The organism is Parashewanella curva (genome assembly GCF_003675895.1).
Classification (GTDB): Bacteria; Pseudomonadota; Gammaproteobacteria; order Enterobacterales; family Shewanellaceae; genus Parashewanella; species Parashewanella curva.
On record NZ_ML014764.1, the window covers coordinates 1 to 57,671 of the forward strand.

46 protein-coding genes, 1 tRNA gene and 3 rRNA genes (1 of these 50 running past the window's edge) are annotated in these 57,671 nt (G+C 40.9%); 31 read left to right on the forward strand and 19 right to left on the reverse strand.

All coding sequences use genetic code 11. The features are described 5' to 3' along the window. From D5018_RS06515 to rrf (D5018_RS06530), 4 genes are all read left to right on the forward strand, one after another. Positions 1 to 108, forward strand: a 23S ribosomal RNA gene (locus tag D5018_RS06515); the annotation flags it as partial. A 242-nt stretch (positions 109 to 350) separates the two neighbouring features. Then, positions 351 to 466, forward strand: a 5S ribosomal RNA gene (gene rrf / locus D5018_RS06520). A 66-nt stretch (positions 467 to 532) separates the two neighbouring features. Continuing rightward, a tRNA-Thr gene (locus tag D5018_RS06525) sits at positions 533 to 608 on the forward strand. Positions 609 to 630: 22 nt separating this feature from the next. Further along, positions 631 to 746, forward strand: a 5S ribosomal RNA gene (gene rrf / locus D5018_RS06530). A 157-nt stretch (positions 747 to 903) separates the two neighbouring features. Here the strand turns inward: rrf (D5018_RS06530) and D5018_RS06535 are convergent. Together D5018_RS06535 and D5018_RS06540 are read right to left on the reverse strand one after the other, a co-directional pair. Beyond that, a complete protein-coding gene (locus tag D5018_RS06535) occupies positions 904 to 2,481 on the reverse strand; it encodes a cation:proton antiporter family protein (protein WP_121838207.1) in 1,578 nt (525 codons plus the stop codon). Between the two features lie 115 nt (positions 2,482 to 2,596). Beyond that, entirely contained in the window at positions 2,597 to 5,134 is a 2,538-nt protein-coding gene (locus D5018_RS06540) for a M14 family zinc carboxypeptidase (RefSeq protein ID WP_121838208.1), read from the reverse strand. A 148-nt stretch (positions 5,135 to 5,282) separates the two neighbouring features. Between D5018_RS06540 and nfuA the strand changes: the two genes are divergently transcribed. Then, positions 5,283 to 5,861, forward strand: a complete 579-nt coding sequence (gene nfuA / locus D5018_RS06545; protein WP_121838209.1) for a Fe-S biogenesis protein NfuA — start codon at positions 5,283 to 5,285, stop codon at positions 5,859 to 5,861. 558 nt (positions 5,862 to 6,419) lie between these two features. After that, entirely contained in the window at positions 6,420 to 13,541 is a 7,122-nt protein-coding gene (locus tag D5018_RS06550) for an ankyrin repeat domain-containing protein (RefSeq protein WP_121838210.1), read from the forward strand. A 4-nt stretch (positions 13,542 to 13,545) separates the two neighbouring features. Here D5018_RS06550 and D5018_RS06555 read toward each other — a convergent pair whose 3' ends face one another. Continuing rightward, positions 13,546 to 14,889: an MATE family efflux transporter gene (locus tag D5018_RS06555; RefSeq protein WP_121838211.1), complete on the reverse strand. Its 1,344-nt coding sequence runs from the start codon at positions 14,887 to 14,889 to the stop codon at positions 13,546 to 13,548. A 21-nt stretch (positions 14,890 to 14,910) separates the two neighbouring features. On the opposite strand from D5018_RS06555, the gene D5018_RS06560 reads away from it, so the two are divergent. The 3 genes from D5018_RS06560 (at position 14,911) to udp (ending at position 17,284) form a co-directional block, all read left to right on the forward strand. Continuing rightward, entirely contained in the window at positions 14,911 to 15,960 is a 1,050-nt protein-coding gene (locus D5018_RS06560) for a polysaccharide deacetylase family protein (RefSeq protein WP_165905013.1), read from the forward strand. Continuing rightward, positions 15,957 to 16,415 (forward strand): GNAT family N-acetyltransferase, encoded by a 459-nt coding sequence (locus tag D5018_RS06565; protein ID WP_121838213.1) that lies wholly within the window; start codon positions 15,957 to 15,959, stop codon positions 16,413 to 16,415. The genes D5018_RS06560 and D5018_RS06565 overlap by 4 nt, the downstream gene beginning before the upstream one ends. 107 nt (positions 16,416 to 16,522) lie before the next feature. Beyond that, positions 16,523 to 17,284 carry a uridine phosphorylase gene (gene udp / locus D5018_RS06570; protein ID WP_121838214.1) on the forward strand — a complete coding sequence of 254 codons (762 nt, stop codon included), beginning with the start codon at positions 16,523 to 16,525 and terminating at the stop codon, positions 17,282 to 17,284. A 124-nt stretch (positions 17,285 to 17,408) separates the two neighbouring features. Here udp and D5018_RS06575 read toward each other — a convergent pair whose 3' ends face one another. Next, positions 17,409 to 18,317 carry a sterol desaturase family protein gene (locus tag D5018_RS06575; protein WP_121838215.1) on the reverse strand — a complete coding sequence of 303 codons (909 nt, stop codon included), beginning with the start codon at positions 18,315 to 18,317 and terminating at the stop codon, positions 17,409 to 17,411. 15 nt (positions 18,318 to 18,332) lie between these two features. Next, positions 18,333 to 18,920, reverse strand: coding sequence for a hypothetical protein (locus tag D5018_RS06580; protein WP_121838216.1), 588 nt, complete (start codon positions 18,918 to 18,920; stop codon positions 18,333 to 18,335). Between the two features lie 200 nt (positions 18,921 to 19,120). On the opposite strand from D5018_RS06580, the gene D5018_RS06585 reads away from it, so the two are divergent. From D5018_RS06585 to D5018_RS06620, 8 genes are all read left to right on the forward strand, one after another. Next, positions 19,121 to 19,609, forward strand: coding sequence for an NfeD family protein (locus tag D5018_RS06585; RefSeq protein WP_121838217.1), 489 nt, complete (start codon positions 19,121 to 19,123; stop codon positions 19,607 to 19,609). 2 nt (positions 19,610 to 19,611) lie between these two features. Continuing rightward, complete coding sequence (locus D5018_RS06590; RefSeq protein WP_121838218.1) at positions 19,612 to 20,535, forward strand: SPFH domain-containing protein; 924 nt, start codon at positions 19,612 to 19,614, stop codon at positions 20,533 to 20,535. Between the two features lie 5 nt (positions 20,536 to 20,540). Continuing rightward, positions 20,541 to 21,470 (forward strand): SPFH domain-containing protein, encoded by a 930-nt coding sequence (locus tag D5018_RS06595; protein ID WP_121838269.1) that lies wholly within the window; start codon positions 20,541 to 20,543, stop codon positions 21,468 to 21,470. A 193-nt stretch (positions 21,471 to 21,663) separates the two neighbouring features. After that, positions 21,664 to 22,143 (forward strand): hypothetical protein, encoded by a 480-nt coding sequence (locus tag D5018_RS06600; protein ID WP_121838219.1) that lies wholly within the window; start codon positions 21,664 to 21,666, stop codon positions 22,141 to 22,143. Positions 22,144 to 22,251: 108 nt separating this feature from the next. Continuing rightward, the gene (gene uvrD / locus D5018_RS06605) at positions 22,252 to 24,483 is read left to right on the forward strand and encodes a DNA helicase II (RefSeq protein WP_121838220.1); all 2,232 of its coding nucleotides are present in this window, start codon (positions 22,252 to 22,254) and stop codon (positions 24,481 to 24,483) included. A 3-nt stretch (positions 24,484 to 24,486) separates the two neighbouring features. Continuing rightward, on the forward strand, positions 24,487 to 25,347 hold the full coding sequence (ubiA, locus tag D5018_RS06610) for a 4-hydroxybenzoate octaprenyltransferase (RefSeq protein ID WP_121838221.1): 861 nt from the start codon (positions 24,487 to 24,489) through the stop codon (positions 25,345 to 25,347). Between the two features lie 393 nt (positions 25,348 to 25,740). Further along, positions 25,741 to 26,265, forward strand: coding sequence for a hypothetical protein (locus tag D5018_RS21545; protein ID WP_133309245.1), 525 nt, complete (start codon positions 25,741 to 25,743; stop codon positions 26,263 to 26,265). Between the two features lie 95 nt (positions 26,266 to 26,360). Continuing rightward, positions 26,361 to 27,956 (forward strand): hypothetical protein, encoded by a 1,596-nt coding sequence (locus tag D5018_RS06620; protein ID WP_121838223.1) that lies wholly within the window; start codon positions 26,361 to 26,363, stop codon positions 27,954 to 27,956. A gap of 52 nt (positions 27,957 to 28,008) precedes the next feature. On the opposite strand, the gene D5018_RS06625 is transcribed toward D5018_RS06620, so the two are convergent. Continuing rightward, the gene (locus tag D5018_RS06625; RefSeq protein WP_121838224.1) at positions 28,009 to 28,581 is read right to left on the reverse strand and encodes a nucleoside triphosphate pyrophosphohydrolase family protein; all 573 of its coding nucleotides are present in this window, start codon (positions 28,579 to 28,581) and stop codon (positions 28,009 to 28,011) included. Between the two features lie 202 nt (positions 28,582 to 28,783). Here D5018_RS06625 and D5018_RS06630 point away from each other — a divergent pair, with 202 nt between their 5' ends. Then, a complete protein-coding gene (locus tag D5018_RS06630) occupies positions 28,784 to 31,501 on the forward strand; it encodes a hypothetical protein (RefSeq protein WP_121838225.1) in 2,718 nt (905 codons plus the stop codon). Between the two features lie 41 nt (positions 31,502 to 31,542). Here the strand turns inward: D5018_RS06630 and fre are convergent, their stop codons facing one another. After that, a complete protein-coding gene (gene fre, locus D5018_RS06635) occupies positions 31,543 to 32,256 on the reverse strand; it encodes an NAD(P)H-flavin reductase (RefSeq protein ID WP_121838270.1) in 714 nt (237 codons plus the stop codon). A 74-nt stretch (positions 32,257 to 32,330) separates the two neighbouring features. Further along, a complete protein-coding gene (gene ubiD / locus D5018_RS06640) occupies positions 32,331 to 33,794 on the reverse strand; it encodes a 4-hydroxy-3-polyprenylbenzoate decarboxylase (protein WP_121838226.1) in 1,464 nt (487 codons plus the stop codon). 248 nt (positions 33,795 to 34,042) lie between these two features. Between ubiD and D5018_RS06645 the strand changes: the two genes are divergently transcribed. Then, the gene (locus D5018_RS06645; protein ID WP_121838227.1) at positions 34,043 to 34,561 is read left to right on the forward strand and encodes a hypothetical protein; all 519 of its coding nucleotides are present in this window, start codon (positions 34,043 to 34,045) and stop codon (positions 34,559 to 34,561) included. A gap of 180 nt (positions 34,562 to 34,741) precedes the next feature. Here the strand turns inward: D5018_RS06645 and D5018_RS06650 are convergent, their stop codons facing one another. The 5 genes from D5018_RS06650 to hslV form a co-directional block, all read right to left on the reverse strand. Further along, positions 34,742 to 35,524, reverse strand: coding sequence for a hydratase (locus tag D5018_RS06650; protein ID WP_121838228.1), 783 nt, complete (start codon positions 35,522 to 35,524; stop codon positions 34,742 to 34,744). An 86-nt stretch (positions 35,525 to 35,610) separates the two neighbouring features. Continuing rightward, a complete protein-coding gene (locus D5018_RS06655) occupies positions 35,611 to 37,122 on the reverse strand; it encodes a M4 family metallopeptidase (RefSeq protein ID WP_121838229.1) in 1,512 nt (503 codons plus the stop codon). 437 nt (positions 37,123 to 37,559) lie between these two features. Beyond that, the gene (locus D5018_RS06660) at positions 37,560 to 37,946 is read right to left on the reverse strand and encodes a gamma-butyrobetaine hydroxylase family protein (RefSeq protein WP_121838230.1); all 387 of its coding nucleotides are present in this window, start codon (positions 37,944 to 37,946) and stop codon (positions 37,560 to 37,562) included. A 44-nt stretch (positions 37,947 to 37,990) separates the two neighbouring features. Beyond that, positions 37,991 to 39,316 carry an HslU--HslV peptidase ATPase subunit gene (gene hslU / locus D5018_RS06665; protein ID WP_121838231.1) on the reverse strand — a complete coding sequence of 442 codons (1,326 nt, stop codon included), beginning with the start codon at positions 39,314 to 39,316 and terminating at the stop codon, positions 37,991 to 37,993. A gap of 11 nt (positions 39,317 to 39,327) precedes the next feature. After that, entirely contained in the window at positions 39,328 to 39,852 is a 525-nt protein-coding gene (gene hslV / locus D5018_RS06670; protein WP_121838271.1) for an ATP-dependent protease subunit HslV, read from the reverse strand. A gap of 227 nt (positions 39,853 to 40,079) precedes the next feature. On the opposite strand from hslV, the gene D5018_RS06675 reads away from it, so the two are divergent. The 4 genes from D5018_RS06675 to D5018_RS06690 all read left to right on the forward strand — a co-directional run bounded on the left by D5018_RS06675 (position 40,080) and on the right by D5018_RS06690 (position 41,962). Continuing rightward, on the forward strand, positions 40,080 to 40,271 hold the full coding sequence (locus D5018_RS06675) for a hypothetical protein (protein WP_121838232.1): 192 nt from the start codon (positions 40,080 to 40,082) through the stop codon (positions 40,269 to 40,271). 10 nt (positions 40,272 to 40,281) lie between these two features. Continuing rightward, entirely contained in the window at positions 40,282 to 40,857 is a 576-nt protein-coding gene (locus D5018_RS06680; protein WP_121838233.1) for a YajG family lipoprotein, read from the forward strand. A 10-nt stretch (positions 40,858 to 40,867) separates the two neighbouring features. Next, positions 40,868 to 41,452, forward strand: a complete 585-nt coding sequence (locus D5018_RS06685) for a peptidylprolyl isomerase (RefSeq protein ID WP_121838234.1) — start codon at positions 40,868 to 40,870, stop codon at positions 41,450 to 41,452. Between the two features lie 162 nt (positions 41,453 to 41,614). Next, on the forward strand, positions 41,615 to 41,962 hold the full coding sequence (locus tag D5018_RS06690) for a hypothetical protein (RefSeq protein ID WP_121838235.1): 348 nt from the start codon (positions 41,615 to 41,617) through the stop codon (positions 41,960 to 41,962). A gap of 74 nt (positions 41,963 to 42,036) precedes the next feature. Here the strand turns inward: D5018_RS06690 and D5018_RS06695 are convergent, their stop codons facing one another. Together D5018_RS06695 and D5018_RS06700 are read right to left on the reverse strand one after the other, a co-directional pair. Further along, positions 42,037 to 42,954, reverse strand: a complete 918-nt coding sequence (locus tag D5018_RS06695; RefSeq protein ID WP_121838236.1) for a hypothetical protein — start codon at positions 42,952 to 42,954, stop codon at positions 42,037 to 42,039. Positions 42,955 to 43,349: 395 nt separating this feature from the next. Then, entirely contained in the window at positions 43,350 to 43,712 is a 363-nt protein-coding gene (locus D5018_RS06700; protein ID WP_121838237.1) for a hypothetical protein, read from the reverse strand. Between the two features lie 227 nt (positions 43,713 to 43,939). On the opposite strand from D5018_RS06700, the gene D5018_RS06705 reads away from it, so the two are divergent. Further along, on the forward strand, positions 43,940 to 45,292 hold the full coding sequence (locus tag D5018_RS06705) for an AmpG family muropeptide MFS transporter (protein ID WP_121838238.1): 1,353 nt from the start codon (positions 43,940 to 43,942) through the stop codon (positions 45,290 to 45,292). On the opposite strand, the gene D5018_RS06710 is transcribed toward D5018_RS06705, so the two are convergent. The 4 genes from D5018_RS06710 to tolC all read right to left on the reverse strand — a co-directional run bounded on the left by D5018_RS06710 (position 45,285) and on the right by tolC (position 51,758). Then, positions 45,285 to 46,919: a hypothetical protein gene (locus D5018_RS06710; protein WP_121838239.1), complete on the reverse strand. Its 1,635-nt coding sequence runs from the start codon at positions 46,917 to 46,919 to the stop codon at positions 45,285 to 45,287. The two genes, D5018_RS06705 and D5018_RS06710, sit on opposite strands and share 8 nt — an antisense overlap. Positions 46,920 to 47,126: 207 nt before the next feature. After that, positions 47,127 to 49,235 carry a hypothetical protein gene (locus D5018_RS06715; protein ID WP_121838240.1) on the reverse strand — a complete coding sequence of 703 codons (2,109 nt, stop codon included), beginning with the start codon at positions 49,233 to 49,235 and terminating at the stop codon, positions 47,127 to 47,129. A gap of 149 nt (positions 49,236 to 49,384) precedes the next feature. Beyond that, positions 49,385 to 50,242, reverse strand: coding sequence for a TIGR03899 family protein (locus tag D5018_RS06720; RefSeq protein ID WP_121838241.1), 858 nt, complete (start codon positions 50,240 to 50,242; stop codon positions 49,385 to 49,387). Positions 50,243 to 50,411: 169 nt separating this feature from the next. Continuing rightward, positions 50,412 to 51,758 (reverse strand): outer membrane channel protein TolC, encoded by a 1,347-nt coding sequence (gene tolC / locus D5018_RS06725; RefSeq protein ID WP_121838272.1) that lies wholly within the window; start codon positions 51,756 to 51,758, stop codon positions 50,412 to 50,414. A 246-nt stretch (positions 51,759 to 52,004) separates the two neighbouring features. On the opposite strand from tolC, the gene nudF reads away from it, so the two are divergent. From nudF to D5018_RS06760, 7 genes are all read left to right on the forward strand, one after another. Then, entirely contained in the window at positions 52,005 to 52,604 is a 600-nt protein-coding gene (nudF, locus tag D5018_RS06730) for an ADP-ribose diphosphatase (protein WP_121838242.1), read from the forward strand. An 8-nt stretch (positions 52,605 to 52,612) separates the two neighbouring features. Continuing rightward, positions 52,613 to 53,038, forward strand: a complete 426-nt coding sequence (locus D5018_RS06735; protein ID WP_121838243.1) for a DUF1249 domain-containing protein — start codon at positions 52,613 to 52,615, stop codon at positions 53,036 to 53,038. After that, positions 53,038 to 53,895, forward strand: a complete 858-nt coding sequence (gene cpdA / locus D5018_RS06740; protein WP_121838244.1) for a 3',5'-cyclic-AMP phosphodiesterase — start codon at positions 53,038 to 53,040, stop codon at positions 53,893 to 53,895. The genes D5018_RS06735 and cpdA overlap by 1 nt, the downstream gene beginning before the upstream one ends. 28 nt (positions 53,896 to 53,923) lie before the next feature. Then, positions 53,924 to 54,505, forward strand: coding sequence for a YqiA/YcfP family alpha/beta fold hydrolase (locus D5018_RS06745; RefSeq protein ID WP_121838245.1), 582 nt, complete (start codon positions 53,924 to 53,926; stop codon positions 54,503 to 54,505). A 77-nt stretch (positions 54,506 to 54,582) separates the two neighbouring features. After that, positions 54,583 to 56,469, forward strand: coding sequence for a DNA topoisomerase IV subunit B (gene parE / locus D5018_RS06750; RefSeq protein ID WP_121838246.1), 1,887 nt, complete (start codon positions 54,583 to 54,585; stop codon positions 56,467 to 56,469). A 193-nt stretch (positions 56,470 to 56,662) separates the two neighbouring features. Continuing rightward, positions 56,663 to 57,283, forward strand: coding sequence for a TnsA endonuclease N-terminal domain-containing protein (locus D5018_RS06755; protein WP_165905009.1), 621 nt, complete (start codon positions 56,663 to 56,665; stop codon positions 57,281 to 57,283). Next, on the forward strand, positions 57,267 to 57,671 hold the 5' portion of the coding sequence (locus D5018_RS06760; protein ID WP_121838248.1) for a Mu transposase C-terminal domain-containing protein. The gene runs 1,602 nt beyond the window's last position; 405 of the gene's 2,007 nt are visible here — the first part of the coding sequence; the start codon lies at positions 57,267 to 57,269; the stop codon falls past the right edge of the window. Before D5018_RS06755 ends, D5018_RS06760 begins: the two co-directional genes overlap by 17 nt.

Genomic DNA, 57,671 nt, shown 5'->3' on the forward strand with positions numbered 1-57,671 from the left:
TTAAGGTCTCTAAAGAGCCGTCCGAGACTAGGACGTTGATAGGCAGGGTGTGTAAGCGTTGTGAGGCGTTGAGCTAACCTGTACTAATGACTCGTGAGGCTTAACCATACAACCCTAATGGGTTTTATAACTTGCTAAACCTTAGTAAGAATACGACGTACTTAGTAAAGTCGAGAACAAGATTAACTCAGCTTTCTGAATTAAGAAGATTGGTTAAAAGACGCAGGAAATTGTTCGGCTGACAAAGCCGTGACGAGCGAAGCGCGGAATGTACTTCAAGTACATGAGCACTAGAGCGAGGAAACAATGCCGTCAGACGGACAATTAACCAGTCCAATATACAGAATTTGTCTGGTGACAATAGAGCTGTGGCCCCACCTGAATCCATCCCGAACTCAGAAGTGAAACGCAGCCTCGCCGATGGTAGTGTGGGGTTTCCCCATGTGAGAGTAGGTCATTGCCAGACACCAATTTATTCATCTTTACTGGCACTAAAAGTGAAGATACAAGTCAGATTAGGCTTGAAGAATTTGCTGATATGGCTCAGTCGGTAGAGCGCATCCTTGGTAAGGATGAGGTCCCCAGTTCGATTCTGGGTATCAGCACCATTATAAAATTGAAAAGAATTTGTCTGGTGACAATAGAGCTGTGGTCCCACCTGATCCCATCCCGAACTCAGAAGTGAAACGCAGCCTCGCCGATGGTAGTGTGGGGTTTCCCCATGTGAGAGTAGGTCATTGCCAGACACCAAATAAGAGAAAGCTCTAGCTAAAAGCTAGGGCTTTTTTCGTATTTACTGGCATACAAAACTATTATTATTTTATTTGCTCTTTGAAGCTAATCGAATCGAGTATAGAGGATAAAAAGTGATTTGGGTTGGAGATGCTCCAAGCACTTCTAATCTCAATCTTTATTTTCACTTATCACTTGCTCAACAAAGCCGACACCAGCGAGATCATATAGGTTGTAGATATTATCTACTCCAAGTTCTTCTAATGATTCAGCATCTTCGGCATGGAGAATGAGTACGCTGAATTTTCCTTGGTAGTTTTGCTCTTTAAGTTGTTCGAGGGCGGAGATATTACCTGAGTGCTTAGGCATAGCGAGAAATACACGTTCAATACAATGTAAGTTGTCGACTTTCTTCCAAAAATCGCAATCCGATGCGTCCCCATGTACGACATTACGCCCAGCTGATTGATGAAATTCAACCAGTTCAGTTTTGTGTTCAACTCCTAATATTTCGCAGCCATATTTACCTTTTAAAGCATCGTAGGCTCCGGAACCTATACGCCCCATGCCCAATATCAAAAAACGAGGTGTTCCAACTGCAATAGGACTATCTTCAGGGTGAAGTTTTACTGCCTGAAGCCTTAATAAAGTTTGTTCTAGTTGATTGTATATGGCATCGGCGGATCTATTAAGCCATGCTGCAACAATAAAACTAATACTTAACGCTACAGCTAAAATCACTAACCATTGTGATGGGATCATTCCCATAGTGATAGCTACGGCCATTACGATTAATCCAAACTCGCTATAGTTGGCAAGATTAAATGCACTGAGTAACGCTGTGCGTGCACGTAATTGAAAACGAGTTAATAGAAGTAGGAACAGAGTAACTTTAAAGGGCAGTAGAAGCGCTAAAATCACCGCCAACGTAATGTCGTGTAGAGATGGAAAACCATTGAGACCGATACTTAAGAAAAACGCGATTAAGAATACTTCTTTAAAATAGAATAATGATTTAGATAATGCTGAAGCTTTGGCGTTTCCTGATAATAGTATACCAATGATCAAAGCGCCTAGATCTGCTTTTAAGCCAACCAGTTGAAATGTCCAAGCGCCTAATACAAATGCCATTACCAAGCCAAATAGTACCGTGAGTTCGCCATGTCCTAATTTGTCCATGATGTAATAGAGCAATGGTTTTAAAAGAGGGAGTAATAACAAGCAGAATGCCCAAACTGAAGGGACTTCGCCTTTGGATATGGTAAGAAAAGCGACGGCAAATATGTCTTGTATGATTAAGATCCCAATGGCGACTTTACCCGAAAGGGCTTGCATATTGCCTTGGTCCTCTAGGGTTTTAACCGCAAACACTGTACTCGAGAAGCTCAAAGCAAAAGCGATGAGAAATAGTTGATTGATACCAAGATCAGTAATTTGTTGAAGCCCAATGAAACCAAGTAATTTAAGCAGAGGAACAAAGACTAATATTGAGCCTAATAAGTGGATGCTAGAGGTGGCTAAGACTTCTTTTTTAAATAAGCTTTTAATGTCCAGCTTTAAGCCAATGGCAAACAGCAGTAAGGTGATCCCAAGCTCTGATATTTGGTGAAGAAACTGGATAGTGCTCTCTTTAACTCCAACATAATATAAAGCAAAACCAGCAATCAAATATCCAATTAACGGCGGAAACCCTAATCGGTTTATTAACATTCCACATAAGAAGGTGATGACTAAGAGTACAGGTTCCATTTGACTCCGAAGATATGTTTAGCTGATGATTATTTAAGTTATGCCATGCCGTTATTAAAAGTGTATTACCGATAAAGCGATGCAGCGTTTCACTGCATCGCTCGGTTCACAAGCTCTATAGCCCGTTACTAAAAAACAGTGCGTTACTATAGATTTTTTCACTGCCCAGCCACACATTTCTGAATACTAGGTTCTCAGCAAAGCCAATCACTCGTCCTTGCCCAATACGTTCGGCAATCATGGAGTGAAGTTTAGGGTAATGTTGTTGATATTCCGGCGCCATATAACCGCTTGCCAGTGGTGACTGATGATATTGTCCAGCACTGATAAAGGGCGCTTTTGGTGCTTCAAATGCCACAATATGGTTTTTCATTAGACGAATACGATTATTGGTCACACCAAAGTTTAATGGGTGGCTATTGTCTAAGTCGATATTGACGATTGCGCCACCAATGGTTTTACGAGCACGTAGACTGTCTTGGTCACCAAAGGTTAACCCTTTGGTATCAAAAAGCTCATTGGCTTGTTTACTGTTAAACACTTCGGTTTGAATAAGCTTATGTTGCTTAAGCCAGCTTATCGCGCCTTTTTGAGCGACAATGGTGCCACCACTTTGAGCAAATTGTTTTAATTTGTCTGCCGTTTTCGTTGATAACGAAGCATACCATCCGTGAGCAAAAAGGACATGGCTGTAATCACTTAAGTTAACACGACTTAGGTTATCAGCGTCTACCAAGGTCACTGGTACTTTCAAAGTGTTATCTAAGAAGTTCCAAAGCTGACCGACTTCCATAGGATTCGTGCTATCACTGGTAACCAATAGCGGTTTTACTGGCGTTACAGGAACAAAGTTCGGGCTGCCTAAATCGATACCAGATACCGCAGCAAAGGTAGATACAGGGGTAATGTTTACATTGTGTCGCTTAGCTTCGGTTTCCATCGTTGCTACTAAGCTATCGCGGTTAACATCATCCTGATTAAGTAAAACTTGTAAGGTACCAGAGCCTAATGTCTGTGTTTTCGCGCCAGAGGTTACTGTTAATGGCTTGGTGCTAAATTTGGCATTAATGCCTTTAGCCAGCAAGCTCTGTAAGAATGGTGCTGCATTAGACTGTTGCCAATCAATTAAAACGGCTACCGACTCAGGAGTGATAGCTTTAGGTGTATGATTTTTAATGCTTGAAGTCTGGTATTTATTGGAAACATTGACCTCTTCAGCCAGCTGTAAATCGAATGCCGCTGATAAATCGAAGCTCGATACATCGTAAAACGTTTCGTCTTTAAATGAATGACGTTTGTCAAATAAGGCTCGAATTAACGCATGTTGTGATTGGCCGTAAGGAATAAACAAAGAATCTTGCTTAGCAAAAGTTAGCTTGTTTTGGTTGATATTACGATTGAGATACTCAAAATCAATCTTGTGCTGAGCTAAGATTTCGGCAAATTGCTGTAGGCGATGTGGATCATTGTTAGCACTGATCAAAACCCCTTCCTGTCGTCCCGCTTTGTTACGCTGCTTATCAAAAAACTCTATTTGATAGGCGTGGAGTTCTTTTTTGAGTGCCAACGTGCCTTTAAGGCTGGAGATTGAGGTCGCAAATTGATTTTGAATGGCGCGCTCTAAGGTCACGGCACCGTTCGGAGAATTTACCCCTTTACCTCGAGCACTGGCTTGTTCGAACAAAACGCCAATGGCACCATTAATATCAGGATATGTTGAGCCTTTCCCATAAAAGAAATCATCGAATGATTGCTTAGAAAAATAAGGCTGCCCCATTTTATCCAGCTCAGAGCGATGATAATTGGCAATTTTATCAGTGAGAGCTTGGTTTTGTTTCGGGGTTAATGGATGTGTTCGCTCCGGTACGCCCGGTTGGAAGAAGTAGCTAGAACGATGCCCCATTTCATGAAAGTCACCCACATAATGCGGCTGCCACTTATGGAATAATGCCACACGTCCTTGGGATTCAGGGTGACGGAGGAACAACCAATCACGGTTTAAATCAGCAAGGTAATGATTAAAACGACCACGCTCCCAGTGCTGATGATGCTCACGATTGTTAGGATCGAGATTTAACACGTTGCTGCGATTATTGTTTGCCCAGTTAGCAAAGCGATCCATGCCATCTGGGTTTTGGCTTGGGGTGATGATCACCACCATGTCATTCAATAATTGCTTCACCCAAGGCTCATTACTGGCACTTAAGTAATAACTCAATGCCATCGCGGCATGCGCGCCACTGGCTTCGTCACCGTGAATTGAATACGCCAACCAAACCACTAATGGACCATCAACTTTATTACCAGCTTTGACGGTAGCTCGTTGACTGATGATTTCATCTAAACGCTTTTGGTTTTCTCCTGATGTGATCACCACAGAAAGCTGCTGGCGACGCTCGTGACTAAACCCTGTGTCTTCTAATGATACTTTTGCGCTTTGTTGAGCCAGTAATTTCAAATAGCCATTGAGTTGATCGTGGCGAAGATGCCATTCACCTAGTGGATAACCTAAATAATTTTCAGGTGTCATCAAGTCTGATGAATATAGGGCTGAAGGTAATGTAAATTCCGTATGAATGGTTGCGTGAGCTGGAGCTAAAAGGCTACTGCTTAAGAGCAAAGAACCTAGGGATAAGAGCGCAAGTTTTTTCATTGTTATGGTATCGTTTATTGGAAATGATGTTTATGTGACCAAGTTAACATTTAATGAAATCGTGATAAAGGCTACACACTTTCAGCAACAAAGAGTATCATTAGCGACTATAACTTAGTGAATAACTCAGGTATTAAAGTAGGTTGGCATGATTAGCATTTCTGAAGCAGCACAAAAGCATTTTGTAAAACTATTGGCGGATCAGCCAGAGGGCACGCATATTCGCGTTTTTGTTATTAGCCCAGGTACGCCATCGGCAGAATGTGGTGTGTCTTATTGTCCACCTGATGCCGTGGAAGAAGATGATATTCAGTTAGATTTTGATGGCTTTAGTGCCATGGTCGACGAAAAGAGTGCACCATTTTTAGAAGAAGCCAGTATTGATTTTGTAACGGATCAGCTTGGCTCACAGCTGACTTTGAAAGCACCCAATGCCAAAATGCGTAAAGTAGCAGATGATGCACCATTACGCGATCGCATTGAATATGTGATCCAGTCTGAAATAAATCCACAGTTAGCCAGTCATGGCGGCAATATTTTATTGACAGAACTGACAGACGAAGGCGTAGCAGTATTACAGTTTGGTGGTGGGTGTAATGGTTGTGCTCAAGTAGATGTGACGTTAAAAGACGGTATTGAAAAGCAGTTATTAGAGCAATTCCCTGGCGAGCTTACGGGGGTGGTCGATGCGACTGATCATCAGCGTGGTGACCATTCTTTCTATTAAGCAATTTTTGTTTAAATCGCAGAGAATAAGCTAATATGGCTTATTCTCTGGTGTTTTAAATCAAAAACGCCATTCTATTACAGTGATTCGACTTGTATCATTCTGAATATGTTGGATCTTTTTGTTCTAATAAATTCATTCTGCTTTAGTGATTTTTATTCTACTTTCAGCCTATAGTGAACGGCTATCGATGATTTATGAGTTGTAAAGGTATTCGCTTTCTTTTTTAATTGAGAGTCGTTTTTTCGTTGTTTGATGAGGATAGTGATTGACGTCTTGGTAAATAGAGCGGAAATCTTGTAAATTAAACTTTCTTTATATAATTCATTTTCACAAAGACCGATTTTCATATTTTATTTTTTCAATAAAGAAGTCGATAAACCCTGAGCCTTTCTTTACAAAACAATATTAGTTTCAATAAGTTTTTTAGTTTTGACTATTATTTTGCTTTTTTTTGCATAAAATTTCTATCGGGTTATTAATAAAGTTTCACTGTACATAAGGAAAAAGCCCGATACTTTTAACTCATTACTCGCAATTAAAGAGGGGGGTAATGTTATGGCTACTGAAGTTTTGTCACGAGCCGCTGCTCCATCATTCAGTTCATCACCTATGTTTACGGGTGATGTGCTTCCCTCATTGTGTGCAAATGAACTCAACTCTACGTCTATTAAACCAGAGCAGGAGATAGCTTGGCGCGAATTAGTTGAAAATGTCAACGAACTTAAGCCCTTGTTTGAGCAGCAGCTCCGAGCTTCTCAACGACACATTGATTGGGAGTTACTGCAGTATCATTTACTGACCATAGCTAATGGCCAGTCAACCAATAGCAGCTTTGAGAACTTTGTTGATGCAATAAAAACATTTCGAAATCAGATTACTGCTGAACCGCATTCAGAGCATCACCAACAGGCGCTTAAAGCTATAGCGCTTCAACTGTCTTATTCTGATTCTTTTTCTTTTGTTCAAATTTATCAAGATCTAGTGCTCAGCAATCAGGGCTTACTACATACCCATTTACATTTAAGAGCCAGATTACTGTTTGAAACCGCGATGCAGAGCGAGTTTGGTTTCCATCGTCATGATGAATATGGAAATATCAAAGCTGATTGTATAGATGATACGTTGTTACAAATAGGTAGGGGGACCGAGCCGAGCTTAAAAGAGTATGTAGATAAGCACAAATCTATGCGTTGGGATACAGTGCAACAAAGAAGGCTATTAGCTATTTTGGGGGAGATTGCTCCCAGAATTGGTATTGATTACACACCACCTTCTGGAGTGGGACTATTCAGTCAATCAACTCAAAATGCATTGAGTAGAGGTGATGATGATTTATTAAGGGAAATACAGCAGCGTTGCTCTATATCGCACGTACTGGACTCCGCTGCGCAAATGTATTCTCGCCATATCAATAGAGTGATAAAAGAAAAAAATAACCGCTATAAAAATCACATTTTGAAAAGTGGGTTAATGCAATTGCTTGCCTTAAAGGAGCCAGAATGCGGAGGAGGTTATGAAGCCCATGTTGCACTCTTTATCGATAGAGGACACTGTTCTTTAATTCCCGAGCAAGAGTTAGCCAATATGGCTAGGGTTCAACAACAGGCACTAGCACTATTACCTGCTTATCAGTTTGAATCTACAGCTCAGAATGTTAATTACGAATCATTGAACAAAGCTATTCCAACCCTACCACAACACGCAGTAGAACCATCCGTAAAGCGATGGATTCAAAAGAGTAGCCACCTTACTGACGCTGAAGGTTTGATTCATTTGGTTGATGATATGCAGTTGAGCAGAAAATCTTTATCCCAAACTGAACTAGAATATGTTGCGGCGTTACGCAGAAAGGTTCTTGCTGAGCCAGAAATGCAACAGGCAATATTACACCTTTGTAACGATCGGAGTGTGGCAAGGCATAGAAAGCTTAGCAAAAGCGAGCAAGCTCGGAACTTACTGAGTGTTGTCGGTATTCAGATTGAGGAACGTCAAATTGGAGGGCGGACGAAGTGGGTAGAAGCTGAAAGAACTTCAAGTCGTAGGCGCAACCGTAATGCTCCGGCTCCAACACGAATTGAAACTGACACTTGGCTAGTCAGTGGAAGTCAATACTCCCACATGGCAGGCTTGTTACATGCAGTCAGAACAGGTGATTTTAATGAAGTCAAACTACAACTGGAAGATGGAAAAATTGCAAAACAAGTTCGAATGAAAGATAAGAGCTTTTTCTTTCTACATCTTTTTCAGATTGCCTGTCGCAAGCAAGGTGAGGTGCCAATTTCCAGACGAAATCAATATCAGGAGATTGCTAACCATCTAATAGGGCAAAAATATGTCGATATTAATGCCCAAAATAAGCAAGGAAAAACACCGTTGCATATGGCGGTTGATACAGGCAGTTTAGACCTAGTTAAGTTTCTGTGTAAGCAAAGAGAGATTGATCTTTCGATTACTGATAAAAACGGGTATACCGCTTTGCACGCAGCTTGTGCATCATCCCATGCCAATAATCAAAAGATGGCATTAAAGATTGCCAAAAAAGCTCCTCAAATACTTAAGCAATGTTCATTACCGATTGAAGTAGAATTTCAAAACAAAGTAAGAGATATTGCCCATGCTGCTGATGAAGTAGAACAGCATCTTGCTAGAAAACAGTTTTATCAACAAATGAAAACTCAGCGTATTACACCACTTCAGCAGTGTTTATTGAGCGGTCAAAAACAATTAGCTGAAAAATTGGCTAAAAACGCGAAAGAGCCACTTGTTCAAATGACTTCTTGCCGAAACAGCACTTTGCATTTACTGGCCTCTCTTGGAGGAACTGAAGAACTTCAGTGGCTTATTCAGCAAGCGTCAGTGACCGAAGCACAATTAACTTCAAAAGGGATAGCCGGCTTTACTCCGTTGCAGCTGGCTGTGGTGTTAGACAGACGACAAAAAGTGGACACGATCATACAATCCACACCATGTTCAATGGCTTGTGTTAATCAACATTGGAATCAACAAGAATTCGGAATGACTTTATTGCAACTGGCTTCTCACCTTAACCACTTGGCAATAATGTCTTCGCTGGTTAGCAATGACAAAGTAGAGCTTAATGACCGTGATGACGCAGGCAACCATATTCTTCATGTAGTTTGTCAACACAGTAACGCTCAAGTTGTTCAAGCCCAAATGAACGCATTAAATTCGCAGCCCCATACTCAGTTTGATTTTACTGCAATGGATGAAAACCAAAATACCTTATTGCATGTTGCTGCAATGCACTCGGCTCAACATGTTGCTCATGCATTAACTTTATTAGGGACTGACAGAGCTCCGGCCGTGGTGACGAAACTAAATCATGAGGGGAAAACAGTGCTTCATCAAGCCATTCAACAAGGTGACGTTGATACGGTTAGAGCGCTACTGGCTGACCCCAATTATAATGTTAATGCCGTCGATGCTAACGGTAATAGCCCATTAATGTTCGCTGTATTGTTGAAAAAAACAGACATGGTTTCTGAATTACTGGCGCATGATGGGCTTGATTTAACCCAGCTTGATCCCAAAGGAAACAATGTATTCCATCTTGCTTGTATGGTTAGTGATGTTGTTGGCTTAAAACAAATCATTGATTATTTGAATAAACACTTAGTCGTAGATCCTCAGTTAGCCATGGGGGCGAATTCGCGCCAAGTATTAGACTGTTATGTTGCACCGGCTACGCCTGCAAACCCACAAACGCTAAGAAATTTATTAAATCGTCAAAATGAACAGGGGCAAACACCGCTACATTTGGCTTGTGGCGCTGATTTCTCTAATCGTTTAGCTTTGGCGAACGAATTAACCAGCGTAACATCAAGCAGAGCAGGTGCTAGTGCGATAGTGAATACCTCAATTAAAGATAATGCAGGAAATACTCCGTTACACTTAGCTTGTGCCAGCAATCATACTGAGCTTGCATTACACCTTATTGAGAAGTCAGATAAGAGCAAATTTGACCCTGAGTTGAGTGATTTGTATGACATTTCTTCTTTGGTTTGGGTGCAAAAAATCCGCGAAATCAACCCAGACTCAGACTCAAAAGTTGAATTAGTCGAAGCTGATGCTACTCAAAATGAAGAGGCTGATGACGACGGTGATACCATCGCAGTTAGTTGGAGTACGGATTTTAGAGCAGTGAACGCTCCTATTAATGAAGAAAATGAAGTCTATGGTTTTGAGGTGGTAACGGCCATTCCTAATGCAGAATGGGAGGACAACCCACTCCATATCGCTACGCGGTACGAAAACCAAACCGTCGCCAATGCCATTATGGAGAAATACCCAGGTTATGCGCAAGCAACCAATGCCCATGGGATCACTCCAATTCAAATAGCGGTTAAAAATAAATTTTGGAATATCGTTGGTGTTTTTTTGAGATGGCTTGGTTTTGGAGGGCGTGGAGATGTACCAGGAGATATTACTAAACTGCATGAAGTGGTTTGCATCGCTAATACCCAAGCTCCTGTTAATGAAGAACAGTTTAGACAAGGTTTGCAGGCTTGCACTAAAGGTGAAGCCAGTATAAACGCGCGTGATGACTGTGGAGACACCGTGCTTCATGTTGCGATTGAAAATAATCGACCTGAGATAGCCGTAAAAATTCTAACCCTTCATGGCATTGAGCAACCTACAGATCCTAAGAAACCTCGAATAGTGCTTAAGCCCGCATTTAATCCTGAAACGAGAAATGCTAATGGTCAAACACCACTTGAATTAATATGGAAAATGGGGCGACATAAGTCCCCTGCATATGCAGAGCTCATAAAGTTATTACTCTATAAAGGTGACGCAAAAGGCAAAAAACCTGACTGGTTAAAAGAGCAAGTGGGTGCCGCCATCGAATGTGAAAATACCGCATTACTGGAAGTATTGCTTAAACACTGCAACGCTGTGCCTAGCGTAGAATCTCAGACACTCAATAACCCTGATTGGTGTAGCGATGAAGACGGCAACGGTTTTATGCATCTAGCGGTAAAATTAGGATCTCCAAGTGTGATTACTACATTATGCAAGTGTGGAGTAAACCCTGAAATTCGAAATAAACGCGGCGAATTACCACTGCATATGCTAATAAAATCGGAGCTTTCCCTTGAGATAAAAAATGCATGCGTTAGCGCATTATTAGAGCATTTTACTGCTGACGTGGAAAATGATGAAGTTTTAGAGCCTTTGATTGCCACTTGGCTATACGCGGTTGATGTACAACGCAATAATACTCTACATCTGGCGGCAATACATGAGCCGGGTTTATTGCCAATGCTTGTTCAATCAGAAATCACTCCCCCGACACCGAAGGTACAGGTATCCCCCGATTTTACATCGCAATCATTAGAATCCGGAGGGTTAGGCATTAATGAGCCCAATGCACAAAAGCGAACCGTATTACAATTGGCTGAGGAGAATAAAGCCACAACATTAGAAACCATAAAATGCTTAGCAAAATGTGGTGCTAAAGCACCGCCGCGTGTCATGAAAGGGTTAGCGACAAAGATGAAAGAAAAAGGCTGGCATGACACAGCCGTTCAATTCGAAACAGGTAATTTTCATGCTGTAGACCTTGATGGTAACAACACCATACACAGACTTTGTGCAAATGGTGATGTTGAAACCCTGAAATACTTGTTAACAACAGAATATAAAGACGAATTTCTCTCCTGTTTATTGCAAACGAATTATGAAGGTTATACTCCGTTACACTTAGCCGTAGAAAAAAATTGTTCTGCTTGTGTGAAAGCACTTTTGCTTCTAAAAGAAGACATTGGGTTTACTAAAGAAGTTAAAGGTGAAACTGTGTTTCACCTTGCAATGAAAGGACTAAGTAGTTCTGGAGAGCAATGCAGTATATCAGTATTCAGCTCTTTACTGGGTTATGTGACCAATAATCCAAGTTTGGCCACGCTACTGCTTAAGCCAGATTTAGCTGGTTATACGCCACTGCATCTCTTTGCAGAGACAGATTCAGATGAAAATAGAGCGCGTATTACTGCATTATTAAAAGTCCAGCCTGGGCTGCTGTTGATTGAAGATAGAGATGGAATATCGCCACTTTTTAAAGCCGTAGTTAACCAACAAAAGAAATTGGTTTCCCTTTATCTCGATTATGCAAGAGGGAGTATTAAAGAGAAGCGAAAGGGTTTACCTGCTAATGATCAACTACAGATGCTCAAAAAAGGTATACCTTCCAAAAATAAGCTAACCAAAGTATTACTGGATCAACAAAATAGTGATTTGGAAAATAATGGTAATGATGAAACGCTTCAGCGCAGATTATCGCAATCATCGATAGCTATCCCACATAACCAAGAGAGTTGCACTGAGCAGGCATTTCTTGAAAAAATATGGGATGAATACGGTAAGTTAGATCCTATGTTAGTAGCGGTGGTATTAAATAATATAGAGATCAGTAAAATGCTACATGATTTTGCAATCCAATGTTATCCAGCTGCATTTGGCCATCGATACCAAGGGGCTAATTTGTTGCATGTAGCATGTAAGCACGCTAACGATGATACAATTATTCACGTGCTTCAGTGTCAATACGAAGAAGATTTTGCATGGGTTACGGATGATGCAAATATTCAAACCAGATACTGTTATGGGCTAGTAACTCCTGATAGTGACCAAAATAGTGTTTTACATCTTCTAATTGAACATGATAAAGCAGCAGCTTTAGGCTTTGCGTTGTCGAGGTGTGGAGTTAGGATGTTCACTGGTTTACGCGAGATGACGAATCTAGAAAGGAAAACTCCTGAGGAGTTTGCAGCGGAGCTTGAAAGGGAAGGGATGCTCAGAATGTTTCAAGCTCAAGAGCTAGCATTAGCCGACGAACATGACAGTCCTCTTACTCCAAGGGCTGCTTTGACTCAAAGCTCACCACCAATTTTGGTGACAGATAGTAACACTCATGCATATCAACACCCTGATGGATCCGTTTGGGATGCAAACTTAGATATGTGGAAAGGTGCAACTACCCCTGATAGCGTTAGCCAACGGCAGCAATCACCAATATCTCCACCAGTAAATGCTCATGCCTTAACCCCCGATGTTCACTTAGACGAAAAGAGAGCTCATCGTCAAACTCAAAGATCGTACAGTGATACTTCTTATTTGACTGCTGAAAACGGAAGAACACATACATCAATTAGCAGGCCAACAAACAGTGAAAGTGATTTAAGTCACCTGAGCAGACCACACATTGAAGCCGATACAATAAAGCAAGGTTTCAACCAAATGCAGGAAAGTGCTCAGCAGCAACAGCGTCCAAACTCTCTTTCGTTAGGTGGTGGCACAGGAACAAATGTTACTCGTCCTCCTATTTCACCAAATCCACATGAGACCGGAGCTCCGTTGACGCCTCAGAGTATAATGTCTGGTACCTCTACAGTGGATAATTCACCATTACATACACCGACATCGGGTGTACTGATGTCGCAGCCTCAAAGTAAAGAGGGCAGAGTAGTATTAAGAAACCCTGGTGCTCAAGCTCTGACTCCAGCGGCAAGGCCAGTTAGCACGGGTAGTACGGGTAGCCGTGCTAGCTACCTTAGCGATGCTTCAGGCGCAGGCGCAGAACTACCAAAGGTTGATGAAGAGTTGACATTTCAAATGGATGAACCGTTAACACTCGATGAGGCCATTGGGAGTAGTTGAAGTATTAATGATCACAATTGGGCGATGTGATGCATGCTTGCATCTGTAAAAAATGCAAACCAAGAGTTAGGCTACGGCTGAGCAGAAAGGCACTCAACGCTAACCATAAAGCGTGATTTCCCCAGTCTTTGGTGAGCCACCACAAAGGGAAAAATACGACCAAAGTCGAAAAAATCATGCTGTTACGCATGGTTTTTCCTTTGGCCAAGCCAATATAAACGCCATCAAACAAATAGCAGCCAAAACTCAATAAAGGTAACAAAGCCAGCCATATAACATAATTGTTTGCGGTGGTTCGAACATGGGGAATATCTGTCAGTAAAGCGATTAAATGAGGACCTAATAAATAAAAAACCATCGCAAACCCGAGGGCAATCATCCCTGACCAAAACCACGATAGCCATACGGATTCAGTTAACTTCTGCCACTGTTTTTTGCCATAAGCTTCACCGACTTCTACTTCTGCGTAATACGCCACACCGTCAAGGGCATAAGATATTAATAACAATAAGTTCAATAATACTGCATTAGCCGCGAGGACATGATCTCCAAGACGAGCGGCATAAAACGTCATAAATGCTAACGTTAACTGTAAACAAAGGCTGCGAATAAAAATATCTCTATTGAGGCTTAACAGTTGTTGGTAGCCTGCTTGTTTAAGTAGTTCGATGATTTTTAGCTGGGGCAGCTGTAATTTCTGCCACTGCTGAATGACAAAGTAACTGGCTACAGCAAAAGCCGTAATATCAGCACAAACGGAAGCCCAAGCTGCACCAGCAACACCCCAGCCTAATCCCCAGATGAACCATAAATCTAGTAGGATATTAACGCTATTGGCGATGATGAGTTGCCACATGGCGACTTTAGGCAAGCGTTTGCCAAGCAGCCAACCGAGAAACACTAAATTAACTAAAGCCAATGGCATCGACCAAATACGAATACTGACATATTGTTGAAAGTAATGGGCGACTTCATCACTGGTATCACTTAGTGCTAATGCCAATTGAATGATCGGTTGTTGAAATACCAGTAACAGTAAACCAAGTAATACAGCCATAACTGTACCTTGAACTAATAATTTAGCCTGAGAAGTCGTCGAGTCACTGGCTTGGGCGGTTAACCCTGTGGTGGACATGCGTAAGAAACCACAAAGCCAAATCATTAAGCTGATCACCGTTGAGCCTAGGGCGACAGCGGCTAAGTAATAGGCTTCAGCTAAATGACCAACCATGGCCGTGTCTACAAGACCTAGCAATGGTACACTGATGTTGGAAATAATGATGGGGATCGCTAATGACCACAAGCGTCGATGTTGATCTTTGCAAAAGAGTATGGAAAACCGACTCATAGGAAATTAAAGTTCATGAAAATAATGTGCAAGCTTATCTTAGTTTTAGGTTTTTTGGTAATGCCAAGCACTCAGGCGACGGTGATCTTGCAGTATCATCATGTCTCTAATGAAACCCCTGCGATTACCAGTGTTACCCCCGCGCAGTTTGCCGAGCAAATGCAATACCTTGCCGATAATCAGTTTAATGTTGTACCGTTAAGTCGAGTGATTCAAGCGCTAAAAAATAAACAATCACTACCAGATAAAACAGTGGCAATCACCTTTGATGATGGCTATCGAAACATTTATGAAAATGCTCGCCCAGTGTTAAAAAAGCATGGTTTTCCTTATGCGATGTTTTTAGCCTCACAACCCATTGATCAGCGAATTAATAGAATGATGAGCTGGCAACAAATACAAACTATCGCTAAAGAAAAAGCGGAAATCATGAATCACACTTATGATCATGTGCACCTTATTCGCAAGCTTGCCAGTGAAACTAAAGGCCAATGGTTGTCACGCATTAAAGCCAACATTAAAAAAAATGAGCAGACGATTTATCAGCGTACAGGTCAAAGTTTCAAAGCCTTGGCTTATCCATACGGTGAGTACAATGTTGATATTATGAAAATGCTCAGCGATATGGGGTATGTCGCTTTTGGCCAACATTCTGGCGCAGCAGGACGTTATTCACCATTAACGTCTTTGCCTCGTTACCCTGTCGCCGTGCCTTTTTCGAAAATGTCATCGCTGAAAATAAAGATGAATAGCTTGGCCATGCCTGTGCTTAAACAGCAACCGCTAGAATCACAACTCACTAAAGAAGAACATCGACCCAAACTGACATTAACTCTAGATACTCAAGACATTCGTAAATCTCAGTTGATGTGTTATGTCTCTAATCAAGGCGCTCACCCACCTGTTTGGATAAGTGAAAATACTTTTTATATTCAAGCTGAAAAAAGGTTACCGGCGGGGCGCTCTCGTTATAACTGTACCGCACCTAGTAAGACCAGCAATCGATATTATTGGTTTTCCAATACATGGGTAAAACCTAAACATAATGGTGAGTGGAAAAAAGAAAAATGAAGACCATCATCAAGCAATTTTCAGAGCTAACGACTGACGAGTTATACGAAATCTTGAAACTTAGAGTGGACGTTTTTGTGGTAGAGCAAGCTTGCCCTTATCCAGAGTTGGACGAAAAAGACAGAGATTCAAATAGTTACCATATTTTTATTAGCGACGAAAATGGTAATATTACTGCATACTGTCGAGTGTTACCGCCAGGATTAAGTTACCCACAAGCAAGTATCGGTCGTGTCTTGGTGGCACAAGCATACCGGAATCAGCGTTTAGCCACGCAATTGATGCAGAAAGCGATAGATTGTGCCAAAAATCAGTGGCCACAGTCAGATATTCAGTTAGGTGCACAAGAGTATTTGGTGGATTTCTACCAAAGTTTAGGTTTTACCACAAATTCAGATATGTATTTAGAAGATGGGCTCCCTCACAGGGACATGTTATTAACATACCAAAAATAATAATAAAGAGTGTGATCCAGTTAACCTCAAAATGTAAGGAACTGGGTTACTCTGGTTACAGATAAGGTTTAGTTTATAAAAATTAAGAAATAACAAGGGGTTTTAAAATGTCTGATGTCTTTCATCTTGGGTTGACCAAAGCCATGTTGGATGGAGCAAACGTTGCTATCGTTCCAGGTGATCCTGAGCGCGTAAAACGTATTGCCGAACTAATGGATAATCCAACTTTTTTAGCTAGCCATCGTGAATACACCAGTTATTTAGGATACTTAGATGGTAAAGCTGTTGTGGTTTGTTCAACAGGTATTGGCGGTCCATCAACGTCAATTGCTGTTGAAGAATTAGCGCAATTGGGTATTGATACTTTCTTACGTGTAGGTACTACTGGTGCAATTCAAGAGCACGTGAAAGTCGGTGAAGTGATTGTCAGCCAAGCGTCAGTTAGATTAGATGGTGCAAGCTTACATTTCGCACCAATGGAATTCCCTGCGGTAGCCGACTTTACATGTACTACTGCCATGGTTGAAGCTTGTCGTGATGCGGGTATTGAACCACATGTAGGGGTTACCGCGTCTTCAGATACTTTCTACCCTGGCCAAGAGCGTTATGATACGGTATCTGGCCGTGTGACTCGTCGTTTTGCTGGTTCAATGAAAGAGTGGCAAGACATGGGCGTATTGAACTATGAAATGGAATCGGCGACGCTATTTACTATGTGTGCTTCACAAGGTTGGAGTGCAGGTTGTGTGGCGGGCGTTATCGTAAATCGTACTCAGCAAGAAATTCCTGATGAAGAGACCATGAAACAAACTGAAAGTCACGCGGTGAACATTGTGGTAAACACTGCTCGTAAAATGGTTGCAAAATAGTAAAACCCAATTGTCACGGACGGTTGCCGTACTACATTATTGCTTCACATATCGAAACAATAAAAAAGCCTGCTATTCAGATGAATGCAGGCTTTTTGCTTACTAGGGAGAGGTGATGAATCGGTTATTGCTTCAATGCGGCAGCTTTCTTAGCGGCTTGCTCTTGTTCCCAAGCCCAAATCGGTGGCTTGACTAATAAATTCCAGCGGTAGCCCCAAGATGGTGCGTTCCAGAGTTGTTTGGTGAGTTTTACATACCCTGAGAAATACACTTTAAATGGGTTAACAGAATTAATTCTTGGGAATACTCCGTATTTGACCTCTTCTTCTTCTCTGGCAAAGGTGCCAAACATGCGATCCCAAATGATAAAAATACCGGCATAGTTTTTATCAATGTACTGTTTATTAGTGGCATGATGCACTCTGTGATGTGAAGGCGTATTAAAAATAGCTTCAAAAGGTCGTGGCAACTTTTTCACAGCTTCTGTGTGTAATAAGGTTTGATAAACCTGAACAATGGTTTCACACAGTAGTACCAATAGTGGGTTAAAGCCCAGCAATACTAGCGGTAAGTAGAAGAAGAATGGAAAAAGCCAATCTAATGGACCAAAGCGATACGCCACTGAAATATTAAAGTGGGGAGAGCTATGGTGAACTGTATGGGTACCCCATGCAAACCCGTTGATATGCATGAATCTGTGTTCCCAATAATAGGCTAAGTCAGCAAGGATAATTCCGCCTAAAATGGTCCAGCCGGTGATAGGCAGTTGGGTGATACTCCAATTGTTGTAGAAGTAATAAAAGGCGCCTAGATAAGCCAGTCCGACGAAAAAGATGATAATGACTAAAAAGCCTAAGGTGATGAAGTTAGTGATACTGTCACCCACAAGGTTCATGGTCAGTTTTTTCTTAAACGCATAACGAACCAACTCTAAACCAAAAATGGCGAGAGCGATGAGTAAAAAATTGTCATCTATCCAGGCTTCAATATAAGGAAGGTCTCTGGCTAAAAATACTTCAGACATAAATTCCATGATCACATCCTCATGTTATTGATAATGAACAAAAAGCTCGGAAGCTTTCAGTTTTACGTCAGCATCAAAGAAATTGACTTCAAGCACAAAGTCGATTGGCTTGTCATAATTAATTTTTTGCCAACCTTTTCTCAGTTGTTTTTGGGTATAACTACCTTTCGTCAGCAATGGTGTTAGTTCAGAGCTCAGTGGTAGCTCAACCTTGGTATTAACTTTGCCTAATTTTCTGGCATCAACACCGATAGTGATGGTCGCTTCGGTATAGTCAGGGCTAATGTCTTGATACATCACAAATACGGGTTGTGGTGAAGCGGAAAATAAAGCTCTTACTCTCGACTGTTTAAAAAACTCATCCCATAGGTTTGGTATTTCAGAAAACCTGACTCGCTTTGTTACTCCAGCAATGGCTTTAGGGGTGAACGTCGATTTACTGATGTTGCGTTGCTCTGCAGGTGCTTTGGTCACTTGAGCTTTTGTTGCTTGGTTAGGCTTTACTTTATTTTCAGTGATCCTAGCTTCTAATGGAGCAGGTTGAAACAACAGCAGAAACCAGACTCCCATAAAAATAGCCACTGTTGTGAGTAGAGATTTAGATAATGACATTCTATTACCCAATGAATATTTTGATTGATTTACGAGCAGTGTAAATTTATAAAAATTAATTGTCAAACTGAAAATTTAAAGACGTTCTTTTATCAAGCTTCAACATAGAGTAAAAAAATAAATTGACATAATATGTCGACAATAATGAAAGCCGCGAGTATATTAGGGTTATTCTTTCATCGATAATCCAAGGATGTATTATGTCTTTAACCGATCCCATCGTAGTATGGGCGTTGATTGGTTTGTTCTTGATCCTCGCTGAAATCATTTTACCCGGCGGTATAGTGATTTTACTTGGTATCGCTTGTTTAGTGGTATCGAGCATGCTGTGGGGCGGCGTGGTAGAAGGGTTTAATCAAAGTCTTACACTATGGTTTATATCATCAATCGTACTGTTGTTGGGTTTTCGCGGCCTAACTCAAAAAATGATTGGTGGTGATGCTCATATAGATAACACTGATGAAGCCATTGATGTATATGGACAAATCGCTACAGTAAAAGAAACTATTGGGCCGGGAGAGCACCAAGGACGTATTCGATTCAATGGTTCAGATTGGCCTGCAGTGGCCGATGGCAGTCAAATTTCTGTTGGGGAACAAGTGAAAATTATTTGCCAACAAAACATCGCTTTTGTTGTCGAACTTGATAATGAAGAGCAACAAGAACAAACAGAACAACAAGGGAACTGAGTATGATGACATTTACCATAGCAGTGCTAGTACTGCTGTTTATTTTATTCAAGCTAATGCTGGTGGTGCCGATGCGTGAGGTCGTGGTGATCGAACGTCTAGGTAAATTCCGCGCTGTATTAAAGCCCGGATTTCACTTTCTGATCCCATTTTTAGACAGAGCCGCTTATCGTCATGACACTCGCGAGCAAGTATTAGATGTGCCTACTCAAAGCTGTATTTCCAAAGACAACACTCAATTAGAAGTCGATGGTTTGGTGTATCTAAAAGTGATGGATGGTCGCCTTGCCAGTTATGGCATTGAAGACTACCGCCGCGCGGCCGTGAACTTAGCGCAAACCACAATGAGATCAGAAATTGGTAAGCTGACGTTAAGCGAAACTTTTGCTGAACGTGAAAAATTGAATGAGTCCATCGTCAGAGAAATTGATGTGGCCTCAGAGCCTTGGGGAATTAAAGTTCTGCGTTACGAGATCCGTAATATTTCACCGTCGTATCACGTGATCCATACTCTGGAAAAACAAATGGAAGCCGAGCGTCAAAAGCGAGCGGAAATTACCTTAGCGAATGCCGAAAAGGCCGCTACCATTAATTTGTCAGAGGGTGAGCGCCAAGAAGCGATTAACCTATCTGAAGGTGAAAAACAAAAACGCATCAATGAAGCCATTGGTACAGGCCAAGAAATCGCCATTGTTGCCAAAGCCAAAGCCGAGGGGATGGCAAAAGTTTCTGAAGCCTTATCAAAAAATGGTGGTAATGATGCCATGAACATGTTGCTAAAAGAGCAGTTTATTAAGCAGGTTGGTGATATTTTAGATAATACTCAAGTGTCAGTGATCCCTACCGAAATCGCTAAGGTAGAGGGATTTTTCCAAGGCATGGATCAAGTTAGCGCCACCATCAATAAGCAAGGAGGGCAGGGATAATGAACATGAACGTAGAATTGAATCAAGATTTCATCGTAATGGTGATCTGGGGACTGCTGTTTTTAGTGTTTATCCTCAAATTATTCCAATCCATTCGTTTGGTGCCAACTAAATCTGCTTATGTCGTAGAGCGACTCGGAAAATATCATTGTACGCTCGATGCCGGCTTTCATGCTTTAATTCCCTTTGTGGATAAAGTGGCCTACATTCACGATTTAAAAGAAGAAACCATAAATGTGCCACCGCAAGAATGTTTTTCTTGCGATGAAGTAAAAGTAGAAGTCGATGGCGTAATTTACATGTCAGTGGTTGATCCAGTTAAAGCCAGTTATGGCATCACGGATTATCGTTATGCTGCGATTCAATTGGCACAAACCACAACCAGATCAGTGATTGGTACGCTGGATTTAGATCGCACTTTTGAAGAGCGTGATGTAATTTCAGCCAAAGTGGTGGAGGTGTTGGATCAAGCGGGGGCACTGTGGGGCATTCGAGTGCATCGTTATGAAATCAAAAACATTACTCCGCCCGATACTGTGAAAAATGCCATGGAAATGCAGGTAAATGCTGAGCGTGAACGTCGTGCCGTTTTAGCTAAAAGTGAAGGTGATAAGCAAAGCCGTATTAATCGTTCAGAGGGGATCAAGACTGAAATGATCAACCGCTCTGAAGGTGAAATGCAAAAGCGTATTAACGAGGCAGAAGGTAAAGCTGAAGAAATATTAACCTTATCGAAAGCTACCGCAGAATCCATAGAGCGTCTTGCTGAAGTGATTTCCGCTCCTGGTGGACAAAATGCACTACGGATGCAATTAGGTGAACAATACTTCAAACAATTTGCGGCTTTGAGCCAAGATGGCAACCGAGTGATCCTGCCGGGGAATATGATGGACTTTGAGCAGTGGCTAACTCATGTTGATTTACAGCAAAAATAATCGCCGTAATGTGAAGGTGAAACATTAAGTAAATTTCATCTCCAAATGTTGCGGATCGTAACAATGTCGGCGCAGAATATATAAGGGACTGTTGAATATAACATGCCCTTTCATTTTGCGTTTTCAACCAGCTTGACTAGGCTTGAGGTTAGCGTGTCTGTTTTCTAAATTATTAGGCAATTACGGTGGACCAATGGATATTTTTGAAGAAGCGTTTTCTGAGTTAGGTATTGAAGGGATCACTTTTGGTGATGACAATGTGTTGACCTGTGAACTATCTCGAGAAGAAGAAGGTCGTAAAATTGTATTATCCCTATCGGCGTACCGAGATCATCAAGAAATGAGCCTTCGTTTGTCGGTTACCACCAATAACACCATTCCTGACAATGTGCCAGAAGACTTTATGTTAGCCTTTGGTGAACGTGCCATTGAGCCTTTCCGCGGTGGTTACGGTATTGGAATTTTGCCTGAATGTAAAAATGTAACGGTTTATCGCAATATCATTATTTCTGGTAAGCCTAAAGGGTTTATTAAAGACTCTGTTGGGGAGCTCATTGAAGCGGCCGAAGAATGGGATTTAAAGCTTTATAATCTTACCAACAATGTTACCGATAAACCAAAAAAAGCAGCCGTTGCAGGTGGTCAACGTCCATTTATGGGGCAACGCGGTTAACTAATCTCTGAATTCATAAGCTTCAGTTGTCGCTGAAGCTTATCTGTTCACAAAGACAATTCTTATGATTTTTTGATACAATCGCCTCTCTGATTTTGGGAGGCGAGCATGGATCCATCTTCTTTATTAAACGGTCTTAACGATAAACAAGCACAGGCAGTCTCTGCCCCCTTGTCCAATATGTTAGTTTTAGCAGGCGCGGGTAGTGGCAAAACACGAGTGTTGACTCATCGTATTGCATGGCTAATGCAACAATTAGGGCAAAGTCCATACTCAATTCTGGCCGTAACCTTTACTAACAAAGCGGCAGCAGAAATGCGTGAGCGAGTTGAGCATGTTGTGGGTACTAACATGAGCCGGATGTGGATTGGCACCTTTCATGGTCTTGCTCATCGTTTACTTCGCACCCATTATCAAGATGCAAACCTACCGCAAAGTTTCCAAATTCTGGATTCAGACGATCAATTGCGCCTGTTGAAACGAATTTTGAAAAGTTTGAATCTGGATGAAAAACAATATCCGCCTCGCCAAGCTCAAGGTTACATCAACGGCAAAAAAGACCAAGGTCTGCGCCCAAAAGACATAGAAAATACCATTTTCCCGATTGAACAAAATCTGAAAAAAATCTATGAGGTTTATCAAGAGTCATGTGATCGTGCTGGGTTAGTGGATTTTGCTGAAATTTTATTAAGAGCCCATGAATTGTGGCTTAATAAACCGCACATTCTTGCCCACTATCAAGACCGATTTAAACATATCTTGGTGGACGAATTTCAAGATACCAATGCTATTCAATACGCTTGGATCCGAGTACTGGCGGGTAACAGCGCCAATGTGATGATTGTCGGTGATGACGACCAGTCGATTTACGGTTGGCGTGGCGCACAAGTAGAAAATCTACATCGTTTTTTAAATGACTTTAACGGCGCGGAAACCATACGTCTTGAACAAAACTATCGTTCATCGGGGAATATTCTTAAAGCGTCTAATGAACTGATTGCTAACAACTCAGAAAGACTAGGAAAAAGCCTGTGGACGGATGATGTTGAAGGCGAAAAAATTGCCCTTTACTGTGCATTCAATGAAATGGATGAAGCGCGGTATATCGTCAGTCGAATTGCCGATTGGCAGGATAACGGTGGCAGCTTAGCCGATTGTGCAATTTTGTATCGCTCCAATGCTCAATCAAGGGTGCTTGAAGAAGCGCTGCTGCACAAAGGCTTAGCGTATCGTATTTATGGCGGTTTACGTTTCTTCGAACGCCAAGAAATTAAAGACGCTATGAGCTATCTACGCCTAATGGCGAACAAAGATGACGATGCGGCTTTTGAGCGTATTGTGAATACACCTGCGCGTGGCATTGGTGATCGCACTTTAGATATTTTACGCTCTACCGCAAGGCAGGAGCAGCTGACTCTGTGGCAAGCAAGTATAAAAGTACTCAATGAAAAAATGTTAGCGGCCAGAGCCTCTAATGCGGTTCGTGGTTTTATGGACTTGATTGTTGAACTGCAACAACAAACTACGGATATGCCTTTGTATCGAATGACGGATACCGTTATTCAAGATTCGGGCTTGAAAACCATGTATCAAGCAGAAAAAGGCGAAAAAGCTCAAGCCAGAATTGATAACTTAGAAGAATTAGTGACGGCGGCTAAAACCTTTGAGTTGCCAGAAGATTTAGAGGATATGGGTGAGCTGAATGGCTTTTTATCCCATGCAGCGCTTGAAGCGGGTGAAGGACAAGCCGATGCCTTTACCGATGCGGTGCAGCTGATGACGCTCCATTCAGCTAAAGGTTTGGAGTTTCCACAAGTGTTTATGGCTGGGGTTGAAGAAGGCTTATTCCCAAGCAAGATGGCACTGGAAGAGGGGGACCGCTTAGATGAAGAACGTCGTTTGTGTTATGTCGGCATGACTCGCGCGATGCAAAAACTTACCATTACTCATGCTGAATCCCGCCGAATTTATGGTCGTGAAGATTACAGCCGTCCTTCTCGATTTATTAAAGAAATCCCTGAGCAATACGTGGATGAAATCCGCATGAAAACCAAAGTGACACAGCCTAAACCATCATTTAGCTCTGGTTTCAGTTCTGGCTACAGTTCAGGTTTCAGTTCATCACAACGTAATCAAAAATCACAAGCACCAAAGCCAAGCTTTACCCAAAACCATGACAGTGGTTTAACAGAGGGGCAGCGGGTACGTCATAAAAAATTTGGTGAAGGTAAAGTATTAGAGCTTGAAGGCATGGGTGAACAAGCTTGCGTAAGAGTCAACTTTGACGATTATGGTGTGAAAAAATTAAAAGTAATGATAGCCAAGTTAGAAGGACTGTAACGGATGCTGACAGCACAAAAATTCTCAGCTTATTGGCGTTTAATGAGAATGGATAAGCCCATTGGTTCACTGTTGTTATTGTGGCCGTGTTTGATGGCGTTATTTTTTGCCGCTGGTGGTGTTCCTGACATTTCTTTGGTGATTATCTTTACGCTTGGCGTCTTTATCATGCGAGCTTGTGGCTGCGTGATTAATGATTACGCTGATAGAAAAGTGGATGGTAAGGTCAAACGCACTCAAAACCGTCCTCTAGCAAGTGGTGAGTTGACTTCAAAAGAAGCGCTAGGCCTTTTTGGTTTTTTAGCCATATTGGCATTTGGGTTGGTGCTTTTTTTAAATCTATTGGTACTCAAACTTGCTGTGGTAGGGATCATTCTTACGGTGATTTATCCGTTTTTAAAACGAGTGACAAATCTTCCGCAGTTGTTCTTAGGTGTGGTATTTAGTTGGTCGATTCCCATGGCGTACGCCGCTGTAAATGGGCAATTACCGGCACAAGCATGGTGGTTATTTTTCGGAAATTGGTGCTGGATTGTCGCCTATGACACCATGTATGCCATGGTGGATAGAGATGACGACCTCAAAATAGGCGTTAAATCAACGGCAATTTTATTTGGTGATTGGGACAAGTTCATCATTGGTATTTTGCAATGTATAGCACTGTTTGGGTTTGCAATGGCTGGAAGTCAACATGGGCAAATGGATTTGTATCTTATAGGCCTGGTAGCATTCGTTGGCTTTGGGGTTTATCAGCAATATTTGATCAAAGATCGTAATCGTCATAACTGCTTCAAAGCCTTTCTTAACAATAACTGGGCAGGGTTAACCATGTTTATGGCCTTGGCAATAGGGTATGTTTTATGAGTTTTTTTGCCTGAACCTAAGCTTAAACTCAAACAATTTAGTTTGATGTTAATGGTGATTTTAGGTATGACTTTAGCAAGTAAATGAATCAGTTAACCTATGTTGGCTACATTGAATGCTGCAACGACTCTAGAACCCTTAGTTTGGGACCCAAATAAGCGAAACCTTGAGCAGCTCTCCGACTCAGGGTTAAGTGCTCTGCAGAACGCCATGAGCAGAGAGTCGCAATTAATGCTGATAATTAAGGGAGTGGACGAGACTCGTTCACTCCACTTTCGAGTCCGTTCTTTTGCGCATTCAACCTCTTTAGAAGTCCAGAGTTATATCGAATCAGATTCCTTATTGTGTGCAGCCTTAAATGAGCAACTTAATTCATATAAAGTGTCGCATAAGATGAATCATGTACCTAAATTGCTAACTGAAGCGGATGATACTGAGATGTCTTTTTTTCGTTCACCTAGCGGAAGCAGTGAAAGTGATCCAGATAGTGGCCACTATCATTTGGGCAATCAACATCAAACACAAGCCTTACAAGCCTTGACTAAACGTGATGTGGTGGCAGAAGCACAGAGAGCAGAGCAAAGAATTAAGGAAAATAAACATAAATTTGAAGGTTATAAAATGTGTGTTGCTGGACAAATGAAAGAGTTAATCAGCGATAAGGAAAATATATGTAGAGTTGAATTTGAATTAAAAGCAGGCTCTCATCAATTGATTTTTTGTAGCCCAGACGGGGGTAAAACACCAATTGTCAGTAGTCATGATATACATCTGAATGGGGTGATAGAATTGAAATTGAAAGGAGAATGGAGTGAAGGTGATAATCAATTTCAGCTAGCAGAACCTGGAACATATGAATTTAAGATACTCACGGATTGGCAGAGTTTTAGCTTGATAATGACAAAGCTAACTTCTTAATTCAGCTGGCTGCTTAATTTAAATTAATGTTAGGTACATCGTTAAAATAAGTACTCATGCTTAAATTACCTAAGAGTCCGTAATTTGAGGTAGTTATGGCAACAACACTGCAATCATCCATTCAACCACTGTTTCATTATGATGAGCAATACTCTGTTTATTCGACGTTAACAGACGACCAATTTACAGCACTTAAGAAAAGATTGCCTGCTGAAATTTCAGCTGAAAGAGGTGAAATTTTTACTGTGGGTGTGGCTATAACTAAAGTTGATGGAAAAATTGTTAATGAGCAAAGAACTTATACATTGTTGTACGATAAAAGTTATGGTGTGAAGTTTGCTGCATATCATCGTGGTAATGGTCAATTATCTGTCTCAGAGTCAGAGAGTGATGTTGAAAAATTAAATAAGGCCTATCAAAGAAGTGTTGATTATTTTAAGGGATATGAAACTGCTGAAAAAGTTGTACCTCAAGTAAAATCAGTCAATACAATGTCACTTCGGTCGGTCTCACCCAATACACTATTAACACCGGCTATGTTAGAAGAGGAAGCGCCACAATTAAAAACAGCTGGTGAAAAAAATAAACACAAAAAAAACAACTTAGATACAGTATCAATCTTTACAGAAACGTTTTATTTGGCAGAAGAACCAGGGTTTGAAGGGTGGTTAGGTTTGCATAAAAGTGCATCGACAGAAACCCTAAATCTGTTCTGTGTCTTGTATCCTAGTAGTGGTGAATGGATTTTCGAGCCAAGTTATGACGCGAGAGCTGGCGATATAGCTCCTGAAAAGTGTCTTTCAAATTCCGACAATCACTCAGAGGGGAGTCTTGATTTATCTTGCCCACCTAAGCAGTTGAGTGATCTCTCTCCACCAATTCTTCCAAGTGCAACGACAAGTCTACCTGTATCATTAGCAGCTAGAGCGGCAGGAGAAAGGCTAATGCATAGCACTAGTCTTGATGATGAAATTGTGGCTGAACATGTTTCTAGAAAGAAAAAAAGGCCAGTATCCCCTGAAACACCTGAAGTTGCTTGTAGTTTTAGATCCACTGCTGATGGTAACGAACTGTTAAAAACAGGTGAGATCGCTCAAGTTACTAACCTTTCTGAAGTCTGTGAGGTTTTGAATTTAGAAAGAGCAAATACAGTGATTGTCATTGGTGACACCTTAATTGCAAAACCTGAAAAAAATGTAGGGTTTAGCTTTCGTTCGACATGTAAACCTAAGGTCAAAAACAGTTTTGCACGTTGGCATAAGCTTGCAGTTGATAAAAGCAAAGAGATGTATATCGTTGTGATATGTGATGAAAACAATACTGAAACCACAAGTGGACTGTTGAAAGCTCAAGGTGTGAAGAGGACAGCAGAAAGCAAAACAGGCTACCAAAAGCTGTTTTCATATAATCAAGATGTTAAAGAAGCTGAAATCATTGAGAACATATACGTGTCAAAATGCACTCAAGCAGTGACGGTAAAAATCACAATCATTGGTGATGATTTGCAACAACTCAAGCGGGTAATCTTGGCTCTTAAAAAAAAGAACGTTAACGTTGAAGGGGTAAATGTTACGGGAGAGAAACATCTAGTGTCTAAACTTCCAGATGCTCGATCTAGAGGTAAACTTCCAGATATTCACTCTCACTATATAGGGTTAGAAGCAAAGGCCGCGGCTTCGTCGGATCGATAGTATTTTGATGATGTATGCTTACCTGCCTACTAGTAGCCAGTATCACTAGAAGTTATATACAAGCTAAAAGGTTAGCGGCACGATAATAGACGTTTTTAAGCACCTTACCTTGTCGGATCATCTTGCCATCAATCAACGTATCTTCCGCACATTTAGCAATAATGTAATTTCCTTGATGGGTGGCCGTTAGGCTGATCCCCTGCTTGGCATAGAAAGAAACGGTGGCTTGGTACTCTTCCTCTGATTGACATACTTTACTCATGTTGCTGCTGTGGACTTCGTTCCAGCACTTGAGGAAATCAATATTAAGGTTTGTGGCTGTAGCCAGTAAAACATCAATAAAATAACTGATTTCAAGACTATCGTTGGGATGTTTGATACCGAGGTGAACCAATCGACCCATTAACACGTACACCGAGTCAACAATGGCATCGGCTTGTTCAACCAATGAATCAGCTTGAGCTAGCTCAGTTAGTTCTTCAATGATAAGCGAGGAGTGAAGAGTATCACTTTGTTCATTAAGGGTATCAGGAGCTTCTACGGGTAAGTCAAAAGTGCTACGAAATTGAGAAATATCCCGATACAGTTGTTGATATAGGGGCTCGCTAAGATGTGGCAGTTGCATGGTGCTTCCTTAATGACTGTGATGTTTTTTTAAAGTGTCAGAAAGCTATTATCTCCAAGAGTCACTTTAAAGTCATGGAAAAACATAATGAATCAATATTAACGTTTAGATCACATAATTTAACTTCTAGCAGATGTTATATAGCTATAGTTATTAATGAAGTAAACCGTTAGAGCAGTAGCATTAATTTAGAGAGGGGCGTATGGCTTCAGACAGTACACCATTGGCTCGAGTAGTTCGTCATAATAGTGACTTTTACCCTTTATCGCCCGAATTGTGTGACCAGTTGAAATTTGAAGCTCAAAAAGGGATTGTTAAGTTAATCATTGATGTTGATGGTGATGCTGAAGCTGGACTAGGTAAAATCTATACATTTACAGTTACCTCTAAACACGACACACTCATTTTTGAATATATCAATCCAAGTGGGCATTTCGAACCTAAAGCAGCTTGGTATGCCAAGCAGTTGACCGATGTTTATCAGGTCAGCAATACAGCTAGAGTTTCCCCGGACGTTATTACTCTCTATTGGGTCAGGAGCCAAGTTTTACCCTTATCTCTTGAGGATGTGGCGCGTCTAAGGGAACTGGCAAAGCCTTTGTTTGAAAAAAAGGATACTAGTCTATCAGTAGAAATCTCGATATGTATTTGTACTCAGGCCGAGGTAGAGAAAACGAGTATTGAACCCATAGCGTTTTTGGTTAGATTGGCAGATAAGAGCGGATTACTAAAGTTTGAGGCAATAGGCGGTGAAAGTGAACATATTGCCTATGCTAATTCGTTGACAGATGTCTATAAAAACGCAGTAAAAGGAAAGTGTATAAGTAAAAAGTTGTCGTTCGATTTGTTAATGATGAGAAAAGAAGCGCTTTTACCAGAAAATAGTCTACAACTTAGCCAGAGAAAACTCCAAGGATGTAAGGTACGCAAAAAAAATGATTTGACCTCAGATGAATTTGCGCTAATAAAGCGGAGCGTTTCAGTTTTAAGTAATAGAGCATCATTGGTGGCGTCGGACTATTATTTGTTGTTAAAGGGGCTTGTTAATCCGAGTACACCTGCACACGCTTTACCAGATGAAACTTCTAATAATAGTCGTGATTCAGGCTCTTCTAGAGAGACACCATCGCTGCCTCAAGACGGTCATGAGAGTGGCGAAACTAGATGTTCTCCAAATACGAATCTAGAAAAGGAACATGAAAAGAATAAGCCAGTATTGCCAACACAACCCAGTGAAACCACTGCGCAAGATAGCCAAGATGAGCAAGCGGATTTGAGTATTGCTGCAACTGAAAAAATAGCGAAGTTATTAACAGCCGAGGATAATCAACAAGGCGATTCAGCAGGTAAGGGAGATTCTGATAAAAAACCGACTATAGCTTCAATTAAAAAACAGCCAAAAGCAGAGCGAACAAAGAAAAAAAAGAAAAAAACACGAAGTGCAACAGCATCAAGGTCACCTATATCTCCTCCTAAAAGCCATTCGACTTCGCCAGAGGCTTCACGGTCGTCATCTCCTTGGACTTGGGGACCATTTGCAAATTCTCCAGTGCCTTCGAGTTCACCTGTGCCATTATCAGAATTAGGTCAACAACATGACGGCAATAAGGTAAAAAATTCAATAGACAAAGTCAGATCCAAATCGACAGAACCACAACGAACTTTATTACCTCAAGAAGAAATTAACAGACCTCAAAGTGCTCCTGTACTGCTCGAGGTTGATTCAAATAAACCTACTAAAAGTGAAGTGCAGGTCTGTGTATCTCAAATGCCTGTAAAGGTAATTGATGTTACCAGTGATGGGCATATAAGTATGCTGTTACCAGATGAGATTAAAAAACAAAATCATATCCCTCCAGAAGCGAAGCCTGAACAGACGAAAGGTAATAAAAAGTTTCAACTTCCTCCTGCTGCGACAGTGATAAAAGCTAAGCATAAGGCTGGAAAAATAAGTGTGAATGATAATGCGGTAGAACAAGAAAGAGCGTCAGGGCATAAAGCACGAGTCAATGTCTTTGATCCAGATGCTGAGCTATCCGATGATAAACAATTAACCACAGCTCCTTCATCTGTCACTCGTAATCTAAGTCAAACTACTGCTTCAACATCTATTACGGTAGAAAGAAGGAAGGAAAAAGAGCAATTAACTATGCTGAGTGTTTCTGATCTAGATACACTTTATAAAGATTTATACATTGAAAACCCAAATGTAGGAGGAATAGAACGGTTATGGGTGATGTTGAGTAAAGACGTAATACTTACCCCAACACACTCAATATTTGGGGATACCGAAATTGTATTAGTGCAGGGAGCAGAAGAGTTTATTGCAAACGTTCGAAAGCATGGTGATGAAGTTATTATTGTCGCTACAGACCCCAATGAAAATAAAATAGAAAACATTCGTGAAGGGATACGAGCCCTGCTTACAAGTAAAGGAATTGAGAAGGGAAATTCTGGGTTTAATCGACTAGATGTTTATCAGGCCACTAAAGATCTAGAGGAAAGTCAGGCCGAAGATGCTGATGCAGATAAAGTAGCCAAGATAGTTTTGGAGCATCTTAATGAAAAAAGAGAAAATAGCCCAGAAAATAATGGTGAGGATGCAAAGCGTAATTCTTTTCAAATTTGTATCGTTGGTGAAAGCTATACTATGGTGGCTAAATGTTTGTCTATGAAGCAGTTTGAAAATTATGACTCATTAGGGGTGGAGGTTACGCAAACCGCGCGATTACAATGGAGACACCAGCAACATCTGTTGGGTGATAAATTTGATGGTTCAGAGCAAAAACGTAAGTTAAGAAATAAAATTACACGGCACACAAGTTTGAGTACAACTTATAAAAGACCATATTTAACAGAAGTGCCTATGTCGAGACTATTGTCAGGGGTTAGTTTTACAGAAGGACCTGTCATCGACTAATTGATGATAATTTATAGTAAGGGGCGAAATCGCCCCTATTCTTAACCCTTTAAAAACATGTAAGCATCACCGTAAAGATGCTTTTCATTCACATTTAAGCTTCTAAGCATATCACGTGCCGCGGCCGCCATATCAAAACGTCCCGCAATATAGATGTCGAAGTCAGACACATCGGTATAATCCGTTTTAATTTGTTCAAGTAGGTTGGCTTGTTTACCTTGCCAATGCTCATCGGCTTCTTCTACAACAGGAATAAAGGTTAGCCATGGGTAGGTTTGTTGCCAATCTTGGGCGATGGAGTGGTAATACATGGCCTCAGTGGTTCGACACCCCCAATAAAAAGTTACCGGCGTGTCATTACGCTCTTCGATTTGCTGTTCAATCATGCTTTTTATGTACGAAAATCCTGTACCGCCAGCAATCAATAAGCGTGGTCTTGTATGCTCTGAGCGTAAAAACGCATTACCAGCAGGTGCTTCAATACCAATGGTTTCTTGATTGGCTAAACACGATTGTAAACGTTCAATTACTTGCATTGGGTAACTTTCAGCTACTGCCGCGCCAATATGTAATTCGATTTCGGTTTGGTGTGGAGCAGAAGCAATCGAGAATGGGCGCTTATCTTTTTCGCCCATAATGATAGAAAGGTATTGCCCCGCCTTAAACTCAAAAGGCTGACTTGGTGTTAACACGACTTGATACACAGAGTCGTTAAATGGGGTAATACGGGTTACCTGACAAGATAGGGTGTTCATACGGCGCTTCATTGTTCCTTTTTGTTTTTGTTATTTGAAATGTAACTATCAAAATTTATTAGTGATCACTGGTATCAGAGCCCAAGTTGCTCCCACATTTCGTCTACTTTCTGTTTTACGTCATTGTCCATGACAATAGGAGTGCCCCATTCGCGGGTGGTTTCTCCTTCCCACTTATTGGTGGCATCCATTCCCATTTTTGAGCCTAAGCCTGCAACAGGGGAGGCAAAATCCAAATAATCAATGGGTGTATTATCTACCATGGTGGTATCACGGCTTGGATCCATTCGAGTGGTGATCGCCCAAATCACGTCATTCCAATCTCGGCAATTGACATCATCATCAACAACAATGATGAACTTGGTGTACATAAATTGGCGTAAAAAAGACCAAGCACCCATCATCACGCGCTTGGCGTGTCCCGGATATTGTTTCTTAATCGAAATAACCGCCATTCGATACGAGCAGCCCTCTGGCGGAAGATAAAAATCCACAATTTCTGGATACTGCTTTTTCAAAATAGGCACAAACACTTCATTGAGTGCCACACCCAACATGGCGGGTTCATCGGGTGGTCTGCCTGTATAGGTACTGTGGTAAATGGCATCTTCACGGTGAGTAATGTGGGTTACAGTAAAGACTGGGAAAAACTCAGTTTCATTGTAGTAACCAGTGTGATCACCGTATGGACCTTCTTCAGCCATTTCTTCTGGATCAATATAGCCCTCAAGAATGATTTCGCTGGTGGCAGGGACCTCTAAGTCACAACTTAATGCTTTACATACTTCAGTTCGTTCGCCACGCAATAAGCCTGCAAAAGCGTATTCACTCATGGTGTCTGGTACTGGGGTTACTGCGCCCAATATCGTACCTGGATCGCTACCTAATGCTACCACTACAGGGTATTTTTCGCCCGGATGCTTTTCTTTAAAGTCTTTAAAGTCTAATGCGCCACCACGATGATCAAGCCAGCGCATGATCAACTTATTTTTGCTTAGCAATTGCTGACGATAAATACCCAAATTTTGGCGTTTTTGGTTTGGGCCTTGAGTGATGGTGAGACCCCAAGTGACCAGTGGAGCAACATCACCCGGCCAGCAATGCTGGATAGGAAGTTGAGTCAAGTCGACATCATTACCCGTAATTACGACTTGCTGACATTTCCCTGATTTAAGTTGCTTAGTGGGCATTTTCAGCGCTTGAGAAAATTTAGGTAACTTGCTCAAGGCATCCTTGAAACCCGCTGGGGGTTCTGGCTCTTTTAAAAAAGCCAGTAACTCGCCCACTTGGCGTAATTCCATTGGATCATTTTTCCCCAAAGCTATAGCAACGCGTCTTGGCGTGCCAAATAAATTGACCAGCACTGGCATGGTTTTACCAACGGGATTTTCAAACAGCAACGCTGGTCCGCCTGAACGCAATACGCGATCGGCAATTTCCGTCATTTCCAAATGTGGATCGACAGGATGAGCAATGCGTTTAAGTTCGCCATTTGCTTCTAAGTGATCAATGAATTGTCGTAAGTCCTTAAAACTCATAAACCCAAACACCAAACAGATAAAATCTGCTGCGAACTATAGCATTTTTCGCTTTTGTGCGTCACATCAAATTCTATTAGAGGCCATATACGGCCTCTAGCTAATGGATTAACCAAGTTTAATGGGACAATTACTCAAAATAGTTGTCGAAATAGTAATACCATTTACTTATCAAGCTAGCAGTTGTGATTTGCGCTTTAAGCCATATAACACCATTGTTAGTCTTTGATGCATAAGAGGAAAAACTTATGTGTAAATCAATATTTGCTGTGTTGTTAATGGCGAGTTTACCCTTTATGGCGCACGCGCATGGAGAACATGCAAAAATTAGCGTTCGTGATCATCATGTTAAAGTCAGTGCGGCGTTTTATTCTCACCACCATGCGCAGAAAATTATTCCTGTACATCATTTTCATCATGATCATTTTCACCACCGTCATTGGTATCCATACCCAGTGATTGTGCGCCCTAGAGTATATCGGCCTTGGCCTCGCCCTTGGTGGCACAGACCTTATTGGGGAAGATCACATATTCATATTGTGGTGCCATTAGCATATCACCCAACTCGAACAGTTATCGTCCATGATCCAGTACCAGCTCCGGCCGTGCAATCGCAAACGGTTACTTCGAGTTATGCAACCACTACAGCGTTAACTCATTTACCCGCGAATGCGAAAGTCATTCAGCAAGATGGTAAAGTCGTATATCAATGGAATGGTGTGATTTATCGTTACGACTTTATCCAGCATGTGTATACGCCTGTATAATACCAATCTGCATTCAATAGTGATCGCTCAGCACAGCCCTTCGGGAGTGTGCCAGTGGCCCATTTACTGTCAAAATTTCTTTGCCATAGAGTGGCTATGACTGCACAAATTTTGTTTGTACTTGAACCACTAGCATCACTCTGAGTAGATCACATTTGAGTGCAGATTGGTATAAGAGGATTAGCCATTACCTTTTCTGGTAAAAGTTACCGTCATTGACCCTAGTTCTCCATAAGTAAAATTGACAGGAGCGTCATAAGGAACTTTTACGATACCAGCATAAGAGCCTGTAATGACCTTCATACCGGCTTTTATTCCAATCTCACGCTCTCGTAAGAAATTCACCAACCAGTAGACGGCAACTCTTGGATGATTGTTGGGATGAGTGACGACTTTATCCAGTATTATGTCACCGTCATGAGTTTTGATGGATAGTTGGAATTGCGACATCGCTTCAAGACTGAGATCGATGTTTACCTCTGGACCTAAATACACTCCTTGATTGAGTAAACCATCAGAAAAAGCTTCAAAATAACTGACTTCGTCAGGATTTTGATAACGGCTTTGCATAAGCTCCAATGCTAATCGCGTACTTCCAATAGCGTTATCGATTTCTTGTTCGGTATACGCCTGATCTTTAACAGGAAGATCACGGTCAAATACCGTCACTATTTCAGGCTCAACCAAGGCCATTGGCTCATTGGGAGTTTCAAAAAGTGAGCAGCTTGATGATAAATCATAAACTGTGTTTTCAAATAAGGGGGCAAGCATTGTCGTGCTTTTGGTAGGGAGCACGCATTTCCAACCGCCAATGTGAGTTTGTGCTAATTGACAATAGGTTTGTGCCACTTGCTGCTGTAATACCCAAGCTGAACTAAAATCTTGTGGTTTTTCGGTAAGAGGTTCGCCAACCATACCTTTAAAGCGACGGTTAGCAAGCATGGTTGCTGTATCTTGGTTCACAATGAGTTCCCATAAATGGATCTAAGTTCGCCCCATTGTCGCAGAAACGAGACCATAACTTAATGGGTTATGGTCTGTTTAGTCAGTTAATGGCAAGGGTTATTAATATCGACTTGTGAAAAGGCGTTGATGACATCCTCTTGAGGTAATTTCAGATCTTGAGCTGCTTTTACCACGCCACATGCTCCTTTTTTGAAGTTACTGTTGGCGTTCCAATACAATTCGTTGGCCGTTGCAAAAGCTTCAAAGGCTTTTTGTGTGTCCCAACCATCAGTCGTCGCCAGTTCATAAAAAGCTTTGTTATAGACGCCAGAAGAAAAATGAACATTCAGTGTTGGATTATAATCTTTGGCACTACCAATTGAATGTCCATCTTTGGTTGGATCATCCATATAGCGCAGTGCTTTACCTAATTTTCTCTCATTTTTTACTATGCTGGTGCCAACCTGAAAATCATTTTTTTTGTAAGCATAAAATTTTGCTGCTTCACCAGCCATATCAGAGAAAGCCTCGTTCATGCCGCCCGATTGTCCTTGATAAGCGAGATTAGAATGTTGTTGAGTGAAGCCGTGACTGATCTCATGGGCGGTTACGTCTAGAGAGACTAATGGATAGAATAGTGTGCTGCCATCGCCAAAGTTCATCCGTTTACCATCCCACATGGCATTATCTAAATTATGTTGAAAATGCACTCGGAGCTGAAGTGTTTGTTTGATGGGGCGAGTATTAAGCCAATCACCATACATTTTAAACACAATACCGCCAAAGTAGTGAGCATCATTTTCTGGTCCATAGGCACCATGGACTTCTTTTTCATCGTGATTAGGACAGGTAAATTTGATGGGTTTATGATGGAACTGCCACCAATGCCATTTGTTATAATCAAAGGTTTGTTCGTTAGCATTTTCCATCGTGCAGTCATCACCATTTTGAGTGACATCTAATTTCGGAAAATCTTGACCGTATTGATACTGACCTGTTTTTTCATTTCCACCAAAGCCGGTTGCAATTTCAGCTGTGGTTAATCCATCCCATTGTTCAATAATTTGTCCAGAGTGAGCGTCCATAATGGTATAAGGACGGCTTGGATTTTGAGAATCAACAAAATAAGAGGTGATATACACAAGCTTAGGTTGTTGCTTGGCATCAAGGTACACCCACAACTTGGCTTCTTTGTTGGTTATTTGATGTTGGCTTAATGACTTGGAGGCATTTAAGGCTATGGCTTTGTTTAGGGCCTCATCGGATGAAAAGCTAGGTTTAGTAAATTTCTGGTCTTGATTAATATTTACGACAGCCAAGCCTTGGAGATCGGTATAACTGCCGACAGAGTTTTTGGCGGCTGCAATAGTATATCCGTAGATCGGTACTTGATTATAATATTGCTGCAAGCGGTATTTTTTTTGGTTGTTGGGTAACGATGCGGTATTGGCAACTTGATATTGAGAATTTGAATCTAGCTGCAAATCTTGAGTAAGATTGTTACTTGCACTGATAGACAATTGATTAACATCAACAATATCAGCAGCAAAAGCACTACTACAGAAAGTGGCTCCGATAAGAATGCTGAGAACGGTTTTATTAATGGTTCGAGTCATAAACTACACCTTATTTCGAAAATGAAAATGTATTGGTGAGATCAGAACGGTTGTGCAATAGCACAACAAATTCTAAAGACACTGAAGTAGAGGGCGTTCCCAATTAGATTTTTGATTTGCTGCTGTTAATTTTTTAGGTTAAACAAGTCGGAAAATGTGAAGTGTAGTTATTACCGACATATAAAGCTGTCGTTACTTCGTTTCTACACGAACATTTGACAACGCAGTTTAAACAAAAAAGAAACGCAGCCCTACGGGTTACGCCTAAAATTGGCAAACTCTGCGTTACTCATCATTCATTTAGCTCACTAAACTTCAATCTTCGCTCCTTGATTTTGCCAACTTTAGGCTGTAACAAATCTAAAAGTCTTTAATTGGGAACGCCCTCTAAAGATATAAAACCTAAACCACTGAATCGGAGCTGAATGGTTGGGGAGTTAAGGCGTGTATTTGATGGCCATAGGGATAAGCGCTTCTCGTGAGGCGTGATTGTCTTTTAGGCGAGTCAAGTAGCTTTGCCAGAGCTGTTGGTGGTTTTGGGTGAATTGATATAAAAGCGACCAAGAATAGATTCCAGTATCGTGGCTATCATCAAAGATCAGCTTTACACCATAGTGACCGACGGTTTCGATGGCTGAGATGTTGACGTCTTTCTTATGAGTAACGAGTATTGGGTTACCGTGTTGATGGACTTCGGCAGAGGGGGAATAGACTCTTAGAAATTCGCAACTTAACGAGCAGATTTCGCCATCATCAAAGGCGATTTCCAATAAACGGCTTTTACGCTTGAGCTTAAGGTGTGTGACTTTTGGTGTTGTTTCCATAGCGCCAACCAAAAGGCTGAGCCATGGCTCAGCCTTAAACAAGATTAAAGGACGAAACGACTTAAGTCTTCATCTTGTACTAAGTTATCAAGATGGCCGTTAACGTACTTTGCATCAATAGTGAATGTTTCGCCAGACTTATCAGAAGCGCTGTAAGAAAGCTCTTCCATTAAGCGCTCCATCACAGTATGCAGACGACGAGCACCGATGTTTTCAGTGCGCTCGTTTACTTGCCAAGCAGCATTAGCAACAGCTTCAATACCTGATTCTGCAAACTCAATGTTCACGCCTTCTGTCGACATTAGGGCAATATATTGCTCGGTCAATGAAGCATTTGGTTCGGTTAAAATGCGCTTAAAGTCATTGGCTGACAGAGCATCTAACTCAACACGAATAGGCAAACGTCCTTGAAGTTCTGGGATCAAATCCGATGGCTTCGACATTTGGAATGCACCAGAGGCAATAAACAAAATGTGATCGGTTTTAACCATGCCGTGTTTAGTGTTAACCGTGCAGCCTTCGACCAATGGCAGTAAGTCACGTTGCACCCCTTCACGAGAAACGTCGGGGCCTGAACTTTCGCCACGCTTACAAATCTTGTCCACTTCATCTAGGAATACAATACCATGTTGCTCAACCAGTTCGATGGCGCTTTCTTTTAGGTCATCTTGGTTTACCAGCTTAGCGGCTTCTTCTTCAATGACTTGCTTAAACGCATCTTTAATTTTGAGCTTTTTACGCTTAGAAGGCGTTTGTCCCATGTTTTGGAATAGACCTTGAAGCTGGTTGGTCATGTCTTCCATACCTGGAGGCGAGATGATCTCAACCCCTACTTGTGGCGCGGCAATATCAATTTCGATTTCTTTATCATCTAATTGGCCTTCGCGTAGCTTTTTACGGAACACTTGGCGAGTCGATGAATTTTTATTGTTGTCTTCGTCCCAATCGTCTTTCACTGGCGGCAGTAGTGCATCTAAAATACGCTCTTCAGCCGCATCTTCAGCGCGGTGACGGACTTGTTGCATTTGCTGCTCACGAGTCAGCTTAATGGCGGAATCAGTTAAATCACGGATGATTTGCTCTACTTCCTTACCGACATAGCCTACTTCGGTAAACTTAGTGGCTTCAACCTTGATAAATGGTGCGTTAGCTAATTTCGCTAGACGGCGGGCAATTTCGGTTTTACCAACACCAGTTGGGCCAATCATCAAAATATTTTTTGGCGTGATTTCTTGGCGAAGATCGGCATCTAGCTGCATGCGGCGCCAGCGATTACGCAGGGCAATGGCAACAGCACGTTTAGCCTTTTGTTGACCAATGATATGGCCGTCAAGTTCATGTACGATTTCACGGGGAGTCATTTGAGACATGTCAGTTACCACTAATAAGTTAATTCTTCGATGGTGTGATGCTGGTTGGTGAATACACAAATATCACCGGCAATGGTCAGTGCTTTTTCAGCAATCTCTTTGGCATCAAGTTCTGTATTTTCAAGTAAGGCTAATGCGGCCGCTTGGGCAAAATTACCGCCAGAGCCAATCGCGACGAGATCATGTTCAGGCTGTACAACATCACCATTACCCGTAATGATTAATGAGCTTTCGCCATCAGCTACCACTAGCATGGCTTCAAGTTTGCGAAGCATTCGGTCGGTACGCCAGTCTTTAGCAAGCTCTACAGCTGAGCGTAATAAATGGCCTTGGTGCATTTCTAGCTTGGCTTCAAAGCGTTCAAATAGAGTGAAAGCATCAGCGGTACCGCCTGCAAATCCAGCGAGGACTTTCTCGTGATATAAACGGCGAACTTTGCGGGCATTGCCCTTCATTACGGTATTGCCTAGGGATACTTGCCCATCTCCAGCAATGACCACTTTGTTGTTGCGACGAACAGAAACGATAGTAGTCACAAGTAATTCCTCATTTTGGTTTTGCTCAAAGTGTTGAGCAAGTCTATACAGTTGATATAAGGTCAAAGTCTAAGAATTCAAGCTTTTTATCGGTAAATTAAAGGAATTTAGCTTTTGAGTTTTTTTCACAATTATTTAGCATTTTGACTTGTGATTAAAATTGATGGTTTGCTACTCTCTAGCACTTAAAAATAAAAATACCTGTGTAGTAGGATAGGACGAAGTAGATGTCGAATGATCAACAGGCTAAAAAACTGCCGTTAGCATTAATCAAAACTTGGGTTTGGATGATGGTGGAGTCAAAAGAGCCTCAAATTCGTGAAAAGGGAAGAAGTAATCTTATTAACACATTTGGCAGTTTAGCTAATGCCAATACATATATAACAGAAAAATTGAAGCAATCAGAACCAGTTGATTAATGGAGATAGTATGAAAACGCGTGCGTTGCTGTTTATGTTAATAACGACATTAGCGGGGTGCGCCAGTACAGCCCCTACTCAAATTGTGTTATCGCCAACGGTACCACAATTTACTTCAGCCAATATCGAAGTACCTATAGTGAGCTTACAGGTCATTGATCGCCGAAAAGCGAATTTTATTGTTCGTCAAGACGACAGTAAGTCTGAGAATCGTCTTGTGGCACCATCTGAACCGCCCTCAACTTTGATTGAGCAGGCTCTTACCCAAACTCTAAAAAATAGTGGTACAGCGATAGCGCCTCATGCTTCAACGGCTATCACTATCTATATCGATGAATTGTTGGCGAATGTCACACAAGAGACCTTTAAGTATAAAGTTGACTCTAAAGTGTCGTTATCCCTACAAGTCAAAAAAGGGCGACATTCATACACCAATAGTTATCAAGTCACAGGGAACATGAATGGTTCTCTGCAATTAGATTATTCCCAATTAGAATTAGCGCTGAATAAGCTGATTAACCAAGTGACTTCAGATTTAATCAACGATCCTAAATTGATCATGTTTATTAATTCTAAGACGGGATAAGGAAAATAAAATGATAAAAAAATTATTCTGTGCCGCATTGTTGTGCTTGAGTACATCTTCGTGGGCGGTAGATATTCAACCGAATAATTTATTTCCGAAAGTAGAAATGAACACTACGATGGGCAAAATTGTCGTAGAGTTGGATCGAGACCGTGCTCCTATCACCGTCGACAATTTTCTAACTTACGTGGTGAAAGGGGAGTATGACAACACGATTTTCCACCGCATCATTCCGGAGTTTGTGGTGCAAGGTGGTGGTCTTGATCCTAAATTACAGGAAAAGCCTGAAATGAAGCCGATTGTTAATGAGTCGGGAAATGGTCTATCGAATATGACTGGAACCATTGCAATGGCAAGAGATAGTGAACCGCATAGCGCTACTCGTCAGTTCTACTTTAATGTAGCCGATAATGAGCGCTTAGATCCTTCGTCTCGACGTTGGGGGTATGCGGTGTTTGGAGAAGTGATTCAAGGGCAAGAAGTACTGATGAAAATGTCACAGGTAAAAACCGAGACAAATACTGTATTAGAATGGCCTGATGTCCCTGTAGAGCCGATTATACTTAAGAGTGCTAAATTGTTGCCAAGAGAATAAAGATTTTTTTTCAAAAAAACAAACAATACCCAAAAGTTGATCCTATACTGGATAAGCTACAAAAAAGCATTGACCTCCAAATCATTTGAAAGCGCTATGTTTGTTTTCGGGGAAGTTTGGAGATAAAAATGAGGACATAAGAAAATAATTATGAGGCGAACGATGACGACGCAAGACTTCATCGATGAAAAAGCGCCCCAACTTGCTCATTACGGCAAAGCATTTCTTAGTCAGCAGATTGATTATAATGAAGTACAACTGTATTTGTGGGACACCTTAGAAGAGTGGCAACGCTTGGATGTTCTTGGTGATACTCAAACCGACACAGAGACCGTATTTTGGCACTTACTCCACAGTTTTAGTAAATGGCCAGCCTGGGCAATCCGGGGAAATCACGTTTTACGTCAACAAATTAGTGATTGTTGTGATTTTTTAGTTGGTGATGGTACCGTCCCATACAATATTGTGGGTGCGAGACCAGATTCAGCGCAACTGCATCGAGTTGGATAATAATTATCAAAAGCAAAAATCCCCGTTATCGTGAGATATCGGGGATTTTTTATTACAGAGTGTTAACTGATGACTTATTTGAGTTTAGATAAAAACAACTCAACTGGTTTTTTATCTGTTTTTTTATGTTGCAAGCAAGCCGATATCAGTTTTATCACAACATTGATTTTATAATCTTTGGGTACACAGCTTAGATTGATGAGTGTATTTAATAACATTAAAAGTGTATTAGCTCGCTCGGTATCTGCACAATTTGTTCTTGTCTTGATCTCGGATAAATCACTTTCCGAGATAAGTTCTTCTGACAACATTGACTCAGCAATAGGAATAGGGTTTTCGGCTATGAGTAATTGGAGTTCGGCGAAACTTTTTCGCCAAGCTGTTTTGATTTGTGATTGCGAAGCATTATTGAGTGCTTCTTCTAACTCTCTCATAGATTGAGTGCCAAGTTCAGTGGAGGTTGCTATTTCTGTTGTCTCTGTCGTAATAGAAAATGCTTCTAGCTTTGTTGCGAGTTCCCTTTCCTGAGATGATTGGCTGCTTTCGGGGGTGTGAAATTTGGTAACCGCTTTTGATGGTGGTAGAGGTTTGGTTGATGGAGGTTGCAGTTGAAATTCGGTTCTCATGCGGATTGCGATATACGAACCTGTGGGATTAGTCTCTTCCATAGTTGCAGCAATCTTTTTGACACTTTCAATAGGGGAATAGCAAAATGCTAAGTGCTGCATAAGCGCGTCAAAAACAATTTCTACTTTTTCTAACCCAGATACTCCGTTTTGTGAAATTATTTTTGTACCTAATGAATGATCAACGAGATTTGCTGAGATTAACCTCCAAGTTAATCCAAGTGCCTCGTATGAAAATGCTGTAGTGATCTCATTTTTAAATTGAGCAAATTTATCACAGACAATCTGATTATCTAGGGTGAGATAATTATCTAAGGTGAGATCAAGAGGGGGGGGGATTCCATTCGCCGAAATTGCATGAGCCATAAATCAACCTTGTGAATATAATATTTATCTTGTTGATTTTAAAGTACAAAGTTTATTTTTGTGGTTGATGTTAAATTAATGTTTTTTCATGTACTTTAGTTGGTAGTATCAAATTGATTTAGAAAACCAAAACATAACCGTTGATGATTTATGAAGAAGATAATCTCGTATTCCATTTCAGAGGGGGCGTTTAAAAAATGTAGGTTAATGGTTTCTTGCCAGCTCAGTGACCTTTATGTTTGCCATAGTGGATGTGACTTCAGCAACTGTTGCAGTTTTTTGTTAAAACATGCTTGCAGAGCCACTTTGATGAAAGGTTGTAACCTGTGAATCTTTATCTGTTTTTGCTACCGAATACCCTAAACTTTGCTGCAGGAGAGGTGTTTTTGTTTGCGTCAGTAAACTCTTTTCCATTTTATTTGCAATATTAAGAGGTGCTGGGCCAGCGTTTTTGAGCAGGTCGATAATTTGTTGGAGAGTGGCTGTGGGCTCTCAGAGGTATTCACTGCTTGCCTGATAGCATTAAAGACTTTATTCGTTCTTTGCTCAGGTGTCTGGCCGTTACTAACATTCAGGACATCATGTAGGGATTTTCCGTCAATGTCTAAACATATAAAAAGCTGTCTAGCTATCACAGCAGTAGAGGTGTATAGGTGCTCCAAGAACTCTGGTCTGAAGCTTTCCAATTTATCACAAAATTGTTGGTGTTCAGAAGCCATGGAGCCAATATGGCTCGTTTCAGTAACCGCTGATGACATAATTTAATTTCTTTTTTGAATGAATATTATTACAAATTTTAATTCCTCTTACCTTGTTTGTGTAGTTGGGGTTAAGCTTTGTTTATGATTTAATTGGATTAATTTTCTTAAATATAACCAAAGCGAACGGTTTGATGATATTTGTTTGTCATAGAGTTGTCATTGGAATGGAACTCATTATCAGACTCCGCTATCCTGATGGTAACTACCGCCTATAATTTTTAACTATGCCATTTGTCTCGAGTTTGAAAGACGCTTTATCAGTTTATGCCCATAAACGTGTGTTGATTTTATTACTTCTCGGATTCTCTTCTGGCTTACCTCTCATGCTGGTATTTTCAACCTTGTCTTTTTGGCTTAGGGAAGCGGGGGTAGACCGAACTGCAATTGGGTATTTTAGTTGGGTCGCCTTAATCTATGGATTTAAGTGGGTGTGGTCGCCATTGGTAGATAGATTAACTCTACCTATTCTGACTTCTTTGTTAGGTCGGCGAAGAAGCTGGATGATTTTGGCGCAAAGTCTACTCGTAGTGGCGATATTAGGCATGTCCATGAGCGACCCTTTAAGCCACTTAGACCACCTTGCCTTATTTGCGTTACTTGTAGCGTTCGCTTCGGCCACTCAAGATATTGCCGTAGATGCGTTTCGTATTGAATCGGCGGAAGAAAAAATGCAAGCGGCATTAGCAGCAGCATATCAAGTGGGATATCGCAGTGCCATGATTATTGCTACGGCAGGGGCGTTAACCATAGCAGCTTGGGTTGATCCTAGTGACGGTTATCATCTGCAGGCTTGGCAAACGTCGTATCAAGTGATGGCTGGGCTAATGGTCATCGGAATGATCGTAACTCTTTGTGCCAAAGAGCCTGAAGTGGATGTTCAATCTCGTGTTCAAGCCGATAATAATATCAAACAAGCATACCGACAGCGTTATCCTAAAGTATTAGCCGATGGCTTAGCTTGGTTTTATCAGGCCTGTATAGTACCTTTTGTGGATTTCTTTCAACGCTATGGTAGACACGCTCTGTTGATTTTATTACTGATCTCCACTTATCGCATTTCTGATATTGTGATGGGTGTGATGGCGAATGTGTTTTATGTGGATATGGGATTTAGCAAAACCGAAATTGCTTCTATCAGCAAAGTGTATGGCTTGATCATGACACTGGTGGGTTCTGCTGCTGGTGGTTTATTGGTGGTGCGCTATGGCACCATGAAGATTTTATTCTTTGGTGCTTTGTTGGTGGCAATTACCAATATGTTGTATGCCATTCAAGCTGTAGTTGGCTATAACATACCATTATTGACCGTATTCATTTCGATTGATAACTTTAGTGGTGGAGTGGCGACGGCTGCCTTTATTGCTTATTTATCGAGCTTAACCAGTAGCGGTTACAGTGCCACTCAGTATGCACTATTGTCTTCAATTATGCTGATGTTCCCTAAGTTTGTTGCTGGGTTTTCAGGGGCCTATGTGGATGCTTTTGGCTATGTGAACTTCTATATTGCTTCAAGTTTAATTGGGTTCCCTGTTCTATTGTTGGTTTATTTGGTGAGTCGTAATGGAAGCGCTAAGTGAGGTTGTCAGCGTTAGGCTCAACCTCAACTTCTTCAAATTCAGCATCGTCGTTTTCAGCTAGGCTCATTGGCACGTCTTCAAACATAGAAGCCAGCTTTTTCTCACTTGGCTGTAGGATTTGACAATCGACAATTAATTTCAATAAATACTGTTGTTTGTCTAGGTTAATACTTTTCCAATCTATAGGGTATTCATCGGCATAGGTGGCCAACTTCTCGATGGAGTAGGCCACATACTTAGTGCATTGTTCCCAATCGAGGTCATTTTGCCATTCAGTACGCATCGCTCTGATGTTCTCTGGATAAGAAGAGAAGGTTTTACGTGAATCAACTAGAATCGCGCCTTGTTTCGAAATGATACAAAAGACAGCGTGTTTTGAATCTAAGCTGTCTCGCTTAAGGGCTATGGGGATAAGTAATAATTGCTGCTTGATATAAGCAGGAAAAGCTGAGAACTCAGCATGAGCTTCACTTAAATAATCTGCCAGTTGGTTTTCATCAACCTGAACATGAGTGGAGATGATGACATGCTTTAATTGTGAAATATTGAGTGATTTATCTAATTCACAATCAATGTTAGAGGGTGTTGTTCTTCGAGAATCGACCGTTGGCCTTGCCCCGCCATTCCGCAAATAAATAAAAGCGTCTTTAGCAAAATCAGCTACGGTGCTTAGATTGTTTCCAGCTGCTACTTGTATTCTATTTGCCACAAATGATTTATATTCTTTTGCATGGGCTAATGCTTGTTCATACGTCATTTCATAGGGGAATTCGGCTTCTGAATTTCTCGAATTTAATTGTGGAGCATGCGCCAAAGAAGAGGTTGGAACTTGATAAAAGTAACATTTCCCCAGTTTATGGGAAACAAAGGCTAAAAGTTCAAATTTATCGTTCAGCTTATGCTTATCGTCATACATTTTTTGCTTGAATGATGTTTGCAGCAATTTTTTTTGTAGGGCATCGAAACTGCCACGAATTAATTGGTGAACCGCATATGATTGTTCTTGTAAGTTACCAGCTTTAAAGGCAAAGGGGACTAATGTCAGTACATTTTTTTCTTTTTCTGTAATTTGATAAAACAAATGCTCTGCTCGTTCACCCAATGAGTTTGAGATAGTTACGCTAACGGCTTTTAAATCCGGATTATCGCTCATTAATTTTAGGAGCTGTGAGAAGCCGATAAGCATTTTGGAGTTTGCATCATAAAGTAAGCTAAACTCTCCTCGATTTTCCTTGGGGAGAGCCTTAAACTGAGCTTTTGCTGCTGCTAGGGTTTGCCATTGGTTAAAGGCTTGAGTAACGCTGGCTGCTAGCCGTTCTACTGACGGCTTAGTATCGGCATTACCAATAAAAAACAATCGATATTGATCAGTATCTTTTTTTAAAACACGAAAAACAACCGATAGCTTTTTAGCACGGTCATTTTCATTAACAAGTTGGATTTTTAGTTCAGTCTGCAGCTGTCGGGTATTTGAGCTCTCTGGAGTAATCGGTGGAGTTGAGATATTTAGGAGCGCTGGAACAATATCTTCGAACCCTTTGACATTAGATACATCATCTGCTGTTGCATCATAAAATACTTGGGGTAGGCAAGCAGCTGCTTGTAACGATTGAGTGTCTATAGCCACCAGAAGTCCTTAAAAATAGAGAAAACTGATGCTAGATATTAGGGAAATGTTAACGATAAACCAAGAGAGATAAAATAATATGTAAATTCTTTTCCTTATTAATCAGTGCGTTATGGGTAGAGATGCGTTAAAATTAATCCTCCATTAATAATGAATTTAATTACTTGAAATTACGACCTTTTATTACTCAATTATTTTTGTATTATTTTAGGACTCAGATTCAGATTCAGATTCAGATTCAGATTCAGGAATGGGGTCAGGTAATTGACCTACGAACACATATTGTAAGTCGTCTACCATCACGGTTTTAGCTCTTGTTCTACTCTCAAACATAGACTGTGTTAGCTCCTCCTTATCTTCTATACCAACAAGCACATATTCAGGCTCTTGTTGTGTTGACTGAGTTATTTTCAAAGTCGTAGTTAAATCTTTATAAGTAATTGAACATTCATTACTATTGTGAGTGGAGTCTGTAGAAAGGAGTTCAGTACGAGCACCTTCACTCATGGCTGCGCTGGATGGGTCTTCTTCAATAGAGCTTTGTTGTTTATCAGTTAAGGTAGTAGAGTGACTTGAGCTTAACTCAGAGTCACTTGTTTGCTCAGCTTCGAAGTCAAACTGTTGTTGTGCACTCAACAAGGTGTGCTCAGCAGTTAGACTCACAAATTCAGCCTCATCGCTTTCTGGATTACTTCTTTCTACTTCTTCAAATAGCGACGCTAATTCATCATTACTAGGTCGTTGAATTTGATTTCTTAAAATCTGTTTTAAAAGGTTACGCTGCTCTTTAAAAGAAAATGAATCCCAATTTGTAGGGTGACTATTAATATAAGCGGCTAACTGCATGATAGTATAGGTGACATACAGGTTGCATCGCTCTACATCTAACGCTTCTTGCCAGTTTGTGCGTATCACATTGACTTTTCTTGAGTATTTATCAGAAAGAATTTTGGAGTCAACTAAAATCGCTCCTTTTTTTGTCACCACACAAAATACAGAATGCTTTGCCTGTGCTTTATTTCGATGTAATCCGATAGGAATGAACAACAATTGTTTTTGAGCAAAAGGTGCCAATGCCGCAAATTGCTCTACGGCTTCTTCCATAAAATTAGGAAGCTGATCTTCGTCAAGAATAATATGATTCTCTATCAACACATCTCGCTGTGCCGGAATGTCAAGGTGTTTTTCTAAGGCACAATCAATGTTTACTGGTGTGGCCGTTTGTGCTTCATCAGTTGATTTAGTGATCTTGGTTCTAAAAAAACGCAGAGTGGACTCGAAATCAAAATGCCTTAATCTATTTGCTGGAATATCATATTTATGCTTTCGCTTTGCTTGCGTTTTAGCTTCCTTAAAGGTTAATTTTTTAAGGGGGGGAATTCCTGCTATTTTTGACGCTGCTTTAGGGGAAACCATATCAAAAAATATCGGAATCTGATAAAAATAGCACTTTTCTTGTTTATCAGAATAAAAAGCGACTAGCTCATATATATCATTCGGTTTTGGTCTAAATTCTTTTGCGAGAAGCTTGGCTTGAAGTACATTAAAGGTCTTATGGATCAACGCATAAGATGTGCTACATTCTTTATCTGTTACAGATAAATCCATTGAGCTGTGCGCCAGCAAACGTAAGCCTTCATCTTCCTTTTGGACAACGAAATAGAGTTCATCAACTATCTGATGTGTGAGGGAGGAAATGACTTTTACTTTTAAGGCTTGCAATGTGGCTTTCTGTGCCATTAATACATTTAGTTGATTCAGTCCCATAACCATTTTCTTTTTTCGATCCCACACAACAGTGACTTCTCCACAATGCTGTTCAGGTAGGCCCATGAGTTGTGATGTGATCATTATTGGTTTAGGAATATAATCGAATTGATATGGCTTATTTACACAAGATGCTTTGTCAATATGGGCAGTTGGTTTATAGGTTGCTACAATAGAGTATCTATTGATGATCCACTCATTGGGAAAAAAAGCAGCTGAAATTGCTTTTTTCCATTGGTTATAGGCATCATAAACATGGATAGCAGCTTGACTGCTAGAGTCGCAATCATCGTTTTCTGCATCAAAAAATAATTCGTAATGGTTATTATTACTTTCAATTACATTAAAATAGACAGCTCTTGTTGCTGAGGGATCATTTTCATCAACAATTTTGATCTGTAGCAGTTTTTGATCCCGCAGGCTTAGCGGAATGCTCTCTAGCCCTTTAATTGTTTGTAGTCCATTTTCCTGCTTGCTGCCGTCACTCCAAAATACTTCAATAGGGAGGGCAGCAGTTGCTTTTGATAGTGAAACAGACCCTTCAGCCACCTGCATTCCTTAAGTTAATAAAAACACCTATGCTTTCATACTAGAGATATTGTAGCCAGTATGCCAAATATGAAAAACACGAATGTTATAGTAATTACTTTAAAATCAGTTGTTTAGTTTTTTGTGGGGGTGAAATATTAATCCACTATTCATTTAGAATTTATTTTTCTAGTTGAATCAGTAATTTGAAAGTCTGTATTTAGAAATTCTGATAAAGCGAGATTTGCTTGCTTCGTTTGAGGACGAGGAGGAAGTAACTGAGCGAGCTCATTTCCAATCAATGAAAAGCGGTAATAGCCTAATACCAGTTGGCGGTGCTTGGGGGTAAGGTGCAAGGTGTCAAGTCCAAAATCCAGTAATACGGGCTGTTTAGCGGCAAGTTGGCCAGTTTCGAATTCCTGCTTAAGTAAAATACCGGCCTCAATAAGCGTTACGATATACGAGTATGGTATCCCAACTTTTGCTAAATTGAGCGTTTGCTTAGGGGACTTGCTGAGCCAATGTCGCCAACCGCCGGTAATACGATAATGGCTTAACAATTTAACCTGTGGATCACGATTAATGGTACAGGTTAATGAAGTCACTTTTTCCATGATTTGCGCTTCTTTTTGGGTAAGTTGAGTTAAGCGCTTTAAAGTGGCGATACTGAAATGGCCGGGAGATGTAATTTCTCGAGTAAGGATCTTCGCCCATAACTCTTGCATCTTTGGGTTATGGATAGTTTCGGCTAAATTATAAAAATGGTGAAGCCAATCGGGATCAAGTTCAGCTCCTGTCACATTCGCAGGGGTCAATGCCAAAGCTTGTTTGTATATGGCTTCTAGATTTTTTTGGAAAACAGATGCTTGTTGCTCGTTTCGATACTTCGCCCGTTCGGTTAAAGAAGCGTTACTGGGTTGATATTTACCATCTGCGGCCAATCCAATCCTCGGCGCTAAACTAAGTAGCTTACGCTTAGCTGATACATCTTTGGTTTTATCATCTATTTGAGAAACAGAAATGCTCATAACACCGTGGCTACTGCGAATTTTATTGACAAATAGTAACCGTATTTTGAGCAGAGTAACAACAGATTCATATTATTTTTACATCCATGATGCAAAACCAGTGATGATCAGGAAATAAAAAACCGCACTCTGCTTGGTGCGGTTTTTATAGTGGAAAGCTTGAAAAAGATTATTTATTCAAACCATTATTAATGGCGATAATATCATCTTCATTCAATGTTCCTGCAGCTTGTTTTAGCGCAAGAATTGACTTTATGTATGAGTAGCGGGCATCAGAAAGCTGTCGTTTCGAGTTATATAAATCACGAGTACGATTTAAAACGTCAACAATGGTACGAGTTCCCACTTCAAAACCAGCTTGTGTGGCTTTCAAAGCACTTTCAGAAGAAAGTACAGACTGCTCATAGGCTTTAATAGAACTTATAGATGCTTTTACATTGTTAAAGTTATTACGCACATTTTTCACAACGCTGCGATGAGTTTGCTCTAATTTTTGGCTAGCGGTAACGTAGGCGTATTGCGCTTGCTTAACTTGTGATGATACCGCAAAGCCTTGGAAAATAGGCACGTTTAAGGTTACACCAATTGAGCGGCTATCACTGTCGGCGATGTTATCAAAAACTGTATTTCTATTTAGAGGGTTAGTCGGGTCTACTGGTATTTGCCCTTTACCATTGAAATTCTTGTTGTAGCTGCCATTTAAACTCAAGGTTGGTAAATGACCTGCCCATTGAGCATCAATTGCTTCTTTTGCGATTTCTTTACCAATCTTATCAGACGTTAGAGCAATACTTTTGTTTTCGGCAAGTTTTAGCCATTCATTACTCGACTGAGGTGACGGTGGCGTAGCTGAAAAACGTTTAGTATCTAAGGTATCAATGTTCAAATGGTCCACACCAGTGATTTCACGTAGTGCTTCATAACTGTTATCCAGCGTATTTTGCGCTAATATTTCAGATGCAGTGGCTAAGTCATATTGCGCTTGCGCCTCATGAACATCGGTAATCGCTGTTAGACCTACCGCAAAACGTTGTTTGGTTTGCTCTAGCTGACGATCAATTGCACGCTTTTCGGCTTTCTTAAATTCGTAGTCATCTTTAGCGGTTAATACATCGAAGTATGCTGAAGTGACGCGCATCATTAGATCTTGCAATGCACCCGCATATTGAGAATCTGCTTGAGTGGCGGCCTTTTCTGCGAGATCGAGCCCAATCCATACACTGTGATTATAAAGGTTTTGGCTAAGTGTTACCCCAGCGCTGTAACCCTGAGCATTTGGGTTAGAATTAGCCCAAGTTTTGTTATAACCAACGGTACCACTGATGGTCGGCATTAATCCTGAGCGATTTTGCTCAATTTTTTCAAACAACGAGTCACGCTGTGCTTTAGCTTGTAGCACGATTGGATCGTTCGTCAGTGCTTGTTGATAAATCTGAAGTAAATTATCAGCATATGCCGCTGAAGACGTTGCCGCGAAGGCCAGTGCTGCGCATATGGATTTCATCTTAAATTTCATTTTCTGCCCTTTAGACATGATGCCTTTGTTCAAGACAATAACCTTAAAATTTACCTAAATTAATTGGTATTTATCTACCTTAAATTATTTTAGGTGGTTGGCGCTTCCCGACGCTTTCCTGTACAACTAGATGATAAATAGTAAAAATGAATTCTATTTCAGTCAACTTCGAAGTGTAACAGATTTTATCAGCTATCTGTGTGTTAACCTTAGAGAAAATTGAAACTGTCGGTTGCAAGAATTGGAATGAATGAATTTAACGATAATGATGTACAGTTGTTGAGTAAGCAAACGGTTTTTCAAGGCTTTTTTAAAGTTGAGGAATACCAATTTGTTCATCGGTTATTTGCAGGAGGGTGGAGCCAGCCTGTAAGTCGAGAAGTGTTTGAGCGTGGAGATGCGGTTGTGGTATTACCTTATGATCCTGTATTGGATCAAGTGGTGCTTATAGAGCAAATACGTATTCCGGCATTGGGTAAAAGTGAAAGCCCTTGGTTATTAGAGTTAGTGGCTGGTATGGTTGATAAAAATCGCACACCAGAGCAAGTAGCCCACGCTGAACTTGCAGAAGAAGCTGGGGTGGTGGCTCAAACACTGACGCCTGTTAATCAAATATTGGTTAGTCCAGGCGGCACATCAGAGCGTTTTTTCTTTTATTGGGCCAAAGTGGATGCTTCCAAGGCGCAAGGATTTCACGGTTTAGATTCGGAGCAAGAGGACATTAAAGTGCATGTGGTCTCAAGAGCCCAAGCTTATCAATGGTTGGAGCAAGGAAAAATTAACAATGCCGCTACAGTCATTGGATTACAATGGCTACAATTACACTATCAAGAAATTCAAGGTTGATAGCCAGCATGCTGAACACAAAGCCTCAATACCGACCTAATGTTAGTCAATATTTAGCCTTGTGCGGCCGAAACTATCATGCACTATTACGTTGGCTGCCAGTTGAGGCAGATATTGGCGATACATGGTCAGTTTCTAGAGGTTCAGTTCAATTAGAAGCCCAACTTTTTGAGAATACCAAATATACTCAGCTTATTGAGATACGTCGCAGCTTTCCTGCGAATAATTATATTAAACAGCCCAAAGTGTTAGTGCGGTTATATCATGATGCTCAGTTGGCAGAAGTGTTAAGCAGTCAACAGATTTATCAACTCTTACCAGTGTATGATTACCCGAATCCAAAAATGCATCAAACTAATGAAAAATATCAAATGAATGCATTTTTATCTGAATTACTCATATTAGGTTGCCAAACGGCAATTGAAGATGAATGATGGATAGGGAAAGTACATTGACTAACTTCAGTTCCACCTACACTGAAAAACAGCAGGGCTGTATCCAATTATTGCAGATCACTGACACACATTTATTCGCTTCTGATGAAGGACAACTTTTGGGTGTTAACACCTCGAAGAGTTTTGAGGCGGTTATAGAATTAGCCATCAATAATGACCATCACGCTGATTTGATGTTAATGACCGGAGATATCAGCCAAGACAATAGTGTTGAGTCTTATCATCGCTTCGCCAAGCAAAGTCAGGCGCTTGGATTACCTTGTCACTTTGTACCGGGTAATCACGATGAAAATTATATGATGCATCAAGCGTTACAAGGGAAGCAACTTTTTCCTCAAAAGCATGTGATTTTTGATAATTGGCATATTGTAATGCTCGACTCCACGATTGAGGGTAAGCCAGCTGGACGTGTTGAAGAAGATCAATTTGAATTTGTAGATCAAGTTATACAATCCTATCCAGAGAAACATTTACTTGTTGTTATGCATCATCATCCTATCCCTGTCGGTTGCCGTTGGCTTGATCAACATTGGGTTCAAAATGGAGATGAATTTCTAGCGAGAGTCGGAGCCTACTCTCAAGTTAAAGGGATTGTTTGGGGGCATGTTCACCAAGAGGTAAATGAAGTTTACAAAGGACAACATGGGAATATCCCACTGCTTGCTACGCCGTCAACCTGTATTCAATTTACGCCTAAGTCTAATCACTTTGCATTGGATGGATTGCAGCCGGGTTATCGATTGCTGCAATTACAGAGTGATGGTAGCATTCGAACAACTGTTTATCGTGTTAAAGGTGAGCGTTTTTCACCTGAGCATGAAGCCAGCGGATATTAGTAGGTTAATTTCCGCAGTGTGAGGAACTATGCTGCTTTATATTCATGGATTTAACAGCTCCCCTCAGTCAGAAAAAGGACTTGAGACGGCGCAATTTATTGGACAGCATTTTCCTGATTTACCCTTTTATCAGCCACAACTTCCTTATTGTCCACGTAAAGCAATGGCACTACTAAAAAGCATTGTGGAAACGGCGAAACAAGATGTGCACCCACTACGCTTTATAGGTTCGTCATTGGGTGGTTACTTTGCAACACATTTAGTTGAGCATTATGGCGGTAAAGCCGTTTTGATCAATCCAGCTGTAAAACCCTATGAATTGATGAAAGATTGGCTTGGGCAGCAATATAATCCATATACCCAAGAATACTTTGAAGTCATCCCTGAACATCAACAGCAATTACTTGAACTGGATACGCCTACCATTCGCCGACCTGATCAAATATATGTGTTACAACAAGCGCAAGATGAAGTATTGGATTACAGACAGGCATTAAGTAAGTATCATAGCTGTAAGATGACGTTGGAAGCTGGTGGTGATCATAGTTTCGTGGGTTATAAGGATCATTTACCTGCCATTGCCGAATTTTTACAGTTGACAAATTGTTAATTGGCATCGCAACATTGTTACTATAGAACAAATAGTTATACTCCCAATTATTAACCTAGAGACGCTAGAAACCAGTTATGACCAATCAATATACCTCTGATGCTATTGAAGTGCTAAACGGACTCGAGCCAGTTCAACGTCGTCCTGGCATGTATACGGATACCACCCGTCCGAACCATTTAGGTCAAGAGGTGATTGATAACAGTGTCGATGAAGCACTGGCTGGCCATGCAAGTAAAATTGATGTGATTCTACATCAAGATAACTCTCTAGAAGTGATTGATGACGGGCGTGGCATGCCGGTGGACATTCACCCTGAAGAAGGTATCCCTGGGGTGGAGTTGATCCTAACAAAGCTCCATGCGGGTGGTAAATTTTCCAATAAAAACTACCAATTTTCTGGTGGTTTGCACGGGGTGGGGATCTCAGTCGTAAACGCCTTATCAAAACGCGTAGAAATTACGGTACGCCGCAGCGCAAAAGTATATCAAATGGCGTTTGAAAATGGCGATAAGGTTGAAGAGTTACAAGAAATAGGCACTTGTGGTCGCCGCAATACAGGCACTAGAGTACATTTTTGGCCTGATGCAAGTTATTTCGATTCAGCTAATTTCTCCGTCACTAAGCTTACTTATTTGCTGAGAGCTAAAGCGGTCCTCTGCCCCGGTCTAAAAATCAAATTTGCCAACAAGCAAACGGGTGAAACCCAAGAGTGGCATTATGAAGATGGCTTAAATGACTATCTACAAGAATCCACAAAAGGGAACGAAATGCTGCCGCCAAAGCCTTTTGTTGGTAGTATGAGCGCTAAATTGGAAGCCGCTGATTGGGCCATCACATGGTTGCCAGAAGGTGGTGAATGTCTTAATGAAAGCTATGTTAACTTGATCCCAACTCCACTAGGTGGTACTCACGTCAACGGTTTCCGACAAGGCCTGCTGGAATCTATGCGAGAATTTTGCGAATTTCGTAATCTTACTCCTCGTGGTGTTAAGCTGTCGCCCGAAGACATTTGGGATCGCTCGTCATTCGTATTGTCCATCAAAATGCAAGATCCACAATTTGCAGGGCAAACCAAAGAAAAGCTTTCTAGTCGTCAAAGTGCCGCTTTTGTTTCTGGTATCGTTCGTGACGCCTTCTCTTTGTGGTTAAATTCCAATACCGAATACGCTGAAGCGTTGGCGGAAATGTGCATCAACAATGCACAAAAACGCTTAAAAGCTGCCAAAAAAGTCGCACGCAAAAAAGTCACTCAAGGACCAGCATTACCGGGTAAACTCACAGATTGCAGCACTCAAGATCCTATGCAAGGTGAACTCTTCTTAGTGGAGGGGGACTCGGCAGGCGGCAGTGCCAAACAAGCGCGTGATCGTGAATTTCAAGCCATCATGCCGCTACGAGGTAAAATTTTAAATACATGGGAGGTAGACGCTTCACAAGTATTAGCGTCACAAGAAGTTCATGATATTTCAGTGGCTATTGGTTGCGATCCTGATAGCGAAAACATTTCTGAACTTCGATATGGCAAAATTTGTATTCTGGCTGATGCCGACTCCGATGGATTGCACATTGCTACACTGTTATGCGCTTTATTTATGAAGCACTATCGAGTGCTAGTCGAAAAAGGCCATGTATATATTGCCATGCCACCGTTATTCCGTGTCGATATCGGTAAAGAAGTGTTTTATGCCTTAGACGAAGGGGAAAAGCAGGGCATTTTAGACCGTATTGCTGCTGAAAATAAAAAAGGCAAAGTACAAGTCACCCGATTTAAAGGTCTAGGTGAAATGAACCCGCTGCAACTTCGGGAAACCACTATGGACCCGAATACTCGCCGATTGGTGCAATTAACCATTGATGACGCCGAAGAAACTCTTGCTCTAATGGATATGTTATTGGCGAAAAAGCGTAGTGGTGATCGTAAGACTTGGCTTGAAACTAAAGGGGATTTGGCCGAAATATGACTTGATGATTACACCATAAGCTTGCATTAATACACCATAAGCTTGCATTTTGCTACACCATAAGTTTGCGCATTAACAAAGGTTAACTTGCTTTAACATAGTAAAAGGAAGAGTCTAGCGCTGTGACCACTCTGGAGCAACGCTAATGTGTAAAGACGATGAAAACAGAGGTAGGCGAGACGTCAAGAAATTGATGTCGAGATCTATAAACGTATTTCCTGCCAAAAAATCACTAGATGAGACTACTTTTACAGAAGGGACTCTTGAGGCAGACCTTTGTTACTACCTTGAATTTGACCCTAAGGTTGTAAGCTACCAGCCCCAACCTCATTGTATCAAATATTTCCTCAATGACGAAAAGCACTGTTACACAGCTGATCTATTAGTTAATTACTTTGATGGCAAGAAACGTCTTATAGAAATCAAGTATAATCGAGATATTGATCGAATTAGCGACTTTGATGACTGGCGTTTAGCTATTAAAACCGCTTGTGAGTCTCAAGGATTCGAATTTGAAGTATTAACCGAAGATGAGATTCGAAAGCAGCCACTATATGAAAATCTTACGCTACTTTGGGCTTCTCATGATAAAGCTTTAGATAAAGGCTTCTTGGTAAAAGTAATTAATACCTTAGATCAAAATGATGATGTTTTAATTTCAGATTTATTGCCTAAAGTTAACTTTGATTCAGAGCTTGAGCAAGTTTATAAGCTTATCTTCGACCGAAAGATTTTAGCGCCCATAGATACCGAGTTTTTATCAACTCAAACTTCGATTAAGCATAGTGGTGAGAGTTATGAATGCTACTTATGAAACTGGTGATTTTATAACTATCAAAAATCATGATGTTAGTCATCAATATGAAATAATCTATAGCAGCCCAGATATAATTAAATTGATTGATAGCTTTTCAGGAATTGCTTCGACAAGAAAAAGCCGAGAACTCGATGAGCTAATTGTATCCGGTATTGCAATCATTCACCAAAAAGATCTTCGCACAAGAAAGCTATTAGAAAACAATGTAATAGATTTTGCCAGTTTTCCAGAAGAGTCAAAGCAGAAGGCAAGAGAGCGATATATTTTTGTTTCTGGAATTTTAGAACAAAATTTGAAGTCGCATAGCGGAACGATACTTAAGCCTATTGTTGAACAAATTTATAACGCAAATTCATTCACTACTCTTACCAAAAAGCCAGGGGTT

Excerpts from the sequence above, each read along its gene's own strand:
- D5018_RS06535 (WP_121838207.1), bottom strand. The coding sequence starts at position 2,481 with ATGGAACCTGTACTCTTAGTCATCACCTTCTTATGTGGAATGTTAATA.
- D5018_RS06540 (WP_121838208.1), bottom strand. The coding sequence starts at position 5,134 with ATGAAAAAACTTGCGCTCTTATCCCTAGGTTCTTTGCTCTTAAGCAGT.
- nfuA (WP_121838209.1), top strand. The coding sequence starts at position 5,283 with ATGATTAGCATTTCTGAAGCAGCACAAAAGCATTTTGTAAAACTATTG.
- D5018_RS06550 (WP_121838210.1), top strand. The coding sequence starts at position 6,420 with ATGGCTACTGAAGTTTTGTCACGAGCCGCTGCTCCATCATTCAGTTCA.
- D5018_RS06555 (WP_121838211.1), bottom strand. The coding sequence starts at position 14,889 with ATGAGTCGGTTTTCCATACTCTTTTGCAAAGATCAACATCGACGCTTG.
- D5018_RS06565 (WP_121838213.1), top strand. The coding sequence starts at position 15,957 with ATGAAGACCATCATCAAGCAATTTTCAGAGCTAACGACTGACGAGTTA.
- udp (WP_121838214.1), top strand. The coding sequence starts at position 16,523 with ATGTCTGATGTCTTTCATCTTGGGTTGACCAAAGCCATGTTGGATGGA.
- D5018_RS06575 (WP_121838215.1), bottom strand. The coding sequence starts at position 18,317 with ATGGAATTTATGTCTGAAGTATTTTTAGCCAGAGACCTTCCTTATATT.
- D5018_RS06580 (WP_121838216.1), bottom strand. The coding sequence starts at position 18,920 with ATGTCATTATCTAAATCTCTACTCACAACAGTGGCTATTTTTATGGGA.
- D5018_RS06585 (WP_121838217.1), top strand. The coding sequence starts at position 19,121 with ATGTCTTTAACCGATCCCATCGTAGTATGGGCGTTGATTGGTTTGTTC.
- D5018_RS06590 (WP_121838218.1), top strand. The coding sequence starts at position 19,612 with ATGATGACATTTACCATAGCAGTGCTAGTACTGCTGTTTATTTTATTC.
- D5018_RS06595 (WP_121838269.1), top strand. The coding sequence starts at position 20,541 with ATGAACGTAGAATTGAATCAAGATTTCATCGTAATGGTGATCTGGGGA.
- D5018_RS06600 (WP_121838219.1), top strand. The coding sequence starts at position 21,664 with ATGGATATTTTTGAAGAAGCGTTTTCTGAGTTAGGTATTGAAGGGATC.
- uvrD (WP_121838220.1), top strand. The coding sequence starts at position 22,252 with ATGGATCCATCTTCTTTATTAAACGGTCTTAACGATAAACAAGCACAG.
- ubiA (WP_121838221.1), top strand. The coding sequence starts at position 24,487 with ATGCTGACAGCACAAAAATTCTCAGCTTATTGGCGTTTAATGAGAATG.
- D5018_RS21545 (WP_133309245.1), top strand. The coding sequence starts at position 25,741 with ATGAATCATGTACCTAAATTGCTAACTGAAGCGGATGATACTGAGATG.
- D5018_RS06620 (WP_121838223.1), top strand. The coding sequence starts at position 26,361 with ATGGCAACAACACTGCAATCATCCATTCAACCACTGTTTCATTATGAT.
- D5018_RS06625 (WP_121838224.1), bottom strand. The coding sequence starts at position 28,581 with ATGCAACTGCCACATCTTAGCGAGCCCCTATATCAACAACTGTATCGG.
- D5018_RS06630 (WP_121838225.1), top strand. The coding sequence starts at position 28,784 with ATGGCTTCAGACAGTACACCATTGGCTCGAGTAGTTCGTCATAATAGT.
- fre (WP_121838270.1), bottom strand. The coding sequence starts at position 32,256 with ATGAACACCCTATCTTGTCAGGTAACCCGTATTACCCCATTTAACGAC.
- ubiD (WP_121838226.1), bottom strand. The coding sequence starts at position 33,794 with ATGAGTTTTAAGGACTTACGACAATTCATTGATCACTTAGAAGCAAAT.
- D5018_RS06645 (WP_121838227.1), top strand. The coding sequence starts at position 34,043 with ATGTGTAAATCAATATTTGCTGTGTTGTTAATGGCGAGTTTACCCTTT.
- D5018_RS06655 (WP_121838229.1), bottom strand. The coding sequence starts at position 37,122 with ATGACTCGAACCATTAATAAAACCGTTCTCAGCATTCTTATCGGAGCC.
- D5018_RS06660 (WP_121838230.1), bottom strand. The coding sequence starts at position 37,946 with ATGGAAACAACACCAAAAGTCACACACCTTAAGCTCAAGCGTAAAAGC.
- hslU (WP_121838231.1), bottom strand. The coding sequence starts at position 39,316 with ATGTCTCAAATGACTCCCCGTGAAATCGTACATGAACTTGACGGCCAT.
- D5018_RS06675 (WP_121838232.1), top strand. The coding sequence starts at position 40,080 with ATGTCGAATGATCAACAGGCTAAAAAACTGCCGTTAGCATTAATCAAA.
- D5018_RS06680 (WP_121838233.1), top strand. The coding sequence starts at position 40,282 with ATGAAAACGCGTGCGTTGCTGTTTATGTTAATAACGACATTAGCGGGG.
- D5018_RS06685 (WP_121838234.1), top strand. The coding sequence starts at position 40,868 with ATGATAAAAAAATTATTCTGTGCCGCATTGTTGTGCTTGAGTACATCT.
- D5018_RS06690 (WP_121838235.1), top strand. The coding sequence starts at position 41,615 with ATGACGACGCAAGACTTCATCGATGAAAAAGCGCCCCAACTTGCTCAT.
- D5018_RS06695 (WP_121838236.1), bottom strand. The coding sequence starts at position 42,954 with ATGGCTCATGCAATTTCGGCGAATGGAATCCCCCCCCCTCTTGATCTC.
- D5018_RS06700 (WP_121838237.1), bottom strand. The coding sequence starts at position 43,712 with ATGTCATCAGCGGTTACTGAAACGAGCCATATTGGCTCCATGGCTTCT.
- D5018_RS06705 (WP_121838238.1), top strand. The coding sequence starts at position 43,940 with ATGCCATTTGTCTCGAGTTTGAAAGACGCTTTATCAGTTTATGCCCAT.
- D5018_RS06720 (WP_121838241.1), bottom strand. The coding sequence starts at position 50,242 with ATGAGCATTTCTGTTTCTCAAATAGATGATAAAACCAAAGATGTATCA.
- tolC (WP_121838272.1), bottom strand. The coding sequence starts at position 51,758 with ATGAAATTTAAGATGAAATCCATATGCGCAGCACTGGCCTTCGCGGCA.
- nudF (WP_121838242.1), top strand. The coding sequence starts at position 52,005 with ATGAATGAATTTAACGATAATGATGTACAGTTGTTGAGTAAGCAAACG.
- D5018_RS06735 (WP_121838243.1), top strand. The coding sequence starts at position 52,613 with ATGCTGAACACAAAGCCTCAATACCGACCTAATGTTAGTCAATATTTA.
- cpdA (WP_121838244.1), top strand. The coding sequence starts at position 53,038 with ATGGATAGGGAAAGTACATTGACTAACTTCAGTTCCACCTACACTGAA.
- D5018_RS06745 (WP_121838245.1), top strand. The coding sequence starts at position 53,924 with ATGCTGCTTTATATTCATGGATTTAACAGCTCCCCTCAGTCAGAAAAA.
- parE (WP_121838246.1), top strand. The coding sequence starts at position 54,583 with ATGACCAATCAATATACCTCTGATGCTATTGAAGTGCTAAACGGACTC.
- D5018_RS06755 (WP_165905009.1), top strand. The coding sequence starts at position 56,663 with ATGTCGAGATCTATAAACGTATTTCCTGCCAAAAAATCACTAGATGAG.